This window comes from Listeria rocourtiae subsp. hofi, from assembly GCF_963575615.1.
Taxonomy (GTDB): domain Bacteria; phylum Bacillota; class Bacilli; order Lactobacillales; family Listeriaceae; genus Listeria_A; species Listeria_A hofi.
The window spans coordinates 57672-112799 of sequence record NZ_CAUYTL010000003.1 but is presented as its reverse complement, the minus strand read 5'-3'; the positions used below and the strand labels follow the sequence as shown (position 1 = coordinate 112799).

Genomic DNA, 55128 nt, shown 5'->3' with positions numbered 1-55128 from the left:
TATTTCCATACATAGCATTTTTCGTATTTCTGAACTCTAAGCCAAATAAGTTCACCGAGTAGGTCGGGTCTAAGTTCTCGATGCTTACCGTGTAATAGCCTTTGCGAGCGGCAAATAGTAGTTTGCTTGCGTTTATTTTACCATCAATATATAATGCCGCGGAGTTGTACCAGTTCAAATCAGCAGTAAGATAGGTCGCCGATTTCAATGACTTATTCATGACTCTTGCGGCTGTCGTACCATTCGCGTAAGAAATGACATTGTTCGATGTTTCTGCTCCGAAATTCAATTCTGTTTTTAAATTTAATGTTTTTGAGCTGGCATAAATAGAGGGAAAAATTAACAAATTACCTTCTTCTGCGTAGAATGAAAAGTAAGCTTTTCCCCCTGGTTTCAATACCAACGCGATTCCCTTTCCTAATTCAGTCGAGTCCTCCGTCGGGAAGAATTCACTTGTAGAGGGAGTACACTTATCGTTATACTGAATGCCGCTGTTTTCTTTTGTAACACTCAAGGCTTCATGATCTTTTACTTTATTCATATTCAAAATAGATTTATTGATGAATAAAGAGGCTATTTTGTTCCCGATGAATGTGTAGCCTGTACCGTTGAAATGAACAGTATCAGAATAAAAGTTAGCCGGAATTCCTGCTGTCTCGGCTGACATATCAATTACAGGCGCATGATACTCTTTCGCCAGTTGTATAATAGACTGTGAATATACATCTACAGTCGCATCTGCACCGTTTTTTTGTTTAGGAGGCGTTAGAAAGATTACAGCACTTCCCCACGCCAGCGCTCGCTCAATGATTTTTTTGTAACCCTTAACGAAATCATCGATTGACTCAGTGGCATTTTTACTATCATTATGCCCTAGCATAAACAGTGAAATATCCGCACCAAAATTCACACCGTCCCATTTTGAATATGACGAAATAACCGTGTCACCTGAATAACCACAGTTTTTTACCGATACACTCGGATATAGTTGTTTCAGCGCTGTTTCTAATGCTTCTGGATAAGTAATGCTGGCTCGTTCTCGTGTATGAGCTGTTCCGTTTGGTGTCAATACGCTGTCAGGTGGCCTTTTATCAACACTGTAAATATCGTAACCATATGTGAGACTGTCACCGTAACATAGAATTTTAACCGCTTGTCCCATCCTTAACTTTTCGAAGCCAGTACTTAACAATTTGACATTTTCCATCGCCGCGCTAGCAGTATCTACCGTCACCTTGTCTTCTTTCCTCATCAGGCCATCGTTTGTTTGACTAGCTAGTACTCCTTTTTCAACTATTTCTTTCAACTCTTGTAATCGTGATGATAGCTCTCCGGTTTCTGTTTCTAACTCCTGAATAATTTCCAACACTTCTGTTTTAAATCCATCAAACATATGCAAATATTCATCTTTTATATCTTCTAAATCGCGGATATAGACCTGATAAATAACATCTAAATCCTGATCAATCAATGCCTGGTCAATTGTAAAATGGAATTTATGAACAGATAACGATTGACCCTGATTGAACCGTAAATAAATCTCTGCTTGCACTGGTCCAAAGTGTTTTATCGTTTCATCATTCAGAATGTAACTTATCTGACTCAACTCTTTATTTACTTCGCAGGTGTCTTGTACAACAAAATTGTTACCCTTCATGTAAATTGTGGCGGTTAGCGCACTCATCGGGAATGGTACAGTATCCTTTTCAACATCAAATATTAAACGCGCTGTCTTAATATCTTGTGTGGAGAAACTACCTCTTAAATCAATCGAGTTCTGATGATAACTTGAAATCTCTAATTTGGTCCCTAAATCTTTATGCACTTCATTTATCATGTCAAAGTACCTCCATTCTTCACAAGTGTTGCTCCACCTACATTATTAGGTGGATTAATTTGTACAATAGAAGCGTCTGAAATAACGCTGTACGTATTCCCAACGCCTGAGTTTGTATAAGCGAAATTAGAATACGCCGTATACTGGTCTATTTGTGCCGCGTACTGATTAAGGAAGTAACAATTATGAGCGCCTCCATTACCAGAATCAATAACAACCGCTGGAACCGAATTCGTTTTTGCTTTTGCGTCATCAAATCTACAGAAACCTACGGATGCATATCCGCAACGGGTAAATACAAATGTTCCAGATTTATTCGGTGTCTGATCTGCATTGACTTGATTCAATCCTCGTAAAGATAAATAACCAGAGCAATCACGGAAATTTAAGTGACGCACAAAAACACCAGTCTGTTTATTTTTAGGGTCCACAGTTGCACTATTCGTACCTTGAATAAAGATTGCCGTTATTTGCTTGTTCTGAATGTAAACATCTTCATTGTAAATACCAGGTACGAGATAAATATAAACAGCACTTCCGTTCAGTGCGCGTGGTATTTGCTGTACTGCTTTATTGATTGTTCTATACGGCGCATCCGATGCCCCTGTTCCTGATGTATCGTTTCCTTTATCCGCGTCTACATAGATTTCAAGGTTTGCCTCTGTGGCACCGTAAAGCGCTTTTAATTGTTCTTCGAGTTTTTGAGCCGTTTCGTTTACCTTGCCTATCTCTGTGTTAACATCTGTTAAATAGGATGCCATCGTTCGCTCGAACGCATCTAACTTAGCTTTCAAAGTAGGATAAACAGTTCCGTTCGAGTTAACCCTTGCGTCAACAACTTCTGTAATATCATTACCAGAAACGTTTAAAATCAAGTTATCAATTCGTTTATTTGTAGCATAAATATCTTGTGTATTTCCTAAAAACTCTTTTTCTATTTTATCCATGTTGTTATTGAACTGTTCAATTTTGCTGGAATCATAAATGATATTCCCCCAGCGATCTAATAATATAGACATTCATTTCGCCCCTTTCATGTTTTTAATCACTTGCGCTAATACTTTCGTGATTGATTTTTTTATGTTTGATAATGTAATTTCAGGTGGCTTATCTGTTAAATGGTACTTCTTAAAACCTACAATCTTCACATCGTACATAAGGTTTAATGGCTCATAGATAAGCATCACGTAATCACCTAACTGGACATTAAAATTCAATCTCAAATTCGTGCTAATCGTTGTCGCTGGGTAATCCTGTAGTTCTAACTTCAAACGCCTGTCCATGTTTCCTACAACTGTGTACCGTTCATCTGAAACGGGGTCTTGAATACGAATGCCCCATGTGGCACTTTCAGGGCTGGTATAAGTTCGTGGTTCAAAAAACGGAATGCCGTCACTTCTTACTTTTCCGAACCCTTTAATCTGCGTCTTCATAGAAAACGTATCTATTTCCAGTGTTAAATTATCGGTGTTGTATAGATACCGGATAGGATTTTCTACTCGCTCCCCATAGTCCTCTACTGGCACAAACGTTAGCTTTTTGTTGTCCGGCAATACAACCAGTTTGTAATCTTCTAGAACCTCATCGATTAACGTTAGGTAATTAGCATTCCCAAAATTCTCTTGCTCTACCTTTTCAAGCACATTGTTCTTATCTACGACTTCAAAAGTAAATCCGCGCGTACCACTTGAGAATATATGTTTCAAACAGTCACTTGCGCTTTTACTACCTGAAATCGTGTTGTATTGAAATCCATCTTGCGCTGTGTAGTAAAAATGTTTCGCCATGACAGTTTTTGTTATTTCAGCGCCTTCTGCTGATAACGTCATTTGCTTTACAATGAACTCTTGACCTAAGAAAAACACACTGCTTTCATGATTTAATAAATCAAATGCAAATGTATTCTCCTTTGTTTTAGTAACAGAAAAATCAAGTTGCCAAGTGGTGTTTTCTTCTCGCGTCTCTGAAAATGAATCTCTATCAATCCCTGTTAGTATTTCTTCATACGTCTTGTTATAATCGCTCACTACCACATCCATATCATTCATGCTTTCACCTACTTATACAGATAATAAAAATCCCATTCGGTAGATAGGCTACTTGCGCCTTCAATACTGATGAGATTTTCACCTGATTTTAAAGATATTAATCTGTGGTTTGTGTCCCGTCCACAGGCTACACCGTTGAGCTTTGGTATGGCATTTTCTATAGTGAGTGTGTCCGCTAATGCGATTGGTTGATTGTAAATAAATGTATCACCTGTGGTTAGATTGGATATTTGTAAGTTACCATCACTCTCACCTTTTAGCCTGATTCGTAAATAATGTTGACGAGGATTTACCGTGAGTTCACCAGCGTTATAAATGGGGAACTTATTCCGCGTGTGTTTGTACTGGTAATTTTGCGATACTAAATTTTGTCCAAACTGCCAGCTTTTTTCCATTACCGTAAAATCACTTAGTGTTGATAACAATGATTCGGCGCAACCTGCGAAACAGTTGAACATGATAGTGAAAATAAATTCATTTCCAAACAACTGCTCTTTCTCTATCGTTGCTTTATTGACTGCGAATTTCATACCTGGCATGAAAGAATGTGTGACATAATAATACTCACGCCTATGCACTAAGTTTTGAATTTCTTGCAACGCTAATTTTCTATCGTATCGACCATCGAAGTAAAATTTCAGCCTGAATTCAAACGGGCCAAAATTTTTAACACGAGGTATCACACCATCCATTCCGAACATATCAATATCATCATTGGTTGTATTGACATCGTCTCGATCATATTCGAGGGCGTATATACCTGACTTACCGGTAAAGTTCACTGGTTCGTTATTAATTAAAAATATCACTTCATGCCTCATCATATACTCCCACCTAACGAATGCAAATCATTTCTCAACTGCCTGTTTTGGATTTTTGTATTGCTTCTTTCTAGCGCTTTATCGTCTACAATTAAATCTTTAGATAGTAGAGCTTTCAACAATTGAATCATTTCTCCTTGCTGTTTATTTGATGCGACTAATTGTTCAATAACACCGTTGTTGTCCACAGGTTGAATCGTTTTATTCTCACCTGGTGCATTTAACGCTGACTTAATAGACGTCATCAATAACGAACCTTCACGGATCGGGGGTATTTCTATAGAAGGAACTGAAATTAAATTACTCATTGTTTTAGTTACTTTACCCTTCATTGACTCTACACCAGCTATATAACCAGCAGGAACCATTTTACCTACTTCATCACGGAATCTGCGTGACGGCGATTTGATTTTCAGTGTTTTCTTCGTCGTGTTAACAATCGTATTCGCCATTTTCTTACTTGCATTTTCTAGTGCTTTTTGTTGGCTCTCTAGCCCTTTCACTAATCCTTTAGCTGAATCAATCCCAGCTTTGTACATATAGTTAGCCGAGTTATTACCCAGCCGAGAACTCGCTGTGTTAATTTGACTTTGCAAACTGTTAAGCGATTGAATCGTTTTCTTGTCTGAACCTGCTAAAGCTTTTGCGTAAGATGCCCCACCTTCAACCCCAGCTTCCATAATTTCACTTAAGGTTGTTTTATTCACGCCCATTTTCTTTAATTTTTCTAAGTTGGCGTTGAATTCATTAAGATTTTTCAGCCGTTCTGTCATGCCCTGTTGCATATATTTTGTGTCGAAACCGTCCTTATCTAGGCTTGTAATAGACGTGTAACTCTTAGCACTATCTGTGATACCTTTTGCGTAATCATTACTCTGTTGTTGTAATTCTTTTAGCTTTTCATTACCAGACTTGATTTTCTGAATCAGTGTATCACGTTTTTTTATCAGTGTTTGCAGTTTCTTATACTCATTTTCAACATATCGTTTGGCATTATTTACACTCAAATTACTAACATTCTTACTCTTACGATTTTGTGATTCCTTTGTTAGTTTGCTGATAAGGTTTTTCAGCTCTGTGTTTAGTTTGTTGCTATCTTTCGAATACTGAATATTTACCATGAGTGGTTGAATATCTACATTGAATTTAGATGACATACTTTGTAATGTGTTTTTTGGAATAACGGATTTCTTTGTACCTTTTGCATACCTTGGAATTATCTTAGCTGTTTTATCTCCGCGTAGTACAGATGAACCACGGGGTACATTAGGTAACAGTACGTTTCTACCTTCTGGAATAAATGAAAATCCATTCGGATACGTGACAAGTTCTTTAAATTTAGAACCTGGCGCATCGTTGACAACCATGTCCCCTCCAGGGTGGAAGTTCGTTCCTTTTGCATTGAAAGCGAGTGAACCTGATGGGGCTTTGCCGTTCGTTTTATAAGAAAATTCAAGGACTTTTTGATCTCGTTGAGGTATAGCATTCCAATCTCTTATTGCTGATTGCAACTCTGATTTTATTTGGAGCGCATTAGTGAATATTTCCCAATCCTTTTTGCTATAGTTGGGTATAGTATCCCAACCTTGGCTTTTAGCAACTTTAACTAGTTGCATAATGTCATATGCATTCGTATCTATGTCAGCATGCTTTTTAAAATACTCTAATGGATTCCAGTTCTGATTCTTATTCTTTAATATACTCTTTAGCATTTCCTTCTCATTGGAATCAATATCAGCATGCTTAGTAGCATATTCAATAGCATCCCAACCAGTTAGCTTTTTCTGTTTAGCCTCATCCAATATTTTACTTACATTAGTTGATAGTAGACCGTTTTTGGACATGAAGTTCAGTTTGTTCCAAACGCCCTCTTGTTTGCTTGCTTCAACAACCTTTTCAAGAGCGTTAGTGCTTACTTTTCCAGTTTTCTCGTCAAAGACCATCTTATTCCATAAAGCACCCGCTTTATTTGACTCATTACCGACAAATTGTAAACTTTGAGTCATGGATATACTTGACTCAGCTACTTTTCTAGCAGAATCAATAATTTTTTGATTTTCAGCAATCATAGCTGACGATGTTTCCTGTGAACTATCAATAACCTGACCGTTAGCTAAGAAAACTGTTTTTGCTATTTCAGGATATTTTTGCACAATTAATGCAATCTGTTGATCAATTGAGCTAACCGCATTCTTACTACCTTCTTCCATAGCTTTTAATGATTTTACCCAAACGTCGCTACCTTCTTTTACTCCATTATCAAGTAAACTCTTTTTGAACTCTTCTCTAGATTTAGCAGCTTCTGTGCCTATAATTTGGCGTTGTTTTGCTAAACCTGTAGCCCAGCTTTTCGCTTGTTCTTCTGTAGCACTAGTTACATCTGCGGTCATTGCCGAAAGAAGAGCTTCTCTGTCTTTTTTGTTATCGACTGTGATATTAACGTACTCTTTGGCATTTTGCATCTCTAAATCTTTAATTCGCTTAGATTGTTCCAAGGTCATCTTGTAATCATTGTCTTTTGCTTGTTTTTTTATTTCTGAAACGCGACGGTTATTATCCTCTACTTTTTTTAATGCTCCTTGTAGCCTTTTCTCCTCATCGCTCAATACTGCTCCTACAGCTTCTTTGGCGTATCCAGGTACCAATTTTAACGCCTCATTCAATCCTTCAATTCTAGATTTCAGGTCATTTTCAATTGACGCACCCATCCTGGAGAAATCCTCAATCATAGCAGATGACGAACCACTTATACCTTGTGACATCAACTGGAATTCTCCTGTGGCTCTATTATTTAGATTCTGAACTCCCTCTAAAACTTTTGCAGTTCGTTTCGGAACGTTAGTTCCCCATAAGTCAATATCAGTCCTGCTATTATCATAAGCTTTTTTAAGCCCATATAATGCTAATCCTATACCTCCTACACCTAAAACCGTAAGACCTATTGGGTTTGTTAATAGTCCAAGCCCTTTTCCGAAGGTCGTTGCACTTTTAGTAACAATCGAGAACGGTCTGTTAGCTTGACCAACACCTGAGCTTAGTTCGCTAACACCGCTTTTTGTATTCTGCATTGCTAGTTTCATTACACTAAAACCGCCGACAGATTTATCAATAACGCTAATCATAGAGCCTAAACCTCTATTAAGCCCACCAAACGCCATAATCGCTGGTCCAGCAACTGCGCCCGCTAAAGCCATCTGTGTAATAAATTTCTGCACACCGGGGTTTAAATTATTGAACTTATCAAGCATCTGTTGAGCATGCTTCACCACATCTGTAAACATCGGAATCAATGTTTGCCCGGTAGTAATTGCTAAAGTTTCGGCTGCACCTTTCAGTTCCTCCACAGCACCCTTTAGATTGTCCATTTTCTTTTTAGCGACTTCCGCAGCAGTAACTTTAGACATTTCTTTATTCATGTCCTTAATACCTTTTGCGCCTTCTTTATACAAGATATTACCAGCACGGATAGCATCAGAACCGAACATTGTGTTTAATGCTGCTGATCGTTGCTCTGAACTCATACCCTTTAAACTTTTTTGCAAGATGTCCGCAATTTCCGACATGGAACGTAGGTCACCGTTCGCATCATAAAAAGCCGATTGCAAGGAACCGGAATTCATGAGTAGCTTATTAAATTCTTTGTTCACCTTCGCTGTAGATGCCTTCGGACCCGCCATAGATTTAGCTAAATCATGCATTTGCTCCATCAAAATACCTTGCTCACCAGATAAAGGCTTAATCCCGTTTTCTTTCAACGTTTTCATTGCATTTTCAGTATTCGTTGTCAGCAATCCTAGTCTTTCAAATTCCCCAGCGGCCGCGTCTGTTTGCGGATGCAAACGCATAAGCATTGTTTTAAGTGATGTACCGCTATCGCTTCCTTTGAGCCCGTTTTGAGCGAATACCGATAAGGCTGTCGCTGTATCTTCAAATGATAATCCAGCTCCACTAGCAACGGCTGACGCTTGTTGTAAGCCTAAGCGTAATCCTTCTACATCTGTAGCTGATGCATTCGCGCCACCTGCTAAGATATTAGCCGCATCTGCAACAGAAAGGTTATCATCCCTAAATGCATTCAATGCTGTACTTGCGATTTCCGCCGCCGATGCTAAATCGATTTCTCCTGCAGTCGCCAAATCTAGCGCGCCAGCAAGACCACCGTTTAGAACATCCGTTGTACTTAAACCAGCTTTTATAAGCTCCTCAATTCCCATTGCCGCTTCTTGTGCAGAATATTTCGTATCAGCTCCAAGTTGAACAGCTAAATCTTGAAGTTTCGTCATTTCAGAACCAGTCGCACCAGACACAGCTTGAACGCTATCCATCTGTGCTTCAAAATCAGCCGCCTTCTTGATTGCGACACCAAGCCCTACAGCTAATGGTGCTGAAAACCTTGTCGTTACTGTTTTACCAGCTTCCCAAGCTTTGTCGCCCACATTCTTAAATCTAGATGCGTTATTCTCTAACTGGTTACGGAATTCATCAAACCGTGGAGAGAGGCCACCTATTTTCTTCGCGTAAGAGTCCATCGTGTTCGAATTTATTTTGATTTGATTATCCAATTCTGCAATACGTGCTTTTTGATTCACATAGGCACTAGATGTTTTTCCTGATACACTAGCAATCGTTTCTAGCTTCTGTCTTTCTGCTTCACGAATACGTGTTAAGTCAGTGATTTTCTGACCTAATCCAGCGTATTGCGTCCGCATAGCTCCCATTTTATTTCCCGCAAGACTTTGCTGTTGAGCTAATGCAGATGTATGACGACTGTTCGCTTGCATCTTATTATTCAATTCTTCTAAATCAAGTTTCTCAACTTTCATAGCTGCGCCAGTTGCTTTTAATTGTCGTTCTAAGTTCGCTTGTTTAGACACAGTATTATTGATATCTCTTGCTAAATTTTGCGCCCTTACCGAAGCCTCACCGTTGGCCTCTACCTCTTCTTTATAAGCTTTCGTCAGATTATCCACATGCTTTTTATTAATCTGCAAAGAACGATTTAAACCATTGTATTGCGCCTCTAGCTTCCCTAACTTATTATCCGCATTATCAAAAACAGCCATTTGCGCTCTCATTTGAGATTCACTATTTTTCAAACTACGTTTTACAGCTGTCAAAGAACTCGTAAACTTAGAAGATTGCAAATCCATTTCCACAATCATCTTACCTAAAGGTGTGTTACCTGACATATATTATCCTCCTCCCTGCATTTGGCTTATTAGCTGATCTAACGGTATTGCTTTTTGTTTCTTTTTCTTATTCGAAATCAGCTTGATTAAATGGAAAAAGTCAGCTTCATCTACACTCTTGTAATCCCAACCCGCCTCAACAATCAACTGACGATAAAACGCGTCAATCTGTTCTAGAGCTTCGTCAGGTGAAATTACTTCCCCTCTGAATTCGCTTCGTCATTATCACCATTAGCAACTTTGTTCAAAATCTCGATTAGCGTTTTCCAAAGTTCATTCCCATTGAGTCCATCCAAAATAGCATCCACAGTTACGGCTGGGTTATCAAACACAGATACAACAAATTCAATTGCATTATCTAAGTACTCTAAATCGCTCTTTTTACCTTTTTTCATTTCAGCTTGTAATTCCAGACTTTTTCTAACTAGCCTTGCGCTAATAAAATCTTGCGTAAATGTTTCTTTCTTTTTCGTTTCTGTGTTTAAAAGTTCAATTTTCAACATGTTATTCGTCTCCTCCACCCAATATAAAAAGCCCCGTGAATACGAGGCTCTTTCTGATTATTTTTATGCTGCTGGTACATCACCTGGGAAAGTGTAAGCTTTCAGTTTAGTAACTTCTTCTTCACCTACTGCCATACCGAAGCTAAGACCATCTTTATTAGACACACAGTTCATTGTAGTTTTTTCTGCCTCTGGTTCGAACGCCCCTTCTTCTTTCGTTTTCAAACCCATCTCATCCATCGAGAAACGACCTTTGAACAAGGCGATAGCAACTGGTTCACCTGCTGCGTTTGTACTTTCCAATAACGTAGCTGTGTATGGTGGTTCCGTATTTTCTCCAACTACCGTAAAACCTCTCTGCGTATCTTTCACCCACCCCAGAACATCGTTGTTCATTTCGATTGGAATATCCAGTGCAGAGAAATCTAATTTCAAATCGCCAACACCTTTTTGTGATACGAAGTACGCAATGTCAGAACCAAATACTTTTTTCGCTTCTGCTGATAATCCTGTAATTTGCGCTTCCGTAGTAGCACCTTCCCCTTGTTTACCTTCGATAGTGTACTTCTTACCTGTTACCAGTTTTCCTTCAACATCCAACACGCCCACTGTGGCACGTTTAAAACCGACTAAAATTGACATTTATTTTCCTCCTTAAAATGCGTTATACAGCGAATAAGGGAATCCCGAATACCTACGTGAATCAACAAATCGCTTTGTTTCCTCAAAGTACTCATCTAATCCCCCTAGCTCCTGCATAACGTTCATTTCTTTTAATATTTGTTTAACCTGACCTTGGATTTCTTTTACTAACATACGATCCATCGCTTCCACATCAACTTGAATACTGACATGCTCCACCTTTGCATTATCGCTTGCATAAGTAGTTTCACGGGGCGGTTCAAGCAAGGAAATCACCATAAACGGCTTTGTATCATCTGCCGTTTCTGGGTAATCGTAAAACTTTATCCTTTCTTTACAATGTTGCACAATGACTTCATTCTCTATGAATCTATCGTAGATTTCTTTTAGAATATCGATCATAAATGACGAATCAACGCCTTTCGAACAGCAACCAAGAAATCGCCCTTAGAAACGACAATTGTTTTTCTAATCGTTCCCATTCCCTTAGGTGTATATCTTCGCCCTGTTTTTGTATAACCATTTTCATTTAAATGTATTAATCGCCAACGATCTTTGGGACCATTCCACCCAAGCTTCACCTGCTTGACCCCACCTACAATCCGTGGAAATGTTATAATTATTTCATCCTTAGAAGCACCAGTATCGGCGAAGGTTTTAAATGCTTCTTGCATATCTTTTTTTACAACTTTCGAAGCTTCCTCTAGTGCTTCTGTGGTTATCTGATTGATTTTTCTTTGGCCATACCTTTTTTCGAATTCCTTTAATATCTTATCCACACCAATCACTCGTCCGCTCATGTTCTCACCACCGCAATAATTTTGAGATAATTATTTTTCTCTAGATCAGGTCCAGTAAATTTCACATTGAATCGTTTTCCTTTATACCTGAAATCATCTATCTCTATATAATGTTCTGTCGTGGCAATGTAATCCGTATATGGATTACGGATGTTTAGCGTTACGGATTCCACAGTTGATGTGTTATTCAATATTTGAAGGTCCTTCATCGATGGATTATAGACATTTGCGAAGCACTCATATAGCACTTTCCGCTCTTCTTCCCCAGGCTCTGGACCATCATGTGGCACATATTCATAAAAAGTAACTGGAGTTGTTAAATCTCCGCCCTGTACTTGAGGTGGCGTATATTTAAATGGTTTCATCCGAAGCACCTTCTTCCGATGGTTCATACAACTCAAACGAAAGGCTGTTTAACTGACTTATAAAATTCTTATCAAAATATTCTAGTGCGTCGTTGATAGCATATCTTGTACGCTCAAATACAAGCTCTTTACCGCGACTATGCTTATTAATATCAAACGAACCACACTTTTCTTGAATATCTGCATAAGATGCCACCAGCTTTCTTTTTAAAGAATCATTCTCTGAATCATGAGAAATACGAACATGTTCTTTAAATTCTTTTACAATGTTTTCATCCACAGTCATGTGGACCACCTACTTTTTCGGGTTATCTTTAGGCTTCGGCTCTTCTTTCTCTTCTACAGGTTGAAGAAACCCATTGCCTAACTTGCCATTAATTTCTTTAGAACGCTTAGAAGTGAGCTCCACTGTAGAACCCACCTCATATGTTGTATCTTTTTCTAAATCACGAAACCTTTTCAATACTTTAAACTTCAACATTTATTTTTCCTCCTTATGCTGATGGAACAGTTTCAGAAATATCAAGCGTCCAGATTGCTGTTGCCTTAATATCCTTAGCCATCCCAAATGCAAATTGTTTAGCTACGTACAACTCTAAGTCCTCTAAAGCTAGTGTTTGGTCAAATTTATTTACTTTAATACCGCCACCAAGGTAAGCATCGTATCGACCTGTAACAAAAGTAAGAACTTCCCCTTGTGGTTGTGCCTCTGATTCTACAATGTCTAGGTTGTAAGGCAACGCAGTAACATAAACGCCATTCGCATTTAGGAAAGTATATTGCGTTTTTACATCCCAAGCATCCATAGGATTAACAACCATAACAACTCTACCAGCTACCGCCAGTGCTTTTCCGTTTTCCTTCACAGAGTGATATTTAAAGACACCTGTTAGCTCTTTAACAGTAACTTTGGAATCCGCAAAAGTTAGGATACCTTGCGCCGTTTTTTTCGGGTATGTCGTGACCCCGCTTGCTGTAGTGCCGTTGTTAATATCACGATCTAGCCCGATTGGTTTGTCTTTACCATCACCAGTCAGGAACGCAATTTCTAGTGCTACAGAAAACGCTTCTTGAATTTGCAGGCGTACAAAACGTTCTACCCATGCAGGGCCGAACTCTTCTAAGTCTTTAGGTACTACTACAAAAGCAGTCAATTTGTTAGAAATAGCCTCTTCTTCACTGAATGCAGCATCTAATTGCCCTTTGATTTCACCAAAGATTTTACCCCATACAGCAACACCGGATGTTTCTGATTTCAGGAACTTCAAACGTAAACCAGCATTTTTCAAGCCGATTTTTGATAGTAGTGGATGTTCTGATGTAATATCTTCAAAAATTTCATCAATCGTTTCTTGCGGTAATAGCTTTTCTTCCTTGTAGCCAACTTCTTTGTTCATTTCGTTATAGAATTTACGTTGATTAGCAGAAAGTTTACCATCCGCCGTTGTACCAATTGCGTATTGCTCGGCTTCTTTACGCGCCGCCTCAACCGCCTCTGTTTTAACGTTTTCAGCTAGACTGTCAATCATTGACATATACGCTTCACTTTGTTTATCTTGATCCTCATTGTTATTCATCGCATTAATGAATTCTTGTTTAGCAGCATTAAAATTTTCCATTGTATCGCCTTTTAATTTCATTGTCATTCTCATTTCCTCCTATTTTTAGGTATTAAAAAAAGAACCTTTTGAACCCTGTATTTTTAGGCTCATTTAGTTCTTTCTCTTGTTCATCCATATGTTGTTGTAGTGTTTTTCCATCGATAACAACATCATTTTTTAGTTTTGCAATTGCCTCATCTACCATGTTCTTGATTTCATCCGTTGGCAGATTAACATTCAACAAATCAGGCTCCGTTTTGTTCTGCATTCCTCGCACTTTATCAAGTGTGGCTTGCGATAACATGCCTCCTGTACTTGCAACAAGCTGTGGAACCTCAATGTTTCCTTGGAACATCATTTCATCAGCCAATCCCATTTCCACAGTTTGTTGTGGACTTAACCATGTTTCATTTCCCATCAGATTCAATAATTCATCTAATGTTTTGCCTGTTTTCAATTGATAGGCATTAGCAATTGAAACATTCGCATTCTTTGCGATATCCGAAGCTTTTTGTAAATCACGGTAATCACCTCTACCACCATATTGCACGTTGTGAATCATCATTTGCCCAGTAGGTGAGATTAAGACCTTATCACCAGCCATTGCAATTACAGATGCAGCACTTGCCGCCATACCAACAATTTTCACTGTTACCTGTCCACCATATGATTTCAACGCCGTATAAATTTCACTACCAGCGAATACATCGCCACCATTGCTATTAATCCAAACTTCAACTTCACCAGTTACATTCTGTAAAGCATCGTTCACATCTTTAGCACATGTGGCTTCCATGTCCAGCCAATCATAAATCCATTTATCATTGCTTGAAATAATTGGACCCTTTACCTCAATTTTTGTCATTCATTCTCACCTCCTTTATCGACCGTTTCATAGTTTTTCGTAATAACGTGTTTGTCTAGTTCTGGGTTATCTGAACGGTCATGCCCCATTTCATCCCGTACATCATTTCTTGTAAATGAACCTGACGAAATAATTTTGTCAATAGCCTCTGCATTCTCAAATATATCCACAGGTGTTATGATTCTGACGCGTTTTCCATCTAGATATTCTTTTTCACTAAAGAACTTCGCATTCATTTCATCTTGGATTTTTTTAATAAAGAACCTTTCACAAAACTTTTTAAATGCTTTCGTGTTATTACTCAAGTCCGCCATTTCTCCATGTATCAGAGCTGGGGGAATGCCTAGAATCTTCGCAACATCATCCGTAACAGATTTCTTTAGTTTCGTTAACTCATCAATAGATTGCGTTGTAGTGGCTCGTGTAGCTCCTAATTCTTCGTAAGTAAACCCGTTTAGTTGTGGAATAATCGCTACAGAATTCTTCGAGAACGCTCTAAATATTTTTTGAATATATCCCTGTAATTTCGCCTGTTTAGCATCATCATAAGTCCCCGTCTGATCTATATTGACAATCCCGCGTAATTGATAATTCCGTAGCTGTGCGTCAATCATGCGCCCTAAAACCTCGCCGTAATCGTCAAATAAGCCATCTAAAAATCTTGATAACTTGGTATTGCCATATTCTAAATACAAAACGTCACTCATCGGAAATGGTCGTTTAAATTCATAATCCTTAACAATTACTTCCTTAAACACATCATCATACACCGCATATTCATACCTGGTGAAACTGTCAGCAATTAAAAAATCATCCGTATCTGATAGGATGATTAAACATTCGCCGTCATAAACTAACTTGTAAATAACCTTTTCCCAGAATGTTGTGGATGACATATCTGTGTTCGGTCTTACATTTAATTTATAGTACAGCGTATTTTTAAGATTTTTCGTTCCGTCTCTTACTTGGAAATCCGATTGCGCTATTGCACGACCTAAAAACTGAATACATGTATCCAAAGCCATCCTTTTCAGGTAAGCCCTTTGTGACGTATCTTCCAACATGTCTAGGTCAAACATCCATTCAATTTCTTTGTTTCGTTTTAAAATATCTCCAATAAACCCCACTTTTTCACCTCCTAAAAATCAATCGCATTTAAGAAATCTAATGCTTCGCTGTAGTCTACATTGATAATTTCGTCTGCCCGATACATCGCATGAACAAAGGACTGAAAACCATCCGTTTTCCTTCTTATTTTATCTTTTTTAAGGTATTCCTTGTTTCCATCATTCTTGATTTTCACCAACACATTATTGGTGTACCAACGCATTAAGGGGTTGTTATCAAAAATAATTTGGTGATTGGCAAACGCACTTTCGATACGTGGCGCTAACAAACCGTGAATTGCTCGTGGATTTCGAATGACTTCTATTTCAAAACCTTCTGCTTCAAGTAAGGGTCTTAAAATATCCATTTTATAGTTATCTGCAATAATCTTGTTAACCCCATATTGTTTTCGCATTTTGATAAACCAGTTGACAATATGCATCGGATTAATAGATGGCTCATCTACCACAGTTAGTAATCCTTCTTGTTCCCATTCCTTGATTGGGGCAAATTTTTCTTTTTGAACAACATCATCCGCTTTCGAATAGCCATAATAAATATCAACAAATTGCTTCCTAGCAAAAGAATGCGTTTTGAATATATAATCCTTTTCATTTCGAAACAGTAATCCGCATGCTGCAAAGTCTCTTATACTTGCATAATCCAAACTGCCAATACAGCTCGATTTAGATACGTCAGGAAAAGGACGATTCGTTGCCAATATCTCTTCCCAAGTTGCAACACTACGCTCTAAATCCTCCACAGGTAAATTCATACGTTTTGTCATAAACTCATCACGGTTAGATGGGTCTTCCTCTAAATCCTCAAACTCTTCAAATATAGTGTCATAAAGAATTTCAGCATATTCTGACCGTGGTTCAGAGAGCATAGGGTTGGACATTTCCCAATTCTTTGGTTCAAAAACCTCATCTTCATTATCCAGTTTGCAAATAAACGGAAAGATAGAATTCGGTCTTGCTTCTCCTGTTAAGACCTTTTGAGCTTTCTCTTTTAGTTTGTCCAAAAATCCTTCTCTAATGTCACCATCCGTACCAATGTAAAATTCACGTGGATTCTTACGTTTACCTAATCCACTGATATGAACCTTTACATCTTGGTTCGTTAGATACTGGTGTATTTCATCAAACACAACGGCACCATCACGCAAACCATCTTTTGTGTTCCCATTACTAGTTCGAAACTTCAAGATAGCCTTTGTTTTCCGACCTTCGATTTTGGCTTTTTGATTAATAAAAGCTTTCTTTAATATATCTGGATTAAACTCAATTGCATTAAATATTTCATCAAAGCTTGTTTTCGCCTGGTCCTCTGAATTAGCTACAATGGATATGCTGTATTCAGGAATACCGTGTAATTCACTAATCAAGAAATGTGTGACTACAGATATCAGACCATTCTTACCACCACCACGACCTAACATCCACAGGAATTTTCGGTAAAATGCTTTTTTATTCTTTTTATGAAACAGGAAGATAAACGCAATTAAAAACTTTTGAAATGGCTGTAATGGGAAATACCATTTTTCGCCGAAGTTTATACAATCCTCAATCATCTGGTCATCAAAAAAAAGGTCATCCCTTACTAGAATGTCCTCTTTTAAATATCGTATTAATTGCTTACGCTCCTCATTAAAAAGAACTTTACCTGTTTCATAGTCCTTAATATAAGCATCTACATACTTTTGTTTAATCAAGTAAGATCACTAGCTGTGTAGCTATCACCTTTCGTTTTATCTGGTGGTGGTAAATTACTATTAAAGTCCCGCCCCAAAGCAATTAAAGAAGTATTGATTTTATTTTTCTCTGCAATCGCTGGATTTGGTTTTAAAAATCGTTGGCTAGCATTAATCGTTTCAACCATAACGCCATTTGTCTTAATTGAATCATCTAGCTCATAAAAAATAGTTAATAAATTTATATATCGGTCTACTTTTTCTTTTTCAACTTCATCCTCGCTATTAATCCCACTCAATAATTGCTTTTTGATTTTCGCCATATTCATTTGAACACCCCCTAACACACGTATTTAAATTCGTTTTTCTCGACAGAACCCCCCACACCGTTCCCAGAGCAAAATGTAAAAGCCAAAGTTTTCGGGCGGGGGTCTACCATTGTTCATCATTTTTCCATTTGTTTTCTTTTTTTATAAAACGATTATGTTTTTTATTGTGACATTCAAAATCTAATGTCTCTAGATTATCTAAAACAAGCGCCAACTCTGGGTAATATTCAAGTTCAAGGATATGATCCACATCTAACCGCTTATCAGTCGATACTCTACCTTGTCGCTTACACTCTTGGCATTCAAAATTATCTCTTTTAAGCACTTGTTCCCTGACATTACGCCACTCTTTGGATTTATAGAAGGCTATGCGTTCTTGTTTGGATAGCATTACATCGCAACCCTAACATATCTATCCCTAAGCTTATTGAGTATCCGTTCCAACCTATCACCGTTTAGTGTCGACTTAATACAGTCTGATAACATCCATCCACTGACACGGTAGCCATCTATCTTAGAATATGTTGAACGATATATGTATTGTTCATCGCCCAACGTTACTATCATATTCAGCTTGTCCACATTGGTTACGTATGTGGCTCTATGTTTGATGACATGGTCTATCATGTTCCATGCATCTTTGGCATCCCGACATATTACAAGGAATTGTTTCATATCATTTCACCCCATAATAAAAACGCACCATACAATCAGTATCCACATAATGAACACCTGCATAGAGTGCGTTTATCTAATATATAATTTAAACTCCGCAGTTATAAAACCAGGTAACTTCTGCGGTGTCGCTCGTCAACGACTTGTTTTTTGTTCTCCTCTTTCTCATTCGTTCTACCCGTAGGCGAGGATACACTATGCTATACATAGCGCTGGCAACTAATTAATAAAAGACCCTTGCGCCAACAAAGGTCTCAAAAACAATACTCAACCTAATCAGAGCAATAGGACTCGAACCTATAGCCTTTCGCTCCCAAAGCGAACGCTCCACCAAATTGAGCTATACCCTGTAAACAGTACCAGAAAAGTAAAAGATAGAAGTTATCATTCGATTTATTTGGTTATCTTCACTTTCCTGATACTATCATAATAACACCGTTTTAGGGTCTAAAACTGCCAACTTACTGCCAACTTACCATTCTCCTAATTCTTTCCCAATTAGATATATAATTCGTTTTCTCATTCGATATGCTGTTCGCTCGCTTATTGATAACTCATTTGCTATCCCAATCATTGTTAATCTTCTTTTATTTTCCCAATAACGTAACTGAATCAATTGATGGTATGGTTCTTCCGATGTATCTGGTAGATTGGATAACACATACCCTACAGCCGATACTAACGTTTGCAATCGTTCGATGCGAACGTCATCATCAATTTCAAGTACTTTATGAAGTGTCGCGCTGTCTTTATTCGTGCTCCTGATTCCAAGGTATTGGTTATCATCAATATAACCACTGGCACCGCGTCTATTCGCTTCAATTATCCTAACTTTTATTTCATCAATTTTTTCAATGTTCTTGTGATAATACATCAAACAACTTTCAACATATTTAAATTGATCTTTCGGCATATCTGGATATGGATTTTTGTTTTTGCGTTTGCTCATTTATCATCACTTCCTTTATTTGAATTCAATATCTTCTAATGAAACCATGAAAGCACCTCTTTGCTGTTCAGCTAATTTTAAAGCCAACTGCTTATCAACCAAACCTACATTCCGTTCTCTATCCCAAGAAAACAAATCGTTTTTTAGGTTTTTTAACTCTTCTTTTGCTTTCAATAAATCATGATACCTGTTAAGTCTTATCGTTACTGTTTCAGTCATTCCGTTCATTCACTCAACCCCTTCATAATCTTCTAATATCCGTTCAATCTTTTTCGGATTCAGTTGTGTTAGTCTGCTAATCTTCTTCATATCATATCCAAGTTTTTGCAACTTCTTGATATGTCTGTATCGCTTTAGACCGTTCATATTCTCATGATCGATGAATATCCCATTCTCTGATTTCCATTCACTAAGTTGTGCTTTGGTAACACCCCATCTATTTGCTATTTCACCGTCTGTATGAAACTTTAATAATTTTTTATATTCCGAAAAATAATGTCCTTTTAGGCTTGTCATATTAATCACTCACTTCCGGTTTTGTTGGGTAGTCGCAGAGCAATATTTCTGGACTATATCCATCAACCACACCGCTTTTATAACGTTGTCCACGTATGTGCTTTTCCAGTTTATCATCCGTAGAATGGAGTCGTTCAATCAATTCATCAACTTCATCCTCTGTTTTAGCTAACCTTCTTTCTAGCTTATTGTTTTTAACAATAGTTAATAAAACAACTGTTGATAATATGATTAGTGTTATTCCGTATCCGATCATTATTCATCCTCCTCGTTCAAAATATCCGCATATTTTTTCAATTCTTTATAAGACATACCAGCGATTACAGCCATAATTATCGTTAGTATAACCCAAACCGAAATTGCGCAAATCATAAGAAATAATGTGAATGAGTTATGCCAAATCAATTGAGCTGCAACACTAATACCTGGTACTAATAGACTGATAAGCCAAAATATCATAATCCCTACAACTATTTTAGCTACAGACTCTGTTTCTCGCTTTGTTTTTTTCTTCTCAAACCGTCCCATCATTTATCACCCTCCATCCACTTGATCAAATCATTCAAATAAAACTGTGCTTTCTTTAAATCTTCAATGCCGTTTTTGTGCTCGTATCGTGTGATGTATTTCATGATGTTTCCTACCGCATAGCTTGGATAATCTTTCACTTTAGCTTTGATATAATCTAGCGTTTCGATACCACCTGTGTTATAGTGGCTTGGATTGTTTACTGTGTCGTTGGCTTTGTATTCAATGATTGGAATATTGCTGTATCTCTCATGTACGAAATCTAATGTTGCAACTTCCATCGTTTTATTAATAAGAACAATATAAGGGTACCCTTTAATCTTCTGGTATGCTGGTAAACCATCATTTACCCACGTCACCCCTTCCTTCTCAAACTCAACCATCAAAGCATTATAATCTCCTTGCGTTTCTGTATGATATATTTTCATTTTTGGTTCCTCCTTAAATTTCGCTTTACTCACTTTTATATAATCAATTCCATACGAATTTTGGTAAATAATCGAAGACTCATCTTCACTTTTCACGTAATAACCCTTATTTCTCATGAATTTGTCATAGTAGTCCCTTTCGTTCAATTTTAACGTTTCAATTTCATGATACTCATCGAAAATGTGATTTATTACGCCTTTTTCCTTCTTGAAGTAAGGAATCCATGAATATATACTAGTTGCCAAAATACCGCCAAAAATTATACCGAATATAAATGCTACAACGTTTTCTGTCATCCTATCCCCTCCACAATCCTAATCGCATCCTCCACACTTCTCGCTACTCCACAGAGTGCAGCTTGATTTTCCATAGCGCTTTGGAACTTAACCTGTTCCGGTCGCAATCTACCCTTTTCGTTCTTCACTTCAATAAAGAATATCTTGCCGTCTGATTTTCGGAATCCGAATAAATCAGGAAATCCCTTCGGTAACCCAGTATCAAATATTCGACCACCGGGCAATAATATTTTGCCCACATTGCTACGAAACACATAATGCCCTCTTTTTCCTAATTCACGCCGTATTGCATTTTGAATGTCTATTTCTGCTGTCATTTTATACCTCCTAATACCAAGTTACCGTAATGAAAAGTTACCGAAATGGGTAACCTCGCTATGCACTGCGCTTCTAGCCGTTTAATCATTATTTTTCAGGTTACCCAAAGACTCCAACTCTTTATATATTTACTTTTTTTAATATTATATAAAGAGTTGTATAATATAGTAACTGGGGAACTACACTATCTTAAACATAGAGGCTGTGCGTATTTCGGAGTTACCCAACCTTTTAATTTCGGGAACTTTTTCGGTAACCGGTAACTTTTTAAAAAAAAGACTGATTACACGACCTTTAACGTGCTGTTTTTGATGAAACAAACATAGGTAATGGATTCTTTTGGTTGTTGATATTGATAAGGATGTATGCCACTTGGTGCATCTGTGGGCTCAAACTTACCACTTAATTTCTGCTTTCCTTTTATCCATCCTTGTTCTGCGATAATCTCGCCAAATCGCTTATAGAACGCTCGGTCGCCTACTGGTTTTAAATTGTTTGATTCACAAAAATACTTATAAAACTCATAAACAGCATACAGTGGAATCCTTGTGCTTTTATATTCCTTGAAAATACGTTCGTGGTAATCCAAAATCGGATCGTTATCCAATTTATACTCTTTCATTATTTCGATTGATGCGTCCGGTTCGATAAATCGCTCGAAATCCATATTGATTGCATGGAATAAAATATATTGGAGCAATTCCTGATTTTGAATATACTCATCTTTGATTTTCCAATTATCTTTACCACCTTTTAAATTAGCTCCGAAAGGAACAATAATGAAACGTCGATAAGTTCCGTCTGTTTTATTGCGCATTTTAGGCATTCCGTTAGTTGATTGAATCACTGTCATATGAAAGTTAGCGCTGTAGGGATGCTTATTCTTTTGTTCCACCATAATTTCATCCCCAGTTACAATAGAATTAAAGTTTGATGAATCATCAATATAAACGCCTGCTGGTACGTCATCACCGATACAACACACTTTTTCTTCTAAAATGGATAAAGAAAAACGTTCTTGAAACTGAGGTAATTTTAGAGTCGCGATATTGGAATTACCAATTAAATTGCGCAATAACTGCTGAAAAGTTCCTTTACCATTATTCCCATCACCAAGTAACCAGATAGATTTTTTACGCGAATAATTCCCATTCAACGATGCACTGATAACCTGCCATAATAGTGCTGTGATCTGTTCATCCCCGCATGCAATCTGATCCAACCATGTATGCACATCCCATCCCTCAATATCTGGTTTCGGCGGTTCTGCAACATATGGAGTCGCTATTTTGGATGTAAAGACATAATCTGGCGTGAAAGCTTCTAATTTCTTCGTTTTTAGGTTGAACACGCCATTTTTAACTGGGATAAGGTATTTCGATACTGTTTTTTCTTTTACCTCGGCACCTTTCCACAGATGATAAATAACATCACTTGCACGGTTCGCGTTAAGTGTTGGTTCTAACCAGCCGATGAAACGCCTTATATACGTCTCATTCTGCGTCCATATACCATCTTCTTCTAAATACATGGCTAATCGGGTATTTTCGTTCATATCGAATAGGCAGAACCGGAAGAACTCTTTTAATATGATGGCACAACCTACTGGTGATATAGCACTTGGTTGTTTGCCTTTGCCCCCACTCATTAACCATTCTTCTTGTAATTTTTCTAATTCCTGTTTGCGCCTTTCGTTTAAAAGTTGCGCCCAGTTTTTACGCGGTTGGAATGTAATGTTAACTCGGCTACTGCTTTGTTTAGGTGAATAAACTTCGGAACAATCGGATATGGCTTTACCTAACGTTATTTGGCCGTATGTGTTTTGCCCGCGTTTCTGGTCCCATTTATCACGCATCAAACCTGAATCGCGGAAAATAGTATCCATTTTGTCGTAATCTGCTGCTGTCCAAAACGCCAACATATTGGCAAAAGCGAGATCGGCATCTGACTGCGAATCGTAGTATTCTTCCCAATTGCCCTCGTATAATGTTTTAAAGTATGGTCCGTTTTGGCTACCATATGCTTTTGTTAATATTTCACTGGCAGGTAAATTATTGGAACCCGCTTGATGTTTTGTTTGATTAGCAGTTTTATTCGAACCGATATACTTTTCATGAAGTCGTTTAATAGCTTCGTTGCCGTTATTCACTGTGGCGTAGTTATCAATGACTTTCCCAGTCATAACGAAGAATCGACCGTTATTATACATTTCCACATTGTCTTTTCTGCGTCCACCTTCTGGCAAATCACCTCTTGCAATAATGTGGAGACCTGTACCAGAAACGGAATATTCGGTGTAACTGGATAGTGATTGAATGAACTCGCCGACAATGTTTTCTGTATCACCGTAAAAATAATCTTCAATTTCTTCTTGCACGCCATCGATATCCACACCGAAGTATGGCGGTTTAAAATAAAAACCGATGCCGTCGAACTCAAACTTTTCAATGGAAGCAAGGGCGGTCGTGAAATCCGCCCAAGTGCTTTCGTCTGTACTATCACCATAACTCCCGCTATTTGCGTTCATTGGTATTTTTTTATGTTTGCTGCGCTTTTCGTCCCAAACAAGTTTGTAAGCGCACCATTGCTTGAGCTCTTTTAATTCAGTTGGTATTCTCTCAAACATGTTTGCACGCTCCTAACTTATCAGAATGGTGTATCGTTTTCGTTGATAACAATTGGTTGCCCAGCTTGTTGTTTAGCCGTAAATTGATGATTCAACGCTGGCAATGTTGTTGAATTTACTTGAAGGAAATTCAAGTTAGTATATTCTTTACCTGTGGATTCATTTTTTGTCGTAACCCAATCAATTTTTACTTGGAATGGCTTCCGTAAAAAGTCCTCGCGCATTTCAGCAAACGATGAATAATTGAACTCGCCCTCATTTCCAAATGCTTTTTTAATAGAACCTAGTAGCGCTAGTACATAACCTGTACCGTCCTTTTTCATCCATAAACGTTCTTTGAATTGGCTGTCTTTGAACTGTTGATTCACATCATTACGGATCAAGATATCCACTGAAATAAATTCTTTCCCGCTTGGTAATGCTTCCTCGCTCATGTTATTAATAAATACCTCATACGTCCCAGCTTCTACTCTTTGGTTCAATCCTTTTGTTGTGTCTACGTTATACATTTAAATTCCTCATTTCGTTTTTTTTATTTGATAAATCCCATCGATTTCCCACGATGATAAGCCCAACCTTTTTTATATCCTTTGGACTCTGCATATGCGTATAAATCATGCATATCTTGACAATCTTCTGGTTTATGGCACACTATTTTAATGGTAAAATCTTTTACTTCTTTCAATTCTGCGGTTTCATCTACCTCAACCGCCTTCACCTCAACCTTAAACTCTGCCCCGCAATGTTCACACTTCTTAGCTGTCTGGCTCACAGTCATAAAACACTCTTTACATATCTTTACAGGTGCTTCGGCTTTTGTCGCGTTACTGCCTTTTTTCGGTGTTAAGGACCATGTGCGTTCCATATCTGGTAAACCGAATCGCGTTACATTTCCGACATGATCTATGATGATGGACGTTTTACCAGGTCTGTAACGCATACCTCGCATAGATTGTTGAATGTATAGTGATAACGATTGTGTAGGTCGCAACATAATCACGGTAGAACAGTCTGGAACGTCGAAACCCTCACCGATTAAATCGAGGTTACAAAGGACCTTTATTTCACCTTCGCGAAATCGTTTTATGATTTCATCGCGAATTGTTTTATTCGTTTTGCCGTCAATATGTGCCGACTTAATACCCACTGCATTAAAACTCGCTGCCATTTTCTCGCTTTGATATATCGAACTGGCGTATAATATTGCTTGCTCTCCTGGTGCTAATTTCTGATAATGTCGTATCACATCGCCCCATACCATTTTCGCGTTGAATTGGTCGTCTAGCCCGCTCATATCGAACTCACCTGTACGCTTGATGTTTAATGTATCAGTTTGAACGATTTCAGGCGCATAGTATTTGTAAGGGGATAGGAAATTATTTTCTATGAGCCATTTTGCCGTCACTTTTTCAATGAGTGTGTCGTTGATATCACCAAGCCCACCGCCGTTTAAGCGGACAGGTGTTGCAGTGAAACCAACGACTAAAGCGGTTGAGAAGTGAGCGATTATTTTCTTGTAACTGCTTGCTAGGACATGATGGCTTTCATCGATGATGATTAACGAAGGTACCACCGTTTTATCTAAACGTCTAACAATTGTTTGGACCATGCCAAGTGTGACAAAATCCATATCTACATTGTTTGATTGTAGTGTGTTACGAATTTGATCTATGAGTTCCTTCCTGTGTACTAGGAACAGCACTCTATTTTTGTTATGTGTTGTCATGCGGATGATTTCGGATAGGATGACGGATTTACCAGCGCCACAAGGAGCAACTACACAAGGCTTACGATAACCATTTTGAAACGCTTCTTTTACTTTGTTAATCATTTCAGTTTGATAGGTCCTAAGCGTTAGCATCCACATCACCGATTTTAAATAAATCTTCTTGTAGGCACGATTCGCGATTGTCTAGCTGATTCTTAGCAAAATTACCATTGTTCTCTGATAATAAAAACCCTCTTTGTCCTGATTCTGGATTGCGCACCAATCTAGCTACAACTGGCACAATCCCCATGATGTGGTTAACAACCTTGTCGCGAATATCTGGCAAAAATTGATTGAACAACTGACCGCTTTCCATCTGTATCTGGCGTGTGGATTCCCACGCTGTATACATGACATTTACTTTTGGAAGGTTATTAAAGGCTGAGATTAAATCAATCAAATAACTGTCAAATATCCCGTAATGTTGTAATTCTGGTTGCCCTGATTTCGTTTTCCGTCCATGGAACATCAAGTATAGTTTTTGATAATGACTAAGGTTATCAATCACAATATTGTCGTACTCCTCCACATGCGCTTTGGCATACCCATAAAAATCAGCCATATCTTGAATGGGATCACGCGGGTTTAAATTTGCTACTGTGATATTTGGCAATCCAGATAATACTTTCGAAGTTCCATCACAATCAAGTAACAGCGTTTTCCCTTCTAAATATTGAACTGTTGACGTCTTTCCAGCACCCGGCTTAGCGTAAATCATCATTTTGAATTGCTCACTTTTTTTCATTTCTTCCGACTTTACAAATTCCACATTATCACTCCTATCTTATCCGTAACGACCTACCCTGATACAACTCCGCACCATCTACCTCAATACCTGCCTTTAAATCCACTAGAAGGGCTTTCTTATCGATTTTCTTAGGTTGTTCAACCAAATAGTCAACTAGCTTGCTTTCGTCCTCTATGCGCGCTGATGGGTTGTTTTTTTGAATCGCTATGGTGAAATGTTGCCCTTCGATTTTATCAGTGCCAATTTTCTCTAATTCGGTTTGTAAATAGTATTTCAAGCCTTTAATTCCGTTTGAAATGGTCGTTTTTCGTGTTGCCATTCTTTTAATTTCCGTATCCAACCCAGCTTCTTCTGCCTCAAGTGTTTTGATGACTTTTGCAATGTTTTCCGCCTTCATATCAATGCTTTCTTTGATAGCATCTAATGTGTCATTTAGCGTTTCTGCTTCAGTTGTTGCAGCTAAATCTATTACCCGTTGATAATTATTTCCCAGTTCATATAACTTCATTGGTCCGTTTCACCTCCTGAAACTTTTTATCCAATTCGATATACATATCAATCATTTCATCATAGATGGAACAACCTTCAAGCGTTTTCTTATTTCTTCGTAACCAGTTGTACATACATGAAAGGTCCTCATGTTCATGCAAGCTAATTCCTTCGCCACGATAGATTACGTCCATCCACATTTACATCGCCAACTTTCTCAATATTCATTCTTTTTCCTCCCTAATGTCTGAAACCATCGTTCCAGTGTTCGTCTACAATCATCGGATTTTCTACTTCACTATTCATTTTTTAATCACTCGATATTTGCCACGGTCTTTCTTTAAACAGGTTAATCGTCCATTTCTAGCTTTATTTCTTGTGTTATATTCTCGGACATTCAACCATCTTTCTAACGCATAGTTATATTTCTGCACTACATAACTCATGTTCTCTCAACCTCGCTTTATTTAAGGCTTTTCGGTTCTCTTCTAATTTAGCTGTGAATGATTCTAAATTGTGAATCAGATTATCGAAATCATTATCACTTTTAATAATTCTATTTGCTAATTGTTGCCCGGTACGATTCACCGTCCTGTTTATTTCTGACATAATAATTTGGCTTTCTGTCATTGACTTTAACCCCCAATCGTGCTAAATTATGCATAGTTTTTGTTTTATAAGCGCTCGTCTTTGAAGTTACAGCTTCGGGACGAGTATTTTTATTTGCATCACTTCCTTTCGTTAGGTGATAGGTGATTAGTACTGTGGTTAGGATGATGATTGTTAGTAGGGATGCTAGTTGGATTAGGTACATTTTTCGCCCCCTCTCTTACACATAAACTTATAGCTGTGTGTCTGTCTACATCCATGAGTTCATCGATAGTCTTTGCATTCCAAATGATTTTTTTAGCTTTATACTTGTCTTTGTTAATTCTATTTGTGGAATTGATATTACCTAATCGCTTTAAAATTGAAGTTTTCAGTTCTTCAAAAGTCACGTCATATTTAGTGAACTTTTTACCGTTTAGCCAGACATTGTAACTGTTCATCTACTCCGCCTCATTTCTTTTTTCTTTGTCCAAATATCACCCAAAAACAAAATCCCAAAAACGCATATGTCACGCAATAAACAATAACTTCGCCTGTGCTCAATTAATCCGCCTCCCCATCAACATCAGGAATCCAGATGCCTTTTTCTTGTGTAAATTCGTCATTGTACAGGTGTGATACGTTTTTAAAGTAATGCGTTACAGAGCGCTTTTTGTCGTGTACTTTATAAATAGTCTCCCCATTCTCCCGCTCTTTCAGCAGTTTATCAGCAAGTAGTACCGTTTGAACCAGCGGGTTATTATTGACTTTCCCTAACTCTCCGTTACCTTCGATATCACATAATTCAATTGCTCGATTCACTAACGCTCTATCCTTATCATTCCGCGTCATCGTCTTGCGCCTCCTCTAAATTATCTCGTGTCGTCCAGAACGTATATCCCGCATCTGTCATAATTTTCACGTTATTTGCGTCTCCTTGAAAGTCTATGTCTACAATTTTGACAATATCCGTAAATCTCACTTCATCGCCTACCATCATTCCGTTTCCTCCTTTAAAATATACTCTTAACAAACGCGTCTTTAAGTTGCTCTTTGAAATAGTTATCGATTGCATCACGAATCATTTTCCAGTCGTTGAAATCAAGATTAAAACCGTGTTCCGTGTCATCATTAGAGCTGCGAGAAGTTATAAATACTTTTCCGTCATTCATGGCGAAATCGAGCGTATCATATCCGCCAGAACCACTTTCGAAATCTTCAACATAGCGCATATTATCAATGTGTACGCCTTGTTTCATTCCGCCACCTCCTTCTTAAGTATTAAAAACACGACATAAGGCTTTTCCTCTTTTTCAGTCTTTATTTTTAACAATTGACCTTTAAGCCAGATAGCCTCCACTTCATTTTCTCCTACTCTGAACTCCTTTATCTCAACGTCTCCCCAAGGATAGGGCATTACTCTTACTCTGACGTACTGGTAATTCATTCCTCCGCCACCTCCAGAAAGTCTTTGTTTTCGTGTATATTACCGACAATCTCACCTTGCATAAAAGCGCCTTCGCTAAAAAAGTCATATGGATCATCTTGCAAAGGTTCTTTAAATCCAAGCAGTTCGAATTTGTAGGTACCTTTAATGAGTCGGTAGTGTTTACCTTTGTAGCGCACGATATCGTCTTGACAATATTTTTGCTTGTTTTTGTCTTTTAAACCTGTGTACTGCATTAAATGCCAGTCTTTATGATTCTCAAAGTACGGTACAACATCACCACCTGCTGTAGCGAACCAAACCTTACCTTCTTCATCGAAATTCAGACTGTCAACATGCATCATTTCCTTGTTCTGCTCGCAATAAATTCTAAACTCAATCGGTCTCATGTTCGCGCTCCTTTCTTGTCATTTAAAAGCGATTCTCTAATACAACAACGCGCTTTATTATTTTCTTTAAGCTCTATAAATATTTCTTCTAGCTCATCCGCACCGTCCAAGTACTTACTTTTTGACGGTTTTACACGGGCAACCTCAACATAACCAGATGCATCATTATCGTAGCGAATAATTTTTATAAACGGCTCGCCTTCTTTAGTTGTACAATCTAAGTAATCAAATGAAGTTAGCCCTGTAAACTCAGTAAAATCCGTTTCCATCACGCCTCACCCTCCTCTCCTTTTACAACTAATTCAACTGGCACAATCTCATAAAGATTTTTCGATACTTTGCGTTCCTTAAACTCAAAATGCGCGGTGAAATAACTTTCAAATAATAATGCTGTACTGTCTGACGTGCGTTGCCGAAATCCGGGATAGCGTTTATCAGTGCCGTATACGAATTTTTTACTACGCTTATGCCGTATTGCGTACATCACGCCTCACTCTCCAATTTCTTCAACTTTGAAAAGTCGTTTTTCGCACGCTGTACAATATGTGTATTTACTATATTTCGCTTTTGTATCATCATAGAAATAAGTATTATCCGCTTCTTTCCCATCGAAATTGTGATACCAGCGAGAACGACCGCTTATTTGAACCTTCTCGTAATAGCCAGCCTCTGATCCGCAATGTGGACACTCCGAAATCGGCGCTTTTTGCTCGTTCATCCTTCCTCTACTCCTCCCAATTCGAATTCTTCGACTAAAAATCCGTCAGCGACAATCGACATGGTAATCAAATCGCCTACTGTACTGACCCCTTCGAGCACTATCTCTAGTTGTGCGTCATTTTCATGATTCGAAAGTTCTTCGATTAGTTCGCCTACTGTCATGCTTGTTCCTCCTCAATCAATTTTAATAACCCTAAGCCCGTTCTTCTCGCTTGTGCGTCGCCTGTAAGCTCGTGAAGTGTAGAACAAAATCGTTTCTCGCTTCACGTTCTTAAACTTAGCTAATTCGTCTACTGTGCCGATTTGTAGCAGTGTGTCGCCTTTGTATAGTGCGTATTCCATCAACTTTCCTCCTCTGATGTCGCTTTATATTTGAATCCGCTAAACATAGTATGCGAACCGTTAATGTTCACTATCGTTACTTCCCCATTGCCATCGAGCAAGATTTTCTTGACTAATATATAGCCACAGTCTACATATTTTTCCTTCGTTGTATAATAATCAGGAGATTCTCCTTGAAAATTTTCGTTTGTGATGATTATTATTTGCGTCACTTCCATCACTCGCTCACCTCATCTATCCAGCTCATAAATTTACGTAATATGTCATCCGTTTCTACATTCCACCACGCTTTTGCTAATTTTTCTTTTCTGTGCATATTTAAACGCATGTGAGTGTATTCAAATTCTTCTATAATTTCATACGCTCCTAATTGACTTGAGTAGGAAGTGTACAGACGTTTCAATTCATCGAGCACTAGCGCCCTATTCCTTTTGTAATCTTCTTCTAGCGCTTTCTCGTGGGCGATATTGATGTCTAAAATACGTTTCATCCCGTCACCTCTTCCTCAATCAATTTTAATAACTCTAAGCCCTTTTTGTTCGCTCGTCCGTTCTCTATAGGCTCGCGAAGTGTAGAATAATATCGTTTCTCGCTTTGCGTTCTTAAATTTGGCTAATTCGTCTACTGTGCCGATTTGTAGCAGTGTGTCGCCTTTGTATAGTGCGTATTCCATCAGCTTTCCTCCTTAGCCTTCAACGTCGTATCCTTCTCTTTCCAATTCGGCTCGACGATAACAGTCGTGATAAGTCTTATTAAAAGTCTCCTCATCCATGTCCAGAATTTCCCCGCAGTCAGGACATGAAAATTCATAAGGCTTAATCTGGTGATTCGCTAAAAATAACATTTCTCCACTTTCCGTGCTAACTTGCGTAAATCTTTTGTACGACTTACTTACTGTCAAACGTTGACCTTCCTTCACTTCATCGCAATCTATTAACGAAACTACAATATCTCCTTTTTTGAACATCACTCGCTCACCTCATCCTCAATCAAATGCGCATGTTCAAACGTAAAGGCTTCGATTTCTGCGCGGGTGTATTCCGATTGCCAGCCGGCACTGTCATACTTATAATTGTTCCACATTATTTTTCCGTTCTCGTTGATATTCAAAAACTGACCTGTAATCGGACACTTGATATACCACTTACGTTCTTCTTCGCGTTCGTCTAGCGGTGTGGATGCGTATTCGAATAGTAGTTCTGCTAGTTCCAACATATCAGAATCATTTAGTGTGTTTGCAAAACCAAACCTTGTGCTTAAACACATAATTCGTTTTATATTGACTGTCACGATTAGCTCTCCGTGTGATTTAATTCTAAGAGTTGCGGACTCATTGTCGTGGCTTATCGGATATCCCAGTTCCTCCACTTTTTGCTTAAATTCGCTTGTTTTCATATTGCTATTTCCTCCAATTTCGGCTATAATAAAACCGAGTTATTTTGTGAAAGCTTTTTAGTCCACACTGCTATGTGGGCTATTTTTTGTTGTCTTGATAGCTTAGATACATGAATGGTGTAAATAATAGAAGTACTAATATTGCTATGAACATGGTGTCAGACCTCCTTATAAACAAACTTCTTAATCAACCATTCGTTTGCTTTTACAGCGTCAAATGCCCAGTGTTCTTTTTTCTTTTTATCCCAGTTGCTGAACTTGCTTATTTCTGGATATTCCGAAATGTTTTTAATCCACCAGCTATATGATCGCGGGCTTGCATCTGCGAATTTTTCTAATGTCCACACGCCGTATACGACTGGGGATGTTAGTTTTTTGTTTTTTACTGGTCTTGCCATGGGTGAGCTCCTTTCCTTTATTAAATTGGATATTATTCTTACAATTTATTCAACACTCTGATATGTTGTGCTGATGCTTCTAATCTATATTTCGGGTCCGCATCAGAAAACATAATATCCTCTAAAAAATCTAGCTGATTATTATATCTTTCTTTTTTATCAATACCTACACTATTGGTTGGTTCTTCTAAGACCTCAATTTCACGATTCGAACCTTGATTCTTCACATCGATATATCCTTTAGACTTTAGCCTATGAATCGTTGTTTTAATATTCTGTTCGCTTGCCTCACATTCACTCGCTATTTCGGCGTTTGTTGCAGATGGATGGTCCATCAAATAGAATAATATTTTGTCTCTTGTTTTCATTGACTACTCCTCCGTTCTAGACTCTTTTTGTTCAAAAAATATTTCTATCGCTTCTTCCATTGTGAGCGGAATTGATGTAATCATCCTATTGACTTCTTCAATTGTAAACCCTCCACCGCCATCCTTCATCTTCCTAGCGAATGTTGCACGATGAACCCCTGTATCATTAGCTACTTTTGTCTGAGTCTTACCTCTTTCGACTATAAGACCTTTGAGTTTTAAAATTTTCATCAATTATCCCTCCTTCTGTTCAATCTCTAATATTTTAGCCACTTGAATTCTTACTTCTTCCGCTCGTTTACCACTGCGGTTATCGTTTAGAATATCTGATAAGTAAGCGGGTGAAATTCCAATGGTGCGGGCAAGTTGCGCCTGACTGATGCCTCGTTTTACAAGGGCAATTGTTACTAGTTCCTTTAGTTGTTGTACTGGCATTTCTATTCTCCTTTCTATTATTGGTATTATTTGTGGTATACTCACTTTAGAAAGTGAGGTGATACATATGAAAAGCTTAGAAGAAATTAATGCTGAACATGAAGTTGATAAGTTAGATGCTTTTTTAGAATTAACCCCATATCAGCAACTAACACTTGTGGCATGGTGTGATGACAATCTCCAAAAAATTAAAAGTATCAATCGAAAACATACATCTTACGGTTTAAAACACAGATTTGAGTATTCATCGGGTGGATTCTATGTGACCAACGGCGCTTTTAAAAAGGCGATGCTTGAAGCTGGATTTGATTATATTCCAGGTCGTAGCGCAAGTAAGAATTGGTGTTTTAATGTTTCCGAAAAATCGATAAAACTTTTAATGAAGAAAGAGCATCATTGATCCAAATTTTCGTTTAGTTCAATAATTACACACTCATGCGGTTCAAAAATCATAACGCCCTCATTTCTAAGTAATCTAACAAGTGTCGTTTTACCAGTCGGCCCTGGTTTACCAGTTACTAAGATGGGGGTATTATTTCTGACCGCTGAATTTATTTGTACGCGTTGCTGTAGTGTCAAATACCCTGGTAACTCCATCCCTCTTCCACCTCACTTTCTATACTATAAAATGAATTACTTTAATATCTTCACTAAGTCGTGAACAGTATTGGACATATTACGACTACTATCAGCCATGATTTCAATACTCATACAGGATACATTTTTTATATTCTTCAAATCAGCTTTAATTTGCTCTGTATTACTCACAATAATATGGAGCAAATCTTCTTGAGATACTTTTGATTTTAAATACCTCCTTACCACCTTAAATCACTCCTTCCTCCTAGTTTCTATACTATCCGCTAATTTCATACGCTAACGTTGACTTTTTCTATATAATGATGTAGAATAAGTGCATAGCTAAATAAGCCTACTACAATGCCGTCATTCGCTGGGGAGCGTGATTTTTGGCTGTTGTTTGTTGTGCCGTTAGCGTATTAAATTAGCTTATGGACAAAGTATACTCTATAATTATGTAGATGGCAAGTGTTTTTCTATATAATTATGCAATATTTTTCTTTAAGCTTTCGAGGATGGTTGGTATGACTACGTTTGAGATAGTTAAAAAACTTTGTGCTGAGCAAGGAATTGCTATGACCGATTTAGAAGAACGGTTAAATTTTGGGAAAAACTCCATGTATACATGGAAGAAGAGCAGCCCTTCTACGGATAAGCTTCAAAAAGTCGCTGACTATTTCCATGTTTCTGTAGACTACCTATTGGGCAGGACAGACATTAAAAGCCCTCTTCATGAACTAGAAGACGCCCAGTTCTTGGACATTGATGGACTAACACCTGAAGATATCGCAAAAGTAGAGAGCGTTATAGAAGCACTGAAAGAGGCACAACGAAGAATAGACAAGTTTGAAAATATGTAATATAGAAATGAGATGACTGAATGGGTATTGAAGAGCTTGATTATTTAAAGCACTACAAGCCTACCGAAATGGAGCTGCGCATGTCTGAAAGTCTAAGCAACCATGATATTTTGGAACCCTCGCAATTAGAGACAGAAAAGATTCAAATTGCCTACAAGGTTATGGTAATAGAACTGGACTTTCCTTCTATTAACTTCGGAAGACTTGGTATTGTATTAAAGAAAGGCATCACGGGAGAAAGATACAAACATGATTTTTATCACGAATTTGCGCATTGGCTCGGCCACAGTGGGAATCAATTACAAATGAACACACAACAAAAACTCACTCAAGAAGTTCAAGCTGAACAGATGAGTCTGTATTTACGTATCCCTTATCATATGCTAAAACTGGTGGACTTTTCCTCTGAGGATTGTATAATGGAAATAGCTGATATTTTTAATGTTCCCGTCAACTTAGCAGAAAAAAGAATAAATAAAATTAGAGATAATATACTATGTTACGGCAGTTCACAACTACTATCAGCAAATAAAATTATATAGAGGAGCGTTTTATTTGAAAAAGGGATTGATAATGTCTGTATTGTTAATGTCAGCACTATTATTAACTGCATGCGGAAATGATTCAAAAACATATGCAGGGGTTGAACTAAGTGATTCAGATTATTCAAATGTAACTGAATTTGAGAAAGAGGCTAGGAATTTATATTCTTTATTGGACACATTTAGTGTAGAAAAAGATGATGTTGATAGTGTGAATAAGATTGTTGATTCCGCTGCTGATTTAAAAAATATTATCGATAAAAGTTTAACCTTAGATGTAGCCAAAGAAGATGTGAAATTACTTATTCCAGCAATAGTTATAAAGCCTAAGAATGCTGTAAAATATTCTCGTGAAATGACTGATACAGAGCATAAATTGATTGATAGTAATTTCAAAGCTTTAGCAGAAATAGAAGCAAAAAAAATAACAGACAAACAAGATGACGTTGATAAAATCAATGATTATTTAATTGAAAAAATCGGAATCACGGGAAAATAAAACACATCATACAAGGGAGAATACTAAGAATGAAAAAAATATTAATTTTAACGGGAGTTTTATTGATTTTTAGTCTTTCGTTAGTAGCATGTGGGAAAGAAGAATCGAGGGGAGACACAAATGCAGAAAAAACACCTAAGGTAGAGGAAAAGAAAGAAATCGAACTCTCAATCGATCAGTCATATATTCAGTCTGATGATAATGGAAAAATTGTTATTACAGGAAAAATAGATCCTAAAGCTAAATTATCTTCCAAAGGGACAAATATTCCAGTCGATTCAAATGGCGTTTTTTCCTACACACTATCTTTCGAAGGTAGTTTGGAATCGTCAATCGTAGCTAGTTTGCGTGCAACAAGAGATGGTTACAATGATAAAGATTATGATATAACTGTATATAACAATTCAAAATCTTACAAAGAAAAAGTTGCTAAAGAAGAAGCCAATCAAAAAATAGCAGATGAAAAAATTGCTAAAGAAAACGAGCTTCTCACTGAAACAGAAGAGAAAACTGATGATGCATCGATTCAAAAGAATAATGCAATAGGCAGCCAAATCGATACTACAAATTTAACTGATAACAGTGACGGAACGTACACTAGTAATGATGGAAACTTATTTTATATGGTGAATGAATCGAATGAAATATTCCGTATTGAAGAAACATTGACTGATTCCCCATCTTTTCCACTGGATGAACATGAAACGTTATCTAGGTCACAAAAGTATCTCCCTGCCAACGCAACCGTTGATAAAAATATAGTTGAAGATGAAAATACTCAAGGCTTTGTAATCAGTACCAAAGATAATTCCTTTAATGTCATGTATAGTGATATAGACGAGGACGGAACTGTTGATAAAATATATATATCAAACTCTTCTTCGTAACCAACCCCAACAAGCCCAAATCTTATGGGCTTTTGCAACCCTCGAATCGAACGTATGTACTATAAAGGAGCGATAATCATGAAAATAACAAAGAAATCAAACGGTAAATACACAACACGTATAAAAGTAAAGATTGACGGCGAATGGAAAGAACGTAGATTAACAGATTCAGATAAGGATAATCTTATTTACCGCGTTGGAAAAATGCGAAAAGCTTATAAAAACAATGATATAACTGCCGAAGAAAAGAAGTGGCGAATGGGTGAGTTTTACACGCTTGTTATAGATACTTTTAAAACGGAGAAAGTCAGCGATTCCACTATCGATTTATATCGGCTTGCTTATGAACAATTTATTGATTATTTCGGAGATATATTTATTTCATCTATCGATCGCATTAAATACCAGCAGTTCATTAATCACCTCGGAAAAGATTATTCCCTATCCACTGTGGACACCAGACACCGCAAAATGAGAGCCCTTTTTAACTTCGCGGTAGATTTAAAGTATATGAAAGAAAACCCTGCTAAAGGGGCCGTTATGGCCGGTGTGGACGTATCCAAAGATAAAGTGATGTTCATGGAGAGCGACAAGGTTAATTTAATGCTCATCGAACTAAGAAAAGAATATTCCGTAGTTAACGCTGTCATGATGCTAGCTCTCAATGCTGGGTTGCGATTCGAGGAAGTCATTGCGTTGACAAAAAAGGATATTGATTTTAAGAACCGTATTGTTCATGTTACTAAAGCGTATGATTACAAATACACGCATACCTTCATTGATACAAAAAATAAAAAGCCTAGAAAAGTATTCTTAGACTCTTTAACAAATGATTATTTAAAACAATATGTGAACTGGCACGATCAGTATTCAAAGGGCACTGTTAATAAACATGACTTCCTGTTCAACTTGAAGGGGAAAAGCCGACCTGTTACAAACGGTACCGTCAATAATGCTATTAAAGCGATGTGTAAGCTCATTGAGAGCGATGAAATAACAATGCATAGATTAAGACATACGCATACAGGATTATGCGTAGAGGCTGGTATGGACATTATTTACGTGTCCGAAAGATTGGGGCATGAGAATATAAATACGACATTGAAATATTACAGCCATTTAAGCAAACAATTGCGAGAAAATAACCAAGCAAAAGTCGATAATTTTTTCGCTAGTTAAAACGAAAGAGTGCCACAAAAAGTGCCACAAATGCCACAAATTTATAGGTATTATAGGTCACTATAGGGTATAATTACCGAATTAGTTAGATACCGAAAAACCTTCTAATACCAATGGATACAGCCGTTTTATCCATAATCTTATAATTAATCTTTACTCCTGTTCAGGGTTCCGTAAATAGTAGCCTACTCCCCGTCTTGTTACAAGCCACGCTGGATGACTTGGATTGTCTTCAATTTTCTCACGTAAACGGCGTACTGTTACATCAACTGTCCGGACATCGCCGAAATAATCGTAGCCCCAAACCGTTTGCAATAAATGTTCACGCGTCATTACTTGCCCCATATGTTTCGCCAAGTAATGCAGCAATTCAAACTCACGGTGTGTCAGTTCAATCGTCTCGCCACGTTTAGAAGCAACGTATGCATCCGGATGAATAATAAGTGAACCAATTTCTAGTTCACTGTTCTCTTCCTCTTCTGCTACAGCACTTCCAGCCGTACTGTGACGACGTAAATTCGCTTTCACACGTGCAATTAATTCGCGATTACTAAACGGTTTCGTCACATAATCATCCGCACCTAGCTCCAAACCAAGCACTTTATCAATCTCCGAGTCTTTTGCAGTCACCATGATAATCGGCATATCATACTTTTTACGTACTTCACGACATACTTCAATCCCGTCGCGACCCGGCAACATAATATCAAGCAAAATCAAATCAGGCTGAATTTCTTCTACCAATTCAATAGCCTCATCGCCATCATAGGCACAATATACATCAAAACCTTCTTTATTTAAATTAAATTTCACAATATCCGCTATCGGCTTTTCATCATCTACAACTAAAATTTTCTTTTCGGCCATCGTTAACCAGTCCTCCCATTTCTAAAATCGCTTCATTGCGACACTATATTTTTTGAGAAATAACCCCTGTGTTGCCGCTAAAAAATGTCTTTCTTTTGAGATAAATGAATGCTTTATTTCTCACGTAATATTCTGTTATATGAGCGTAATTCCGACCATAATAACCATTACACACACCATTATAACATACTATCTTCCGTATAGGAAAAGTTGGGAGGCTTTTGTATTTTACTAAACAAAAACGCAAATCTCCAAACAAGGAGACCTGCGCTATGTATCTTTTGTATTTAATCAAATAATGGACTTACAGATTCATTTTTATGAACGCGAACGATTGCTTCACCAAGCAAAGGCCCTACAGATAATTGGTCAATTTTATCAATCCATTTATCTTCTGGTAAGACAAGTGAATTAGTCACGATTAATTTCTCGATAGGAGAATTGCTGATACGTTCAATCGCTGGACCCGATAGAACTGGGTGAGAACAACAGGCGTAAACTTTCGTTGCACCATTTTCAATCAAAGCATTGGCTGCTAGAGTGATTGTTCCTGCTGTATCAATGATGTCGTCAATCAAGATGGCAACTTTACCATTCACGTTCCCAACGATATTCATGACTTCGGCAACATTTGGGCGCGGACGACGCTTATCGATAATCGCGATTGGCGCCTTCAAACGATCTGCCATTTTGCGAGCTCTTGTTACTCCGCCATGATCTGGGGAAACAACAACCAAATCTTCGTCGATATGATGCGAGCTAAAATAGTTAGATAGTAAACGCACCGCATTCAAGTGATCGATTGGGATATCAAAGAAACCTTGTATTTGTGGTGCATGAAGGTCGAGTGTAATCATACGTGTAGCGCCTGCTTTTTCAATTAGGTTTGCTACTAATTTGGCCGTGATAGGCTCACGACTACGCGCTTTACGGTCTTGACGTGCATAACCGTAATATGGCATCACAATATTAATTGTTTTTGCTGAAGCTCTCTTAAGTGCATCAATCATGATCAAAAGTTCCATCAGATTTTGGTTAACCGGAAAACCAGTGGATTGCACGACATAAACGTGGCAACCACGGATACTTTCTTCAATATTAATCTGAATTTCGCCATCACTAAAATGGGTCACGCTGGACTTCCCTAAATTAATTCCCGCTACTTCCGCTATTTCTGCTGCTAGTGCTGGGTTGGAATTTAAAGAGAAAATTTTTAACTTTGGATCAAAATAATCGTTAGACATAATCAGCCTCCACATAGATTTTATATAATTTTTCATTGTTGGGGTTGCTCGAAAAATCATGCAACCCCATAACACTAAAACAAAGCATTACTTGCCAAAATTAAGTTTTTTAGCGTATCCTTCTTTATTTTCTTGTTTCACGCGTGAAATAGCAAGCGCATCTTCTGGTACATCTTTTGTAACCGTTGTGCCTGCTGCCACGAAAGCGCGATTGCCAATGTTCACTGGCGCTACCAAGTTGGAGTTGCAACCAATAAAGACATCATCACCAATAATTGTTTTGGCTTTATTTTTGCCATCGTAGTTCACAGCGATAGAACCGCAACCAATATTAACATTCTCGCCAATCTCCGCATCACCCATGTAAATGAAATGCGGGATTTTTGAGTTCTTGCCAATTGTTGCTTTCTTCATCTCTACAAAGTTACCAATCTTAACGCCTTCACTGATTTCAGATTCTGGGCGTAAGTGTGAATACGGTCCGACTTGCACGTCATCGCCAACCTTACTATCGTAAATAGACGAATGTTTCACTTGAACACGCTCACCAAGAATTGCATTATCCAGCACGCTTGCGCCAGTAATTTCACAATCGGCTCCAATAACTGTTTGACCGTGAATTGAAACATTTGGCCCAACAATCGTATCTTGACCAATTTCTACATCAACGTCGATATACGTATTTGCTGGATCAATCAAAGTCACACCATTTCGCATGTGCTTCTCATTGATTCGGTGACGCATAATCTCTTGAGCCTCTGCTAAAGCTACACGATCATTCACACCAAGCGACTCCTTTGCGTTCTCCATTCGATAAGCCGCAACGACCTCGTCTTCGTCTTTTAGAATTTTGATAACATCTGGTAAATAGTACTCACCTTGCGCATTTTCATTGGACACTTTCGATAACGCTTCAAATAAAGCTTGATTATCAAAACAATAAGTCCCAGTATTAATCTCATTCACGCGTTGTTCTTTTTCTGACGCATCTTTTTGCTCAACAATTTTCTCAACGATTCCTAAGTCATCGCGAATAATCCGTCCATAGCCAGCTGGATCATCTAAGACCGTTGTCAAGATCGTTGCCTTTGCACGTTTTTCTTGATGATATTTCATTAAATCTTCCATCGTGTGCCCTTGGATAAGCGGCGTATCGCCACATACAACAAGCGTGACACCGTCTTTGTCACCTAGTACACTTTTTGCTTGTAAAACAGCATGTGCCGTTCCTAGTTGCTCTTCCTGCAAAGCAAACACACTTCTATCTTTCAAATGGGTCTGCACTTGTTCCGCGCCGTGTCCGACAATAGTCACAACTTCATCCGGCTCAAGCTGACTGATTTGGTCTACTACATGTTCTACCATTGGCTTTCCACAAACAGGATGTAAAACCTTGTAAAGCTTCGACTTCATTCTTGTACCTTGCCCAGCCGCTAAAACCACCGCATATCTTTTCATCATTGACAAGACCCTCCAATTATCCACTATTCTTCATAATGATAATACCGTAAATATACCTTTTTTTCAAGATGCAATTAGAACCTAGTTTGGTTTCGTCTATAAGAAATTACTGGCAAGCGTTTGCATTGTTGGGACTGTTCGAAATAAAATGAGTTACAGCCCCAATATGCATGTGAGCAGAGCGAGCATGTAATCCTTCCAAATCTATTTAAGGCAGAAGGGAATGCTCACTTTGTTCGCACTCATATTGGGCCTCTAAAGAAACTGCACTACGTTTCTTACGGGGGTTCTTGCTTTATATCTCTCTCCAGGTTGTACGTTTGTCGCTGTTTCCACTTCTCTTTCTTGGCTCTCATCAGTTTTTTTATGGAACGAATACTCACTTTGTTCGCACTCATATTGGGCCTCTAAAGAAACTGCACTACGTTTCTTACGGGGTTCTTGCTTTATATCTCTCTCCAGGTTGTACGTTTGTCGCTGTTTCCGCTTCTCATTCTTGGCTCTCATCAGTTCTTTTATGGAACGAATACTCACTTTGTTCGCACTCATATTGGGCCTCTAAAGAAACTGCACTACGTTTCTTACGGGGTTCTTGCTTTATATCTCTCTCCAGGTTGTACGTTTGTCGCTGTTTCCGCTTCTCATTCTTGGCTCTCATCAGTTCTTTTATGGAACGAATACTCACTTTGTTCGCACTCATATTGGGCCTCTAAAGAAACTGAACTACGTTTCTTAAGAGGCCCAACAAAAAGCAACCAGCCTGACGCAGCTGGTTGCTTGGATTAATATTTTTAATTATTCAGCAGCTACTTCTTCTTCGACTGCTACGTCTTCTGATACGGCACTTGATTCTTCTTCGCCTACGCGAACGTATTCAGCAAGCACGACCTCTTGGATTTTTCCACGAGTATCAGAATTGATTGGATGGGCGATATCACGGAATTCACCATCAACGCCGCGTTTACTTGGCATTGCTACGAATAAACCGTTGTTGCCATCAATCACACGAATATCATGAACAACAAATTCCTCATCTAAAGTTATGGAAGCAATAGCTCTCATTCTTCCATCAGTTTCTACACGACGTAATCTCACATCAGTTACTTGCATTATTAGTCACTCCTTATCCCATTTTGTCTTCTCATAGTTTTCTCGGGTTATTTCATCTTGTTACTTGGGACAATCTTTAGTTTCCCTTTAGATTCGCTATTCACAACAAGCATTTACCCAGGTCCTATAAAAAGTAGTGTTTAGTCTTCATTTCCTTCTTCCGCTTCTGGTGTCGCTTCTTCCGCTACTTCGCTAACAACTTCATCAGCTTCAGCATAAGCAACTAAAACAGCGTCCTGAATTTTAGCACGAGTGTCTGAATTAATCGGGTGAGCGATGTCACGAAACTCTCCATCTGGAGTACGTTTACTTGGCATTGCTACAAATAACCCATCGTTACCATCAATCACGCGAATATCATGTACTACGAATTCACCGTCAATAGTAATTGAAGAAATAGCTTTCATTCTTCCATCAGTCTCAACTCGACGTAATCTCACATCTGTAATTTCCATTTTCTTCACCACCTTAGCTCTTGTTGACATGTTACTTGTTGTTCAACATACACGCAACATCATAAAGATAACACTAGAGAATTGTTCCATCGACATTTCTCCTACACAAAAAGTAATTTTTCAACTACTTTATGTCCCCAAAAAGGAAAGCCCAGAATTTTTCTCTAACAACATCATAATAAAAAAAGCTAAATTTGACAACTTTGTGACTTCGCATATAAAAATGCCGTTTAGAATGCATTTTTTATTGACAAAGTTTAATTGTTCTTAATAACCAATTGATTGTATACTATCGATTGACTGATTTTTAGAAATCATGAAAAACATTGTTAATATAGGCTATGCAAGCATTCCCGATTATATTCCACCCACCAAATTTATGTTACTTTATACTACTAAACTCGAAAAAGCTCCATTTTTTAGTATACAAAAAAGAGCAGATTATCTGTTTTAAACCCATATTTTTGCACATATTTTTTTAATATTTTTTACAAATATCAATGAATTATGACACATCGTAATATCTGTTGGATCATCTGATTATTCATTGCTATTAAAGCATTGACAACAAGAAAAAAGACAAATACATTGCTTGAAAAAGTAATTTCTACCGTTATATTTATCACAATGATGACAAACAGATTAAAAATATATGACATCCATTTTTACGACATAATTTCGATCATTTACACCTAAAAAAGTAACTTTAGCTATATACTTATGTAACAGAATAACAAAAAAAAGAGGATTTTTTCACATAAATCCTCTTTTTTATCTGCATTATTCCGATCGTAATGCATCAATTGGTCGTAATTTTGATGCTTTATTAGCTGGTGTAATACCGAAAATAACACCAATGAACATCGAGAATAGGAAAGCACCTATAATAGTTGATGCGGTAATGCCTGATGGTATGCCTGCAATAGAGCCGAATGCAAGTGCACCAGAGACACCAATTGCAATCCCAATCAAGCCACCAACAACACTAATAACGATGGATTCAATTAAGAACTGCGTGAGTATATCTCGTTTTTTTGCACCTAAGGCCTTACGAATACCAATTTCTCTCGTCCGTTCTGATACTGATACTAGCATGATATTCATAATACCAATACCACCAACAACAAGGGAAATACCTGCTATTGCTCCGAGCGCGGTTGTAAGAGTAGAACTGATAGTATCAAATGCATTTAAAATTTCTTGCTGATTAATAACTTGATATGGCGCCGATTCGCCACTTGCTGAGTCAGCCGAGGTATAATCAAAATGAATAGATAGGCGCGATTCCAACGTATTTACAACACGATCTACATCTTCTGCTGTCTCTGTTTCGACATAAAACGTTCTAACATTTGTATCTTTTAACATACGTTGCGCTGCGGTTAATGGAACAAATACTTGATCATCGCTAGACCCCATCATTGATGCACCTTTTTCTTCCAAAACACCAACAATTTTATACGGCATACCATTTATGCGGATATACTCACCAATGGGGTCAGAAAAGCCGAATAAATCGCTTGCTACATTTGGCCCGATTACTGCAATTTTTTGCCCGTACTCGACATCAATAGGTAACAAGAAACGCCCATTATCAAGCTTAAGTCCTCTGGCATCTTTATACTGCTCATTTGTACCAATAAGCTTCAGGTCCTTAGATTTATAATCAAACGTGGCCTTTACTTGTCCTGAAAGCTCTGGTGAAACACTTTTAACGCCGTCAATATTTTTATATTTCAAAACATCATCATACGTAAATTTATCATTCGGATTAGTCGATGTGTTCATCACTGTTACTAAGTTCGAACCAAGATCACCCATTTGACTATTGACTTGATCCGTGACACCTTTACCTAGCGACACTAATAAAATAACCGAAGATACTCCAATAATAATTCCTAACATCGTTAAGAAGGAGCGCATCTTACTTGTTTTTAGTTGTTTCCAGGCCATCTTCATACTTTGGCGGATCATTTCGCTACCCCCTCATTGAAAAGTTGACCGTCTTGAATTCGAATTGTCCTTGTTCCATAATTCGCGATATCAAGATCATGTGTAATCATTACGATAGTATTTCCAGCCTGATTCAATTCTTGTAAGATTCCCATGACTTCTTTACCCGTTTTGGAATCAAGCGCTCCTGTCGGTTCATCCGCTAGCAAAATTTGTGGATTAGCCGCAAGCGCACGAGCAATGGCGACACGCTGCTGTTGACCACCAGACAATTGCGTCGGTAAATTTCTTTTTTTATCCGTTAGCCCAACTTTACTAAGGCATTCTAACGCGATTTCCTCTCGTTTTGCGGCACCCATTCCACCATAAATTAATGGTAACTCTACATTCTCTAGTGCCGATAGCTTCGTCAATAAGTTAAATTGTTGAAAAATAAAGCCGATTTTCTTATTACGAATTGCAGAAAGTTTATTATCATTTAACGTCTCCACATCGACACCATCTAAATGATATTTACCGGAATCCGGCACATCTAAGCAACCAATCATGTTCATCAAGGTTGACTTACCAGAGCCAGAAGGTCCGACAATCGCTAAAAATTCGCCTTTTTCAACGGCAAGCGTTACATTGTCTAATGCTTTAAATGTTTCACCGCCAAGTGTATATGTTTTTGTTAAATTTCTCATATCAATAAGTGGACTCGTCATGCGATCACCTCCTCGTTTGGTCTAGTTATTAAAATCCTGGCTGTTGGGATGAATTCGATTTCGTTGGTAAAATGACTTCATCGCCCTTTTCTAGACCTTTTGTAATCTCCATGTTATCTTCGTTGTGAAGCCCAGTCGTTACATATTGCTTTACTTCTTTTGTCGTGTTATTCTTCCCTTTTTTAGGAACTAACACGTAATATTTGTCCTCATCATTTTTTTGGACCGCTTCGATGGGAACGTATAGTGCGTTTGCTTTCTCATTTACCAAAATAGAAGCATCAGCTGTCATTCCTGATTTCAAATTAGCTATGTCATCAATTGAAATCGTTACTAAGAAAGAAGATACACCGTTCATAACAGTTCCTTGTTCAGCAATTTCCTTCACCTTGCCTGTGTATGTTTTGTCAGGAACCGCCGTAACAGAAATCTTAGCCGTTTGACCTTTTTTTACATTAGGAACATCCAGCTCATCCATTTGTACTTGCAATTCTAACTCATCGTAATTAGGTGCTTGTTGGTTTTGCGGAACGATTGCTCCCGTTGCCGTCGCATTTATTTTCATATCCCCTTGTTTTACTTTCGTTGTTACAAGATTCTTCGTCGTTGTATCTGATCCTGATTTAGATCCTAAGAACAATACTGCTCCTACCACGATTGCCGCGATTATAACGATAGCAATCAACCATTTAACCCATTTCTTCATGTGTGTTGCTCCTTCCAATTAAGTGATTTTCTGTTAGTTCCTCGTATGTAGGTAACCAAACTTTTAAAAGTTCACAAACATAAATATTCCCTGTAAAATTGTTCATGCCCTTCTACAAGTCCTTATTGTAGCATAGTTAAAATGAAAACCAGTCATGCTAAGGTCGTATTTATCTGTTCATATTCGGTTCATGCAAAACTGCTATGGACAAGCTAAATAAACAGGCAAAAAGCGTTCGTATTCAACGTGAGACGGGTTCCCTGAATACAAACGCTTTCGCTTGATTGCATAAAACTAAAAATTAACGTGATTTGCTGGCACACTAAAACAATTTTACCAGTTCTAAATCTCGTTATGTCTATAATTACTGGTTAGGATAATTAAAATAATTACCTTCCACTACTTCAATTTGCTTTTCTTTGACGTCAACGTTCTTAATTTTAACTAAGGAAACGTAATCATCGACCAAACGTTCCTCTGCATATTCTGACTCCACCAAGACTCCGATTCCGACTAATTTAGCATTGAACTCTTCTAATAAGTTCTTCATCCCATTAATCGTTCCGCCAGCCTTCATGAAATCATCGACAATTACTACATTCGAGCCTTCTGGCAAGCTCCGTTTTGATAACTCCATTTTCTCGATACGCTTACTAGAACCAGACACATAGTTAATGCTTACCGTAGAGCCTTCTGTCACTTTGCTATCACGACGAACAATAACAAACGGGACATTTAAGTGCTCCGCCACAGCTTGTGCAATTGGAATCCCTTTCGTTGCGACCGTCATAATTGCATCTATTTTTTGCTTATTAAATTTCGTTGCTAAGATTTTTCCGATTTGGCTTAGCGTCACTGGTTCGCCTAGTAAATCCGATAAATACAAATAACCACCTGGTAACAAACGATCAGGCTCAGCAATACGGTTGCAAAGTGTCTGAACGAAATCCAGCACATCTGCATTATCTGCAATAGAAATATATTTCACGCCACCAGCAGCGCCTGGAACCGTCTCAAGTGTACCGATGCCTCTGTCTTCAAAGGTTTTCTTTATAATCACCAAATCTTCACTAATAGACGACTTTGCAGAACCATAGCGCTCAGCAAATAAAGTCAGCGGTACCAATTTTCGCGGATGGCTCAGCAGAAACTGCGTCATATCTATCAAACGTTCACTACGCCGAATTTTCATAGTACTTCTTCTCCTCTTTTTAAAAATAGCTTTTCCAAACATTAGAACCTATTTCGCCCTTTTTGTACGTATTTAAATTCATTATAAAGGCTTTTAAGAGGAAAAGATAGTGACAACTCACCATTTCAAAATAACCAAATGTTCAATTTCGTTTATTTCATAACCTCTTTAAAGCTGGCAATTTCGGCCCCAACCGCTTTCAATGCTTCCTGCACCTCATCCGATGTTAGGAAAGTAAGTTCTTTTATTCGATAGTCTATATAGGATGTCAAACTAAGCGTTGTTTCATCGATAAACGCTGGGTGACACATAAATTCCAACGTCTCCGTGTCATTCTCGTACTTCTTCACTACTTGCTTCACGACGTCCGCTGTAATTCCATCCGCATAAAACTCATCAGAAAAACGATCTGTTGTCGGGATGCCAGTATAGTCTGCATCATGTACAGATCGACGCAATCCGACTTGGTATTTCTTCGCTAAATTCTGCAAAACTGGTAAAACGATGGGCTCGATTAAATGATGGGTGTCAAAATGGGAAATCGTGATTCCCGCAGCCAAGATTTTTTCGATTTGTGCAGTGAATTCACGCTCGACTTCATCAAAGTCAATTTTATCGACGGAACTTCTAAGTACATCTTGTGCTAGAAATTTTCCAGATTCCGCGGTTAAACTAGGTACATCTTCTAAAAGCGGACTACCAAATGTCAGCGTTAAATGCGCGCCGATATCAAGTCCAGGATTCTCTTTCGCTATTTCAGCACCTAAATCAAATGCAGGTGAATTCGCAAGCATCGTGGTCGATCTCACAACACCATGTTTATAAGCTTCTAAGATCCCGTAAACAACACCCTTTGACAAACCAAAATCATCCGCATTAAAAATCACTTTCATCATTCATCGACTCCTTTATCATTTTTCTTCTTGCCAAGGTCTAACTAGATACACTTCCTCACAGAAGCCACGTAAGCCGTTATAGACTCGTTTTGCTCTAGAGTACTGTTTGACAAGAGCAAACACTGTCGGCCCGCTACCGCTCATTAACGCCGTATCTGCGCCGAATTCTAACATCTTCTCTTTAATACGCTTCACTTCTGGGTGCTTGGCAAGCGTCACTGTCTCCAACACGTTCCCAATATTATCACAAATTCCTTCAAAACTACCATCTTGAATCGCCTGTACCATACCAGCAGTATTCGGGTGCTCTACCTCACCAACACGCAAATCCCTGTACACGCCGGGTGTCGATACACTAATCGAGGGCTTCGCTAATACAATCCAGCAATTCGGCATCATCGGAAGTGGCTTAATAATTTCACCGCGTCCAGTCGCGAGCGCTGTGCCTCCATAAAGACAAAATGGGATGTCTGACCCCAATTCTGCGCCAAGGTTAGCAAGTTCAGTAAGCGTCAACTGTAAATTCCAGATTTGGTTCAAGCCCTTAAGTGCTGCTGCTGCGTCACTACTACCGCCCGCAAGGCCAGCCGCTACTGGAATACTTTTGTCAAGCGTTATCGCCACTCCCTGCTTTACCGAAAACCTTTCCTTTAAAAGCGCTGCTGCCTGATAAACTAGATTCCTTTTATCATCGGGAATAAAGTGCGCCTTAACATCCAGTTTGATAGTATCCTTTTCGAGCAATACTAGCTGCAGACGATCCGCCAAATCAATCGTTGTCATCACCATCTCAAGCTCATGATAATTGTCTGGTCGTTTATATAGCGCGTCCAATGACAAATTAATTTTTGCAGGTGCTTTCACATTTATTTTCATCATCTCTACAGCCTTTCCTAGGGAATCCTTCAATCTTAATAAAAATAGGTTATCTCCCTGACTTCAAGTTTGGTTACACTTCCTCAAATCTTCTTTGTTTATTCTACCATAGCCAAGCCTAAATATGTACTCCAAACTAGAAAAGAGTTCCGGCTATTGAGTTAGATGGGCCAGTTAACCATTTCGTAACAATAGAGAGCGCTTCCATACCGTGAGAAATGAATTTGTCTTTTACGTCTTACTAGCATTGTAACTTCTTATATTTGAACAGCTCAACCAAAAAACCAGCCAATTGGCTGGTTTTGAGATAATAGTGATTAAAGTGCTAATTCTTTACTTACATCGTCTGTAAAGTCTAATTCTACAGTGTCTGTTAAAATGTCCGTGTAACTATAGGATACTCTTTCGAAATTGTTCTCGTCTTGATCTAATTCAACAACAAAAACAGCTGGATAAGTTTCAGCTAAAACGCCGCAACGCTCAATTGTCTTCTTACGTCCGCCGTTCGCTTTCAAAGTTAGTCTTGTTCCAAGCCTGGATTCAAGATTTTGTTTGATACTTGCAATAGTTTTTGACATTTTGTACCCCCACCTCACTAAACTCCAGTATACCACAACAAGGGCAAAAAATCAATAAACAAATATTTTAACAGCGAAATGCCTCTATGTCAACCGCTATGATTGCTTTTTTATCAATTTTTCGTTATTTTCTCATGAAATTGTCAAGAAAATTACTTAATATCGCAAATTCAGGGATACTAAACGTTTCTCCGCGCCTTTTCACGTCAATCCCAACTGCCGCAAGTTCCGCTTCTAATTCTTCTTTTTGCGATTTCAACTCTGGGAAACGATTCACCAAATTGTTCCATAATGTTTTCCTTCGCTGTGCAAATGCTGAACGCGTAATATCAAAGAAGAAGGTCTCATTGTCGACTTGTGCTGGTGGTTGCGCACGGCGTTTCAAATGGATAATCGCCGAATCAACATTTGGTTGTGGCATAAATACCGTTTTTGGCACAATGAAAGAAAGCTCAGCCTCCATGTAATACTGAATTGCGATTGATAGGCTTCCGTAAGCTTTTGTGCTCGGTTTTGCTGAAATTCGATCCGCAACTTCTTTTTGAAGCATGAATGTCATACTAGACACAGGCAAGTCTTCATGTAGCAATTGCAAAATAATCGGTGTTGTCACATAATAAGGCAAATTGGCAACTACTTTCACAGGCTCTGCTCGACTTGGAAATCTCTCTGTAATCATCGCCCCAACGTCGACTTTCAAAATATCTTCGTTCACGATTTCCACATTATCATATGCTGCGAGTGTGTCTGGCAAAATCGACATGAGACGCTGATCAATCTCAAAAGCCAGTACACGTCTAGATGTACGCGCCAAATGCTCTGTAAGCGCGCCAATCCCCGGCCCAATCTCGATAACATCTGTTTCTTTATCCAGCTCCGCCGTCTCCGTGATTCGTCGTAAAATATTGCTATCAATCAAGAAATTCTGTCCTAAACTTTTCTTGAATAAAAAATCATACTTCTTTAGAATCTCTTTTGTACGGCCTGGTGTTGCGATATCTTTACTCATTCGTCTCCTCCTGTACTACTTTGTCCCATGCGGCTTCAAATTGTTCACTCGTAATACCAAACATTCGCAATCTCGCTTGCAGTTGTTTGCCATTCGTATAACCTATTTTAAGGATTTCTCCTAACTTTTGTCGTTTCGCTTTTGCACCCGCACCGCCCATTAAGCCAAGCATCACGAGCCGTTCATAAGCAATTTCACTTTCTTGAACGCGTTCATCGCTTGTATGAAAATGCGCCAAAGCCTCGCGAATAATTTCAGGCGAAGCGTGCTCGACTCCTAAACCACGACCGTATTTCGGCAACGCATCACTACGCTTAACAAAGGCATGGTGGCATCCGGGAACCGCGGCATCAATTTGTTTTCGTATTTTTTCACCGGGAAAATCAGGATCTGTTAGTATAATCACGCCACGTTTTTCTTTTGCATGACGGATTTTTTCAATAGTCATGGCAGAGAGCGCTGAGCCATTCGTTTCGATTGTGTCTGCGTCCACTGCACGGTGAATAGCGGTCGTATCGTCTCGCCCTTCCACAACAATGACCTCATGAATTACTAGCTTCTCCATACAAAACGTCCCCTCTTTTAATCAGTGTTTCTATCATACCATAAAATCTGTAAAAGCAAAAACCTGTTTTGGCTGACAAAAAAGCAGGAGCAATACCAGTATTGGTATGCATCCTGCTTTTTTTAAATGATTAATCTAAAATGGTTACAGTCACTTGACGACGTCCCCAAGTGTAACATTGACTTTCATCTGCAAAATAAACGTCTACGATATTACCTTTAATCGCGCCACCAGTGTCACCAGCAATTGCTTCTCCGTAGCCTGATACATAAACTCTAGAGCCTAATGGAATCACGCTTGGATCTACTGCAACTACTTTTAAACCTGGGTTAGCAGTTAGGTTAATACCTGTAGCTGTCGTACCGCCACCTGAATAAGCTGTCGATTCCATCGTGAATGTTTTACCACCTGATGATGGTTTGCTACTTACTGTAGATGCGCTACTGCTTTTTGAAGATGCGTTTGAAGTTGTTGCTTTTTTAGAAGAAGATGGGGCTGGGCTGTTGCTGATTGCCGCCACTACTGGTTCTTCTTTAGTACCACGAACAACGATTTTATCTTCTGGTTTTGCTATCACTTGTTCTGCAAGGAGTTTACGATGTTTTTCTTTCCCATTCTCAAGAACAACATCATATTTGGCTACTTTCTCGCCAGCTTTTCCTGTTTGAACTACTTTTTCCTCACCTTTTTTAAGCGAAGAATCTTCTTTTACTACGGTTTTAAAAGCTACTGTTGATTTTTTTTCATCGGTTTTTTTGTCTACATATGTAACAACAACCGTCATATTTGGAGTAAGTTTTGTCGTTTTTGCTGGCAATACTTTGTCATGAGTATCTAACTTAATTTTTTTCTCTGTTAATAGTTCTGCAACTGTATCTTTTGTTGACCATGTTGTTTCTTTCTTCGCACCATTTTGAATCGCTAAGGCTACGGCACGGTCAATTTTAACTTCCATGTTCGCTGATACTTTGTCATCCAATGAAACGTTTAGAGCATCTTGCGGACGTGTTGTAATATTTTCATCCTTCAGTACTTCAGCAACAGTGTCTTTTGTTGTCCAAACACTTGCTTCTTTACCTTCGTCATTAATTGTTACTTCTTTTGCTGGAATATAAGCAATTTTCATGCCATCTTTCACAGCTGCATTTTTGGAATAGGACAATTCATCGTGCTTTCCAATTTTTACACCTTCATCATTTAATACTTCTCCAACTGTTTTTGCATGCGTGCTAATTTTTGTAACCTCGCCTGCTTTTACAATTGTGATATCGTTTTTAGTTCCCTCGAAAACGAAATAAAAAACCAATGCTATGACAATAACAAACGCGCCAATCATTATCGGTAAACGCAATTTTGATTTCTGGCTTGCGTTACTGCTAGTTTCCATGGTCATGTATTTCTCCCCTTTCTAACTTCTGTTGTGATTATATACGGGGGACGAAAGAACTGTCAACGAATTATCATACATAACTGCCTAGATGAGGAAAAATCGATTTATCGTTGGTATAAAGCCATTACAGAATCTCTTCATTACATTCTATGTCTAATGTGTCAATTATATTTCAGGGAACTCAGTCTCTAGTCGTAGGCATAATAGAGCGAGGTTTTTCGTATTTCCTCGATCTCTATTTTTCGCTTGCTTAAGATTCCGTTACAGAGTTCAAGTAATATTACGATTTGATGACAAAAATCAAGTCAATTTAAAAAGCCTATTTGCGTTTTCTGTTGTGTAGCGCGCGATTTCCTCATATTTCATTTCTTTTAATTCTGCCACCTTTTCGGCAACAATCTTGACGTAACTTGGCTCATTTCTTTTACCGCGATTTGGATGCGGAGCAAGATATGGTGCATCAGTTTCGATTAAAATCTTGTCTAGAGGCACTGATTCCGCTGCAATTTTTGGTAATTTTGCATTTTTAAAAGTAATTGTTCCTCCAAATGAGATGTAGAAGTTCATAGCAAGGCATGCTTCCATTACTTCAACGGTTTCACCAAAACAATGCATAATCCCACCGACTTCGCTAGCTTTTTCTTCCTGCAAAATGCGCACAACATCTTCGGTTGCTTCTCGATTATGAATCACAATCGGCAACCTTACCTCTTTTGCTAGTCTAATTTGCTGACGAAAGACTTCAAACTGAGTTTCTTTTGGCGACGTATCCCAATGATAATCGAGCCCCATCTCTCCCAATGCGATAACTTTCGGATTTTTTGATAGTTCGCGCAACCACTCTAGTTTTTCTTCTGTAAAAGTGATAGCGTCTGTTGGGTGCCAACCGACAATGAGGTAAATAAAATCATATTTATCGGCAAGCTTCAGTGCACGATTGATTGTTTCTTCGTTAAAACCGACAACCGCCATTCGCGAAACATCATTTTCCTTGGCACGAACGATAACTTCTTCTAGATCCTCGTTAAATGCATCATCATTCAAGTGGACATGTGTGTCAAAAAGCATTTTTACCCCTCATTTCTTTATTTTAAATTAGTTTAATGTCGACTTTCTTCTATATAATAGCATAATTTATTTTTTGTTTCAGGATTGTTCACTATTACTATAGAAGAAAGTCGTTTTTTAGATAAAAGTAAAGATGGATTTCCGTTAGAAACCCACCTTACTTCGTTTATTTTACTTTTGCACCATTTGGTAGAACGCTGCTCGCTTCGATTATTTGTAATTTGCCATCTTTCTCGCCAGATAGGATCATACCTTCGCTCATCAGACCGCGTAGTTTTACAGGTTTTAAATTCGACACAACGATGACCTTTTTGCCGATGAGTTCTTCTGGTGCGTAGAATTCTGCAATACCCGATAGGACTTGACGTAATTTCCCTTCACCTAGATCCAATTGGAAACAGAGTAGTTTATCTGCTTTTTTGACTTTCTCTACTTGCTTGACTTCTCCAACGCGTAAATCGATTTTGTCAAAGTCTTCAATGCCAATTTCAGGCGTTTCAAGCGCTTCAACAGTTGGTTCTTCTGCTACTGGAATCGGGGTTGTTGCTTTCATTTGTTCTTGAATGTAGGCGACTTCTTCCGCTGCATCTAATCGTGGAAAGATCGGCGTTCCTTTCGCGACTACTTTTGTACCTGCTGGAATTTTACCGTATCCTGTGATTGATGCCCAGTCTTTTAGCGATTCTTCTGTAATTCCTAATTGCGTGAAAATGCCTTCTGGACATTGCGTTAAGAATGGCTTTAACATAACAGCAATGATTCGTAAGTTCTCAGCTAGATGCGTCATCACACTCGCTAGTTCCGCGCGATTCGCTTCTTCTTTTGCTAATACCCACGGAGCAGTTTCGTCGATGTATTTGTTCGTACGGCTTACAAACGTCCATAATTGAGAAAGCACCACCGAAAATTGCATTGTTTCCATATTTGTTTCATATTCTTTCAAAACATTATCTTTGAAAATCTCTAATTCGCCATCAAAAGATGTTACATTACCTTGATAAGCAGGAATTTCACCATCAAAGTACTTATTTATCATCGCAACCGTTCGATTTAATAGATTACCTAAATCATTCGCTAAATCGTAGTTCACGCGATCCACGAAATCTTCTGGCGTGAATAAACCGTCTGAACCAAATGGAACTTCGCGAAGTAAGTAGTACCGCAGTGCATCCAAACCGTAACGATCAATCAGCATGTACGGATCGACAACATTTCCTTTAGATTTCGACATTTTTCCGTCTTTCATCAAAATCCAACCGTGACCAAAAATCTTCTTCGGTA

77 protein-coding genes and 1 tRNA gene (2 of these 78 running past the window's edge) are annotated in these 55128 nt (G+C 38.3%); 6 read left to right on the top strand and 72 right to left on the bottom strand.

The window, feature by feature from the left end; translation table 11 throughout:
- The 53 genes from R8925_RS03200 to R8925_RS02940 all read right to left on the bottom strand — a co-directional run.
- Positions 1-1837: the 5' portion of an SGNH/GDSL hydrolase family protein gene (locus R8925_RS03200; RefSeq protein WP_430534476.1), read on the bottom strand. Its footprint begins 605 nt before the window's first position; only the first 1837 of its 2442 coding nucleotides appear in the window; its start codon is at positions 1835-1837; its stop codon lies beyond the left edge, outside the window.
- A complete protein-coding gene (locus R8925_RS03195) occupies positions 1834-2856 on the bottom strand; it encodes a hypothetical protein (RefSeq protein ID WP_430534475.1) in 1023 nt (340 codons plus the stop codon). The genes R8925_RS03200 and R8925_RS03195 overlap by 4 nt, the downstream gene beginning before the upstream one ends.
- Positions 2857-3876, bottom strand: coding sequence for a phage tail protein (locus tag R8925_RS03190; RefSeq protein WP_430539400.1), 1020 nt, complete (start codon positions 3874-3876; stop codon positions 2857-2859).
- 17 nt (positions 3877-3893) lie between these two features.
- The gene (locus tag R8925_RS03185; RefSeq protein WP_430534473.1) at positions 3894-4709 is read right to left on the bottom strand and encodes a phage tail domain-containing protein; all 816 of its coding nucleotides are present in this window, start codon (positions 4707-4709) and stop codon (positions 3894-3896) included.
- The gene (locus R8925_RS03180) at positions 4706-9895 is read right to left on the bottom strand and encodes a phage tail tape measure protein (RefSeq protein ID WP_430534472.1); all 5190 of its coding nucleotides are present in this window, start codon (positions 9893-9895) and stop codon (positions 4706-4708) included. The genes R8925_RS03185 and R8925_RS03180 overlap by 4 nt, the downstream gene beginning before the upstream one ends.
- A gap of 194 nt (positions 9896-10089) precedes the next feature.
- Complete coding sequence (gene gpG, locus R8925_RS03175; RefSeq protein ID WP_430534471.1) at positions 10090-10398, bottom strand: phage tail assembly chaperone G; 309 nt, start codon at positions 10396-10398, stop codon at positions 10090-10092.
- A 63-nt stretch (positions 10399-10461) separates the two neighbouring features.
- A complete protein-coding gene (locus R8925_RS03170) occupies positions 10462-11040 on the bottom strand; it encodes a major tail protein (protein ID WP_430534470.1) in 579 nt (192 codons plus the stop codon).
- Between the two features lie 12 nt (positions 11041-11052).
- Positions 11053-11442: a DUF3168 domain-containing protein gene (locus R8925_RS03165; RefSeq protein WP_430534469.1), complete on the bottom strand. Its 390-nt coding sequence runs from the start codon at positions 11440-11442 to the stop codon at positions 11053-11055.
- Entirely contained in the window at positions 11439-11819 is a 381-nt protein-coding gene (locus tag R8925_RS03160; protein WP_430534468.1) for a hypothetical protein, read from the bottom strand. Before R8925_RS03160 ends, R8925_RS03165 begins: the two co-directional genes overlap by 4 nt.
- A 17-nt stretch (positions 11820-11836) precedes the next feature.
- Entirely contained in the window at positions 11837-12205 is a 369-nt protein-coding gene (locus R8925_RS03155) for a phage head-tail adapter protein (protein ID WP_430534467.1), read from the bottom strand.
- Entirely contained in the window at positions 12192-12491 is a 300-nt protein-coding gene (locus R8925_RS03150) for a phage head-tail connector protein (protein WP_430534466.1), read from the bottom strand. The genes R8925_RS03155 and R8925_RS03150 overlap by 14 nt, the downstream gene beginning before the upstream one ends.
- Positions 12492-12500: 9 nt before the next feature.
- Entirely contained in the window at positions 12501-12686 is a 186-nt protein-coding gene (locus tag R8925_RS03145; RefSeq protein WP_430534465.1) for a hypothetical protein, read from the bottom strand.
- Positions 12687-12699: 13 nt separating this feature from the next.
- Positions 12700-13851 (bottom strand): phage major capsid protein, encoded by a 1152-nt coding sequence (locus R8925_RS03140; RefSeq protein WP_430534464.1) that lies wholly within the window; start codon positions 13849-13851, stop codon positions 12700-12702.
- A 25-nt stretch (positions 13852-13876) separates the two neighbouring features.
- Positions 13877-14671: a head maturation protease, ClpP-related gene (locus tag R8925_RS03135; protein WP_430534463.1), complete on the bottom strand. Its 795-nt coding sequence runs from the start codon at positions 14669-14671 to the stop codon at positions 13877-13879.
- Positions 14668-15798 carry a phage portal protein gene (locus tag R8925_RS03130; RefSeq protein ID WP_430534462.1) on the bottom strand — a complete coding sequence of 377 codons (1131 nt, stop codon included), beginning with the start codon at positions 15796-15798 and terminating at the stop codon, positions 14668-14670. The genes R8925_RS03135 and R8925_RS03130 overlap by 4 nt, the downstream gene beginning before the upstream one ends.
- An 11-nt stretch (positions 15799-15809) precedes the next feature.
- Positions 15810-17492, bottom strand: a complete 1683-nt coding sequence (locus R8925_RS03125) for a terminase large subunit domain-containing protein (protein ID WP_430534461.1) — start codon at positions 17490-17492, stop codon at positions 15810-15812.
- Positions 17489-17800 (bottom strand): P27 family phage terminase small subunit, encoded by a 312-nt coding sequence (locus R8925_RS03120; RefSeq protein ID WP_430534460.1) that lies wholly within the window; start codon positions 17798-17800, stop codon positions 17489-17491. Before R8925_RS03120 ends, R8925_RS03125 begins: the two co-directional genes overlap by 4 nt.
- 103 nt (positions 17801-17903) lie before the next feature.
- Entirely contained in the window at positions 17904-18191 is a 288-nt protein-coding gene (locus tag R8925_RS03115; protein WP_430534459.1) for an HNH endonuclease, read from the bottom strand.
- Between the two features lie 560 nt (positions 18192-18751).
- A tRNA-Pro gene (locus tag R8925_RS03110) sits at positions 18752-18825 on the bottom strand.
- 122 nt (positions 18826-18947) lie between these two features.
- Positions 18948-19424 carry a DUF722 domain-containing protein gene (locus R8925_RS03105; protein WP_430534458.1) on the bottom strand — a complete coding sequence of 159 codons (477 nt, stop codon included), beginning with the start codon at positions 19422-19424 and terminating at the stop codon, positions 18948-18950.
- A gap of 15 nt (positions 19425-19439) precedes the next feature.
- Entirely contained in the window at positions 19440-19652 is a 213-nt protein-coding gene (locus R8925_RS03100) for a hypothetical protein (RefSeq protein ID WP_430534457.1), read from the bottom strand.
- Entirely contained in the window at positions 19653-19940 is a 288-nt protein-coding gene (locus tag R8925_RS03095) for a hypothetical protein (protein ID WP_430534456.1), read from the bottom strand.
- Between the two features lies 1 nt (position 19941).
- Entirely contained in the window at positions 19942-20196 is a 255-nt protein-coding gene (locus R8925_RS03090; protein WP_430534455.1) for a hypothetical protein, read from the bottom strand.
- The gene (locus R8925_RS03085; protein WP_430534454.1) at positions 20196-20471 is read right to left on the bottom strand and encodes a hypothetical protein; all 276 of its coding nucleotides are present in this window, start codon (positions 20469-20471) and stop codon (positions 20196-20198) included. Before R8925_RS03085 ends, R8925_RS03090 begins: the two co-directional genes overlap by 1 nt.
- Positions 20468-20896, bottom strand: a complete 429-nt coding sequence (locus R8925_RS03080; RefSeq protein WP_430539399.1) for a DUF3310 domain-containing protein — start codon at positions 20894-20896, stop codon at positions 20468-20470. Before R8925_RS03080 ends, R8925_RS03085 begins: the two co-directional genes overlap by 4 nt.
- Before the next feature lie 293 nt (positions 20897-21189).
- On the bottom strand, positions 21190-21510 hold the full coding sequence (locus R8925_RS03075; RefSeq protein ID WP_430534452.1) for a VRR-NUC domain-containing protein: 321 nt from the start codon (positions 21508-21510) through the stop codon (positions 21190-21192).
- Positions 21511-21794: 284 nt separating this feature from the next.
- Positions 21795-24137 carry a phage/plasmid primase, P4 family gene (locus tag R8925_RS03070; protein ID WP_430534451.1) on the bottom strand — a complete coding sequence of 781 codons (2343 nt, stop codon included), beginning with the start codon at positions 24135-24137 and terminating at the stop codon, positions 21795-21797.
- Positions 24138-24157: 20 nt separating this feature from the next.
- On the bottom strand, positions 24158-24646 hold the full coding sequence (locus R8925_RS03065; RefSeq protein WP_430534450.1) for a DUF669 domain-containing protein: 489 nt from the start codon (positions 24644-24646) through the stop codon (positions 24158-24160).
- Between the two features lie 23 nt (positions 24647-24669).
- Complete coding sequence (locus R8925_RS03060) at positions 24670-25968, bottom strand: DEAD/DEAH box helicase (protein ID WP_430534449.1); 1299 nt, start codon at positions 25966-25968, stop codon at positions 24670-24672.
- Between the two features lie 16 nt (positions 25969-25984).
- Positions 25985-26674: an AAA family ATPase gene (locus R8925_RS03055; protein ID WP_430534448.1), complete on the bottom strand. Its 690-nt coding sequence runs from the start codon at positions 26672-26674 to the stop codon at positions 25985-25987.
- Between the two features lie 10 nt (positions 26675-26684).
- Entirely contained in the window at positions 26685-27161 is a 477-nt protein-coding gene (locus R8925_RS03050) for a siphovirus Gp157 family protein (RefSeq protein WP_430534447.1), read from the bottom strand.
- On the bottom strand, positions 27148-27336 hold the full coding sequence (locus tag R8925_RS03045) for a hypothetical protein (protein ID WP_430534446.1): 189 nt from the start codon (positions 27334-27336) through the stop codon (positions 27148-27150). The genes R8925_RS03050 and R8925_RS03045 overlap by 14 nt, the downstream gene beginning before the upstream one ends.
- A gap of 226 nt (positions 27337-27562) precedes the next feature.
- Entirely contained in the window at positions 27563-27772 is a 210-nt protein-coding gene (locus tag R8925_RS03040) for a hypothetical protein (protein WP_430534445.1), read from the bottom strand.
- A 98-nt stretch (positions 27773-27870) separates the two neighbouring features.
- Positions 27871-28191 carry a hypothetical protein gene (locus tag R8925_RS03035; protein ID WP_430534444.1) on the bottom strand — a complete coding sequence of 107 codons (321 nt, stop codon included), beginning with the start codon at positions 28189-28191 and terminating at the stop codon, positions 27871-27873.
- 103 nt (positions 28192-28294) lie between these two features.
- On the bottom strand, positions 28295-28582 hold the full coding sequence (locus R8925_RS03030; protein WP_430534443.1) for a hypothetical protein: 288 nt from the start codon (positions 28580-28582) through the stop codon (positions 28295-28297).
- Positions 28569-28730 carry a hypothetical protein gene (locus R8925_RS03025; protein WP_430534442.1) on the bottom strand — a complete coding sequence of 54 codons (162 nt, stop codon included), beginning with the start codon at positions 28728-28730 and terminating at the stop codon, positions 28569-28571. The genes R8925_RS03030 and R8925_RS03025 overlap by 14 nt, the downstream gene beginning before the upstream one ends.
- 13 nt (positions 28731-28743) lie before the next feature.
- Positions 28744-28989, bottom strand: coding sequence for a hypothetical protein (locus tag R8925_RS03020; protein WP_430534441.1), 246 nt, complete (start codon positions 28987-28989; stop codon positions 28744-28746).
- Positions 28986-29177, bottom strand: a complete 192-nt coding sequence (locus R8925_RS03015) for a hypothetical protein (protein WP_430534440.1) — start codon at positions 29175-29177, stop codon at positions 28986-28988. Before R8925_RS03015 ends, R8925_RS03020 begins: the two co-directional genes overlap by 4 nt.
- On the bottom strand, positions 29174-29566 hold the full coding sequence (locus tag R8925_RS03010; protein WP_430534439.1) for a YopX family protein: 393 nt from the start codon (positions 29564-29566) through the stop codon (positions 29174-29176). Before R8925_RS03010 ends, R8925_RS03015 begins: the two co-directional genes overlap by 4 nt.
- Positions 29563-29838, bottom strand: a complete 276-nt coding sequence (locus tag R8925_RS03005; RefSeq protein WP_430534438.1) for a hypothetical protein — start codon at positions 29836-29838, stop codon at positions 29563-29565. Before R8925_RS03005 ends, R8925_RS03010 begins: the two co-directional genes overlap by 4 nt.
- Positions 29835-30053 (bottom strand): hypothetical protein, encoded by a 219-nt coding sequence (locus R8925_RS03000; RefSeq protein WP_430534437.1) that lies wholly within the window; start codon positions 30051-30053, stop codon positions 29835-29837. The genes R8925_RS03005 and R8925_RS03000 overlap by 4 nt, the downstream gene beginning before the upstream one ends.
- 3 nt (positions 30054-30056) lie before the next feature.
- Positions 30057-30284, bottom strand: a complete 228-nt coding sequence (locus tag R8925_RS02995) for a hypothetical protein (protein WP_430534436.1) — start codon at positions 30282-30284, stop codon at positions 30057-30059.
- Complete coding sequence (locus tag R8925_RS02990) at positions 30281-30448, bottom strand: hypothetical protein (RefSeq protein ID WP_430534435.1); 168 nt, start codon at positions 30446-30448, stop codon at positions 30281-30283. The genes R8925_RS02995 and R8925_RS02990 overlap by 4 nt, the downstream gene beginning before the upstream one ends.
- A 12-nt stretch (positions 30449-30460) precedes the next feature.
- Positions 30461-30628, bottom strand: a complete 168-nt coding sequence (locus R8925_RS02985) for a hypothetical protein (protein ID WP_430534514.1) — start codon at positions 30626-30628, stop codon at positions 30461-30463.
- A complete protein-coding gene (locus R8925_RS02980; protein WP_430534434.1) occupies positions 30628-30849 on the bottom strand; it encodes a hypothetical protein in 222 nt (73 codons plus the stop codon). The genes R8925_RS02985 and R8925_RS02980 overlap by 1 nt, the downstream gene beginning before the upstream one ends.
- Positions 30846-31118, bottom strand: coding sequence for a hypothetical protein (locus tag R8925_RS02975; RefSeq protein WP_430534433.1), 273 nt, complete (start codon positions 31116-31118; stop codon positions 30846-30848). Before R8925_RS02975 ends, R8925_RS02980 begins: the two co-directional genes overlap by 4 nt.
- Before the next feature lie 15 nt (positions 31119-31133).
- Positions 31134-31301, bottom strand: a complete 168-nt coding sequence (locus R8925_RS02970; protein WP_430534432.1) for a hypothetical protein — start codon at positions 31299-31301, stop codon at positions 31134-31136.
- A gap of 12 nt (positions 31302-31313) precedes the next feature.
- Positions 31314-31598, bottom strand: a complete 285-nt coding sequence (locus R8925_RS02965; RefSeq protein WP_430534431.1) for a hypothetical protein — start codon at positions 31596-31598, stop codon at positions 31314-31316.
- Positions 31595-32023, bottom strand: coding sequence for a hypothetical protein (locus R8925_RS02960; protein ID WP_430534430.1), 429 nt, complete (start codon positions 32021-32023; stop codon positions 31595-31597). Before R8925_RS02960 ends, R8925_RS02965 begins: the two co-directional genes overlap by 4 nt.
- A gap of 158 nt (positions 32024-32181) precedes the next feature.
- Positions 32182-32421 (bottom strand): hypothetical protein, encoded by a 240-nt coding sequence (locus R8925_RS02955; RefSeq protein WP_430534429.1) that lies wholly within the window; start codon positions 32419-32421, stop codon positions 32182-32184.
- Between the two features lie 38 nt (positions 32422-32459).
- On the bottom strand, positions 32460-32789 hold the full coding sequence (locus tag R8925_RS02950) for a winged helix-turn-helix domain-containing protein (protein ID WP_430534428.1): 330 nt from the start codon (positions 32787-32789) through the stop codon (positions 32460-32462).
- A gap of 3 nt (positions 32790-32792) precedes the next feature.
- Positions 32793-33020, bottom strand: a complete 228-nt coding sequence (locus R8925_RS02945; RefSeq protein ID WP_430534427.1) for an XRE family transcriptional regulator — start codon at positions 33018-33020, stop codon at positions 32793-32795.
- Positions 33021-33023: 3 nt separating this feature from the next.
- Entirely contained in the window at positions 33024-33224 is a 201-nt protein-coding gene (locus R8925_RS02940; protein ID WP_430534426.1) for a helix-turn-helix domain-containing protein, read from the bottom strand.
- A 67-nt stretch (positions 33225-33291) separates the two neighbouring features.
- Between R8925_RS02940 and R8925_RS02935 the strand changes: the two genes are divergently transcribed.
- On the top strand, positions 33292-33624 hold the full coding sequence (locus R8925_RS02935) for a hypothetical protein (protein ID WP_430534425.1): 333 nt from the start codon (positions 33292-33294) through the stop codon (positions 33622-33624).
- Here the strand turns inward: R8925_RS02935 and R8925_RS02930 are convergent.
- A complete protein-coding gene (locus R8925_RS02930) occupies positions 33618-33821 on the bottom strand; it encodes a hypothetical protein (protein ID WP_430534424.1) in 204 nt (67 codons plus the stop codon). The two genes, R8925_RS02935 and R8925_RS02930, sit on opposite strands and share 7 nt — an antisense overlap.
- 506 nt (positions 33822-34327) lie before the next feature.
- On the opposite strand from R8925_RS02930, the gene R8925_RS02925 reads away from it, so the two are divergent.
- The 5 genes from R8925_RS02925 to R8925_RS02905 all read left to right on the top strand — a co-directional run bounded on the left by R8925_RS02925 (position 34328) and on the right by R8925_RS02905 (position 37770).
- A complete protein-coding gene (locus R8925_RS02925; protein WP_430534423.1) occupies positions 34328-34663 on the top strand; it encodes a helix-turn-helix domain-containing protein in 336 nt (111 codons plus the stop codon).
- Between the two features lie 20 nt (positions 34664-34683).
- Positions 34684-35205, top strand: a complete 522-nt coding sequence (locus R8925_RS02920; RefSeq protein WP_430534422.1) for an ImmA/IrrE family metallo-endopeptidase — start codon at positions 34684-34686, stop codon at positions 35203-35205.
- Positions 35206-35218: 13 nt separating this feature from the next.
- On the top strand, positions 35219-35704 hold the full coding sequence (locus R8925_RS02915) for a hypothetical protein (protein WP_430534421.1): 486 nt from the start codon (positions 35219-35221) through the stop codon (positions 35702-35704).
- A gap of 29 nt (positions 35705-35733) precedes the next feature.
- Complete coding sequence (locus R8925_RS02910) at positions 35734-36591, top strand: DUF4969 domain-containing protein (RefSeq protein ID WP_430534420.1); 858 nt, start codon at positions 35734-35736, stop codon at positions 36589-36591.
- Positions 36592-36669: 78 nt separating this feature from the next.
- On the top strand, positions 36670-37770 hold the full coding sequence (locus R8925_RS02905; protein WP_430534419.1) for a tyrosine-type recombinase/integrase: 1101 nt from the start codon (positions 36670-36672) through the stop codon (positions 37768-37770).
- A gap of 153 nt (positions 37771-37923) precedes the next feature.
- Here R8925_RS02905 and yycF read toward each other — a convergent pair whose 3' ends face one another.
- The 18 genes from yycF to metG all read right to left on the bottom strand — a co-directional run.
- Positions 37924-38637 carry a response regulator YycF gene (gene yycF / locus R8925_RS02900; RefSeq protein WP_036069997.1) on the bottom strand — a complete coding sequence of 238 codons (714 nt, stop codon included), beginning with the start codon at positions 38635-38637 and terminating at the stop codon, positions 37924-37926.
- Between the two features lie 287 nt (positions 38638-38924).
- Entirely contained in the window at positions 38925-39881 is a 957-nt protein-coding gene (locus R8925_RS02895; protein ID WP_430534418.1) for a ribose-phosphate diphosphokinase, read from the bottom strand.
- A gap of 87 nt (positions 39882-39968) precedes the next feature.
- Positions 39969-41342 (bottom strand): bifunctional UDP-N-acetylglucosamine diphosphorylase/glucosamine-1-phosphate N-acetyltransferase GlmU, encoded by a 1374-nt coding sequence (gene glmU / locus R8925_RS02890; RefSeq protein WP_430534417.1) that lies wholly within the window; start codon positions 41340-41342, stop codon positions 39969-39971.
- Between the two features lie 255 nt (positions 41343-41597).
- The gene (locus R8925_RS02885; RefSeq protein ID WP_430534416.1) at positions 41598-41891 is read right to left on the bottom strand and encodes a hypothetical protein; all 294 of its coding nucleotides are present in this window, start codon (positions 41889-41891) and stop codon (positions 41598-41600) included.
- 246 nt (positions 41892-42137) lie between these two features.
- Positions 42138-42452 carry a septation regulator SpoVG gene (gene spoVG, locus R8925_RS02880; RefSeq protein WP_036070002.1) on the bottom strand — a complete coding sequence of 105 codons (315 nt, stop codon included), beginning with the start codon at positions 42450-42452 and terminating at the stop codon, positions 42138-42140.
- A gap of 140 nt (positions 42453-42592) precedes the next feature.
- Entirely contained in the window at positions 42593-42907 is a 315-nt protein-coding gene (spoVG, locus tag R8925_RS02875; RefSeq protein WP_036070003.1) for a septation regulator SpoVG, read from the bottom strand.
- Between the two features lie 780 nt (positions 42908-43687).
- Entirely contained in the window at positions 43688-44881 is a 1194-nt protein-coding gene (locus tag R8925_RS02870; protein WP_430534415.1) for an ABC transporter permease, read from the bottom strand.
- Positions 44878-45567 carry an ABC transporter ATP-binding protein gene (locus R8925_RS02865; RefSeq protein WP_430534414.1) on the bottom strand — a complete coding sequence of 230 codons (690 nt, stop codon included), beginning with the start codon at positions 45565-45567 and terminating at the stop codon, positions 44878-44880. Before R8925_RS02865 ends, R8925_RS02870 begins: the two co-directional genes overlap by 4 nt.
- Positions 45568-45595: 28 nt before the next feature.
- Positions 45596-46273 carry an efflux RND transporter periplasmic adaptor subunit gene (locus R8925_RS02860; RefSeq protein ID WP_430534413.1) on the bottom strand — a complete coding sequence of 226 codons (678 nt, stop codon included), beginning with the start codon at positions 46271-46273 and terminating at the stop codon, positions 45596-45598.
- A gap of 364 nt (positions 46274-46637) precedes the next feature.
- Positions 46638-47465 carry a pur operon repressor gene (purR, locus tag R8925_RS02855; RefSeq protein ID WP_036073788.1) on the bottom strand — a complete coding sequence of 276 codons (828 nt, stop codon included), beginning with the start codon at positions 47463-47465 and terminating at the stop codon, positions 46638-46640.
- A 152-nt stretch (positions 47466-47617) separates the two neighbouring features.
- Positions 47618-48358 (bottom strand): chitin disaccharide deacetylase, encoded by a 741-nt coding sequence (gene chbG, locus R8925_RS02850; protein WP_430534513.1) that lies wholly within the window; start codon positions 48356-48358, stop codon positions 47618-47620.
- A gap of 18 nt (positions 48359-48376) precedes the next feature.
- Positions 48377-49237: a 4-(cytidine 5'-diphospho)-2-C-methyl-D-erythritol kinase gene (gene ispE, locus R8925_RS02845; RefSeq protein ID WP_430534512.1), complete on the bottom strand. Its 861-nt coding sequence runs from the start codon at positions 49235-49237 to the stop codon at positions 48377-48379.
- A 317-nt stretch (positions 49238-49554) separates the two neighbouring features.
- Positions 49555-49815 (bottom strand): biofilm formation stimulator Veg, encoded by a 261-nt coding sequence (veg, locus tag R8925_RS02840; protein ID WP_036060632.1) that lies wholly within the window; start codon positions 49813-49815, stop codon positions 49555-49557.
- 124 nt (positions 49816-49939) lie between these two features.
- A complete protein-coding gene (rsmA, locus tag R8925_RS02835) occupies positions 49940-50824 on the bottom strand; it encodes a 16S rRNA (adenine(1518)-N(6)/adenine(1519)-N(6))-dimethyltransferase RsmA (protein WP_430534412.1) in 885 nt (294 codons plus the stop codon).
- Positions 50817-51389 (bottom strand): ribonuclease M5, encoded by a 573-nt coding sequence (rnmV, locus tag R8925_RS02830; RefSeq protein WP_430534411.1) that lies wholly within the window; start codon positions 51387-51389, stop codon positions 50817-50819. Before rnmV ends, rsmA begins: the two co-directional genes overlap by 8 nt.
- Positions 51390-51519: 130 nt before the next feature.
- Positions 51520-52782, bottom strand: a complete 1263-nt coding sequence (locus tag R8925_RS02825) for a ubiquitin-like domain-containing protein (RefSeq protein WP_430534410.1) — start codon at positions 52780-52782, stop codon at positions 51520-51522.
- Positions 52783-53079: 297 nt separating this feature from the next.
- Positions 53080-53847 (bottom strand): TatD family hydrolase, encoded by a 768-nt coding sequence (locus tag R8925_RS02820; RefSeq protein ID WP_430534409.1) that lies wholly within the window; start codon positions 53845-53847, stop codon positions 53080-53082.
- A 166-nt stretch (positions 53848-54013) separates the two neighbouring features.
- A protein-coding gene (metG, locus tag R8925_RS02815; protein WP_430534408.1) for a methionine--tRNA ligase crosses the window boundary here: on the bottom strand, positions 54014-55128 show its 3' portion. It continues 880 nt past the right edge of the window; only the last 1115 of its 1995 coding nucleotides appear in the window; the start codon falls outside the window, past its right edge; it ends in the stop codon at positions 54014-54016.

Excerpts from the sequence above, each read along its gene's own strand:
- rsmA (WP_430534412.1), bottom strand. The coding sequence starts at position 50,824 with ATGAGTAAAGATATCGCAACACCAGGCCGTACAAAAGAGATTCTAAAG.
- R8925_RS03035 (WP_430534444.1), bottom strand. The coding sequence starts at position 28,191 with ATGAACAGTTACAATGTCTGGCTAAACGGTAAAAAGTTCACTAAATAT.
- ispE (WP_430534512.1), bottom strand. The coding sequence starts at position 49,237 with ATGAAAATAAATGTGAAAGCACCTGCAAAAATTAATTTGTCATTGGAC.
- R8925_RS02950 (WP_430534428.1), bottom strand. The coding sequence starts at position 32,789 with ATGAAAACAAGAGACAAAATATTATTCTATTTGATGGACCATCCATCT.
- R8925_RS02885 (WP_430534416.1), bottom strand. The coding sequence starts at position 41,891 with ATGAGTGCGAACAAAGTGAGTATTCGTTCCATAAAAGAACTGATGAGA.
- yycF (WP_036069997.1), bottom strand. The coding sequence starts at position 38,637 with ATGGCCGAAAAGAAAATTTTAGTTGTAGATGATGAAAAGCCGATAGCG.
- R8925_RS03115 (WP_430534459.1), bottom strand. The coding sequence starts at position 18,191 with ATGCTATCCAAACAAGAACGCATAGCCTTCTATAAATCCAAAGAGTGG.
- R8925_RS02865 (WP_430534414.1), bottom strand. The coding sequence starts at position 45,567 with ATGACGAGTCCACTTATTGATATGAGAAATTTAACAAAAACATATACA.
- R8925_RS02990 (WP_430534435.1), bottom strand. The coding sequence starts at position 30,448 with ATGACAGTAGGCGAACTAATCGAAGAACTTTCGAATCATGAAAATGAC.
- R8925_RS03065 (WP_430534450.1), bottom strand. The coding sequence starts at position 24,646 with ATGTATAACGTAGACACAACAAAAGGATTGAACCAAAGAGTAGAAGCT.
- R8925_RS03140 (WP_430534464.1), bottom strand. The coding sequence starts at position 13,851 with ATGACAATGAAATTAAAAGGCGATACAATGGAAAATTTTAATGCTGCT.
- R8925_RS03015 (WP_430534440.1), bottom strand. The coding sequence starts at position 29,177 with ATGAATTACCAGTACGTCAGAGTAAGAGTAATGCCCTATCCTTGGGGA.
- R8925_RS02930 (WP_430534424.1), bottom strand. The coding sequence starts at position 33,821 with ATGGAGTTACCAGGGTATTTGACACTACAGCAACGCGTACAAATAAAT.
- R8925_RS03080 (WP_430539399.1), bottom strand. The coding sequence starts at position 20,896 with ATGAAAATATATCATACAGAAACGCAAGGAGATTATAATGCTTTGATG.
- R8925_RS03010 (WP_430534439.1), bottom strand. The coding sequence starts at position 29,566 with ATGAGACCGATTGAGTTTAGAATTTATTGCGAGCAGAACAAGGAAATG.
- R8925_RS03060 (WP_430534449.1), bottom strand. The coding sequence starts at position 25,968 with ATGATTAACAAAGTAAAAGAAGCGTTTCAAAATGGTTATCGTAAGCCT.
- gpG (WP_430534471.1), bottom strand. The coding sequence starts at position 10,398 with ATGTTGAAAATTGAACTTTTAAACACAGAAACGAAAAAGAAAGAAACA.
- R8925_RS03105 (WP_430534458.1), bottom strand. The coding sequence starts at position 19,424 with ATGAGCAAACGCAAAAACAAAAATCCATATCCAGATATGCCGAAAGAT.
- R8925_RS03050 (WP_430534447.1), bottom strand. The coding sequence starts at position 27,161 with ATGAAGTTATATGAACTGGGAAATAATTATCAACGGGTAATAGATTTA.
- R8925_RS02995 (WP_430534436.1), bottom strand. The coding sequence starts at position 30,284 with ATGAACGAGCAAAAAGCGCCGATTTCGGAGTGTCCACATTGCGGATCA.
- R8925_RS03045 (WP_430534446.1), bottom strand. The coding sequence starts at position 27,336 with ATGGACGTAATCTATCGTGGCGAAGGAATTAGCTTGCATGAACATGAG.
- R8925_RS03040 (WP_430534445.1), bottom strand. The coding sequence starts at position 27,772 with ATGACAGAAAGCCAAATTATTATGTCAGAAATAAACAGGACGGTGAAT.
- R8925_RS02945 (WP_430534427.1), bottom strand. The coding sequence starts at position 33,020 with ATGAAAATTTTAAAACTCAAAGGTCTTATAGTCGAAAGAGGTAAGACT.
- R8925_RS03150 (WP_430534466.1), bottom strand. The coding sequence starts at position 12,491 with ATGACTGTGGATGAAAACATTGTAAAAGAATTTAAAGAACATGTTCGT.
- R8925_RS02870 (WP_430534415.1), bottom strand. The coding sequence starts at position 44,881 with ATGATCCGCCAAAGTATGAAGATGGCCTGGAAACAACTAAAAACAAGT.
- R8925_RS03085 (WP_430534454.1), bottom strand. The coding sequence starts at position 20,471 with ATGATGGGACGGTTTGAGAAGAAAAAAACAAAGCGAGAAACAGAGTCT.
- R8925_RS02820 (WP_430534409.1), bottom strand. The coding sequence starts at position 53,847 with ATGCTTTTTGACACACATGTCCACTTGAATGATGATGCATTTAACGAG.
- R8925_RS03180 (WP_430534472.1), bottom strand. The coding sequence starts at position 9,895 with ATGTCAGGTAACACACCTTTAGGTAAGATGATTGTGGAAATGGATTTG.
- R8925_RS03095 (WP_430534456.1), bottom strand. The coding sequence starts at position 19,940 with ATGACAAGCCTAAAAGGACATTATTTTTCGGAATATAAAAAATTATTA.
- R8925_RS03025 (WP_430534442.1), bottom strand. The coding sequence starts at position 28,730 with ATGATGGTAGGCGATGAAGTGAGATTTACGGATATTGTCAAAATTGTA.
- R8925_RS03135 (WP_430534463.1), bottom strand. The coding sequence starts at position 14,671 with ATGACAAAAATTGAGGTAAAGGGTCCAATTATTTCAAGCAATGATAAA.
- R8925_RS03100 (WP_430534457.1), bottom strand. The coding sequence starts at position 19,652 with ATGAACGGAATGACTGAAACAGTAACGATAAGACTTAACAGGTATCAT.
- spoVG (WP_036070002.1), bottom strand. The coding sequence starts at position 42,452 with ATGCAAGTAACTGATGTGAGATTACGTCGTGTAGAAACTGATGGAAGA.
- R8925_RS02895 (WP_430534418.1), bottom strand. The coding sequence starts at position 39,881 with ATGTCTAACGATTATTTTGATCCAAAGTTAAAAATTTTCTCTTTAAAT.
- veg (WP_036060632.1), bottom strand. The coding sequence starts at position 49,815 with ATGTCAAAAACTATTGCAAGTATCAAACAAAATCTTGAATCCAGGCTT.
- R8925_RS02985 (WP_430534514.1), bottom strand. The coding sequence starts at position 30,628 with ATGGAATACGCACTATACAAAGGCGACACACTGCTACAAATCGGCACA.
- R8925_RS03145 (WP_430534465.1), bottom strand. The coding sequence starts at position 12,686 with ATGTTGAAGTTTAAAGTATTGAAAAGGTTTCGTGATTTAGAAAAAGAT.
- spoVG (WP_036070003.1), bottom strand. The coding sequence starts at position 42,907 with ATGGAAATTACAGATGTGAGATTACGTCGAGTTGAGACTGATGGAAGA.
- chbG (WP_430534513.1), bottom strand. The coding sequence starts at position 48,358 with ATGAAAGTGATTTTTAATGCGGATGATTTTGGTTTGTCAAAGGGTGTT.
- glmU (WP_430534417.1), bottom strand. The coding sequence starts at position 41,342 with ATGATGAAAAGATATGCGGTGGTTTTAGCGGCTGGGCAAGGTACAAGA.
- R8925_RS03185 (WP_430534473.1), bottom strand. The coding sequence starts at position 4,709 with ATGATGAGGCATGAAGTGATATTTTTAATTAATAACGAACCAGTGAAC.
- R8925_RS02975 (WP_430534433.1), bottom strand. The coding sequence starts at position 31,118 with ATGAAACGTATTTTAGACATCAATATCGCCCACGAGAAAGCGCTAGAA.
- R8925_RS03030 (WP_430534443.1), bottom strand. The coding sequence starts at position 28,582 with ATGACGCGGAATGATAAGGATAGAGCGTTAGTGAATCGAGCAATTGAA.
- R8925_RS02960 (WP_430534430.1), bottom strand. The coding sequence starts at position 32,023 with ATGAAAACAAGCGAATTTAAGCAAAAAGTGGAGGAACTGGGATATCCG.
- R8925_RS03190 (WP_430539400.1), bottom strand. The coding sequence starts at position 3,876 with ATGGATGTGGTAGTGAGCGATTATAACAAGACGTATGAAGAAATACTA.
- R8925_RS02825 (WP_430534410.1), bottom strand. The coding sequence starts at position 52,782 with ATGACCATGGAAACTAGCAGTAACGCAAGCCAGAAATCAAAATTGCGT.
- R8925_RS03165 (WP_430534469.1), bottom strand. The coding sequence starts at position 11,442 with ATGATCGATATTCTAAAAGAAATCTACGATAGATTCATAGAGAATGAA.
- R8925_RS02920 (WP_430534422.1), top strand. The coding sequence starts at position 34,684 with ATGGGTATTGAAGAGCTTGATTATTTAAAGCACTACAAGCCTACCGAA.
- R8925_RS02955 (WP_430534429.1), bottom strand. The coding sequence starts at position 32,421 with ATGGCAAGACCAGTAAAAAACAAAAAACTAACATCCCCAGTCGTATAC.
- R8925_RS02860 (WP_430534413.1), bottom strand. The coding sequence starts at position 46,273 with ATGAAGAAATGGGTTAAATGGTTGATTGCTATCGTTATAATCGCGGCA.
- R8925_RS03120 (WP_430534460.1), bottom strand. The coding sequence starts at position 17,800 with ATGAATATGGCGAAAATCAAAAAGCAATTATTGAGTGGGATTAATAGC.
- R8925_RS02925 (WP_430534423.1), top strand. The coding sequence starts at position 34,328 with ATGACTACGTTTGAGATAGTTAAAAAACTTTGTGCTGAGCAAGGAATT.
- rnmV (WP_430534411.1), bottom strand. The coding sequence starts at position 51,389 with ATGGAGAAGCTAGTAATTCATGAGGTCATTGTTGTGGAAGGGCGAGAC.
- R8925_RS03170 (WP_430534470.1), bottom strand. The coding sequence starts at position 11,040 with ATGTCAATTTTAGTCGGTTTTAAACGTGCCACAGTGGGCGTGTTGGAT.
- R8925_RS02935 (WP_430534425.1), top strand. The coding sequence starts at position 33,292 with ATGAAAAGCTTAGAAGAAATTAATGCTGAACATGAAGTTGATAAGTTA.
- R8925_RS02905 (WP_430534419.1), top strand. The coding sequence starts at position 36,670 with ATGAAAATAACAAAGAAATCAAACGGTAAATACACAACACGTATAAAA.
- purR (WP_036073788.1), bottom strand. The coding sequence starts at position 47,465 with ATGAAAATTCGGCGTAGTGAACGTTTGATAGATATGACGCAGTTTCTG.
- R8925_RS02970 (WP_430534432.1), bottom strand. The coding sequence starts at position 31,301 with ATGGAATACGCACTATACAAAGGCGACACACTGCTACAAATCGGCACA.
- R8925_RS03090 (WP_430534455.1), bottom strand. The coding sequence starts at position 20,196 with ATGATCGGATACGGAATAACACTAATCATATTATCAACAGTTGTTTTA.
- R8925_RS03075 (WP_430534452.1), bottom strand. The coding sequence starts at position 21,510 with ATGACAGCAGAAATAGACATTCAAAATGCAATACGGCGTGAATTAGGA.
- R8925_RS02940 (WP_430534426.1), bottom strand. The coding sequence starts at position 33,224 with ATGCCAGTACAACAACTAAAGGAACTAGTAACAATTGCCCTTGTAAAA.
- R8925_RS03070 (WP_430534451.1), bottom strand. The coding sequence starts at position 24,137 with ATGTTTGAGAGAATACCAACTGAATTAAAAGAGCTCAAGCAATGGTGC.
- R8925_RS02910 (WP_430534420.1), top strand. The coding sequence starts at position 35,734 with ATGAAAAAAATATTAATTTTAACGGGAGTTTTATTGATTTTTAGTCTT.
- R8925_RS03195 (WP_430534475.1), bottom strand. The coding sequence starts at position 2,856 with ATGTCTATATTATTAGATCGCTGGGGGAATATCATTTATGATTCCAGC.
- R8925_RS03155 (WP_430534467.1), bottom strand. The coding sequence starts at position 12,205 with ATGAAACCATTTAAATATACGCCACCTCAAGTACAGGGCGGAGATTTA.
- R8925_RS03020 (WP_430534441.1), bottom strand. The coding sequence starts at position 28,989 with ATGAAACAAGGCGTACACATTGATAATATGCGCTATGTTGAAGATTTC.